The organism is Streptomyces sp. NPDC088915 (genome assembly GCF_044749825.1).
Classification (GTDB): Bacteria; Actinomycetota; Actinomycetes; order Streptomycetales; family Streptomycetaceae; genus Streptomyces.
The window spans coordinates 227365-284906 of the sequence record NZ_JBIVIR010000012.1 but is presented as its reverse complement, the minus strand read 5'-3'; the positions used below and the strand labels follow the sequence as shown (position 1 = coordinate 284906).

Sequence of the window (57542 nt, the reverse complement as noted above, 5' to 3'; positions counted from 1 at the left end):
ACTGCTCGGGCGCGGGCAGGACCCGCAGGGAACCGGTCCGCGGCGCGCGCTCCGCGGACCGGGACCCGTGAGCGGCGAGCTCGCCGGCGAGCTCGACCCACTGCCGCATCAGCGTGAGGACGGTGGTGCCGTCGGCGATGCAGTGCGGCACGGTCAGGACCAGGTCGTGCACGTCCGGGGCGCCGTCGCCGCCGGGCCGGGTCACGACCAGGGCACGGGCCAGCGGCCCCGTGCGCCAGTTGACGGCGGTGACGAGTTCGTACGTGTTGACCTCCCGCTCCCACGCCTCCGTGCCGTCTCCTCCTCCGTCCGGACCGGCCGGGGCCGTGACGGTGCGCAGGGGCACCTCGCGGCCCGGAGCGGGCCGGAAGCGCGGCTTGCGGCCCTGCGCGTCGGCCGTGATCGCGGACCGCAGCAGGGGGTGGCGGCTCTGGAGGGCGGCGAGCGCGCGGGCGGCCAGCCCCGCGTCGAAGGGGCCGTGCAGCCGGGCGTGCGAGATGACGTTGAGGGGGGAGATCTGGTCGCAGATCCAGTACCACCGCTCCAGGGGACTGAGGGGACGGTCCGCCTCGGTCGCGGCGTCGGTCGCGTTCCACGGGGTCACTGCCCGGCCTCCAGGGTGAAGTCGAGGTATTCGGCGTTGGTCTTGTCCAGCACGGACGCGGGGGCGAACCGGAAGAACAGGTCGCGGCCGACGACGCGCAGGCGCGACTCGGTCTGCTCCAGGCCGCTGAGCGCGTGGGCGCCCTCGACGATCTTCCGGGTGCGGGGCCGGCGGGCGGCCTCGTAGGAGCGCAGCGCCCGGCGGGGGCCGTCCCCGGCGGCGGTCACGCCGCGCAGGGAGTGGGCGAGGACCGCCGCGTCCTCGACGGCCATGCAGGCGCCCTGGCCGAGACTGGTCATCATCGGGTGGGCGGCGTCCCCGAGCAGGGTCACGGGCCCGTCGCCCCACTGCTCCAGGAACGGCCTGTCGCGAGCGGGGAAGGCGGTGATCGCCTCGATCGGGGTGGCCTCGACGGCCGCCACGACCTCCGGGGCCCAGCCCTCGTAGGCGCTCAGGATCTCGTCCTTGCCGCCGCGCCAGTCGCGGGCCCGCTCGACGGGCATGTTCTTGGTGCCCCACCAGTAGACCTGGCCGCCGCCGATGTTGGCGATGCCGAAGCGCTTGCCGCGTCCCCAGTAGTGGGCGCCGTACTGCTTGGGCACCCGCGGATGGGTGAAGTCGGGGGTGGCGACCCAGCACAGGTAGCCGGTCTCGCGCGGCTCCTCGGGGCCGGCGACCTGGCGTCGGATCGCCGAGCCGAAGCCGTCGGCGCCGATCAGCACGTCGCCGCGGGCCTCGCGGCCGTCCGCGAACCGCACGGTGACCCCGTCCGCGTCGTGCTCGTACCCGGTGGCGGCGGCGCCCAGGGTGAGCGGGCAGTCGTCGATCTCCTTGAGCAGCAGCTGCTGGAGCAGGGTGCGGGAGATGCCGAAGCTGGGGGCGCCGAGCCGGTCGCAGATCTCCTTGAACCGCAGGGTGCGGATGACCTCGCCGGACGTGGTCAGGAAGTGCAGCTCCTCCAGGATCTCCGCGTGGTCCTCCAGGCGCAGGTCGATGCCGAGCGTGCGCAGCGCGAGTACGGAGTTGGTCATGAACGACAGCGCACCGCCCGCGGGCCTCAGCTCCCGGGCCCGCTCGTAGACCTCGACGTCCAGACCGACCTTGCGCAGGGTGGCGGCGGCGGTGAGCCCGCCGATGCCCGCCCCTACGACGATCGCCTTGATGCTCCTGCCGGCCGTCACTGTGCGGTCCCTTCGTCGGAGGTGTGCTCGGTCCGTGCGCGCGGCGCGTCGGACACGGGGTGCGGGGTGATGGCCTGGCCGACGGACCGCACGTACGGCTCGTCCAGCAGCAGCAGGTGGTCGCCGGGCACCTCCACCACGTCGACGCGCCCGCTGGTGAGGGTCGCCCAGCCGTTGGCCGGGGCCTCGTGGAGGGTGCGGGCGGCGCCGTGCATGGGGCGCAGGACGTCCGGCAGCGGGGCGGTCGCCTTGACCAGGGTCAGGTCGATCGGCTCGGGCGCCGGCGTGTAGTCGCGCAGCGCGTTCCAGTTCGCCTTGTAGACCTCGAAGAGCCGGCGGATCGCGGTCCGGGCCGTGGCCACCGGGACGATGCCCACGGCCGCCGCGCGGTCGGCGATGTAGTCCAGCCGCGCGTCGTCGGTGGTCAGGTCGTCGGGTATCCGGTCGACGGGCGCGCTGCCGCCCCGGTCGACCCAGATCAGCTCCCAGAAGAACCACTCCATCATGGCCTGTTCGGCGACCTCGGGCCGCTGACCCGGATCCGGCGCGATGGAGTCCAGCAGGATCAGCTGGTCCAACCTGGCCTCCCCGGTCCGGCGCAGCTCGCGCGCCATCTCGAAGGCCACGAACCCGCCGAACGACCAGCCGCCGATCCGGTACGGACCCTCCGGCTGGACGCGCTTGATCGCGTCCAGGTAGCTGCGGGCCAGCCCGGCCATCGTGGTGATCGGCTCGGTGCCCGGCTCACCGCCGGCCGCCTGGAGCGCGTACAGCGGTTGGTCGTCGGGCAGGTGCCGGGCGAGGCGCACGTAGCAGAGCACGTTGCCGCCGAGCGGGTGGACCAGGAAGACCGGGGTGCGGCCGGGCTTGCCGGGCGCGACGGTCCTGACGGGCACGACCGGGTCGAAGGCGGCGACCGCCGCACCGGAGCGCAGCTTGTCGGCGAGCATGGCGATGGTCGGCGCGGCGACGAAGGCGGTCAGGGGCATGCGGACGCCGAACCGCTTCTCGATGGTCACGATGAGCCGCATCGCCGTCAGCGAGGTGCCACCGGAGGCGAAGAAGTCGTCGTGCACGCCGATGCCGGGCAGGTTCAGCATCTCCCCGAAGATCGCGGCGAGGGACTGCTCCATGGCGTCGCGCGGCAGGGTGGGCGCGACCGCCTCGGCCGTCTTGAGCTCGACGCGGCGCAGGGCCGCGTCGTTCCGCTTGCCGCTCGGGGTCATCGGCAGGCGGTCCAGCCACACCAGGTGGGCGGGCACCATGTAGTCGGGGAGCACGCGGCGCAGCCGGGTGCGGATCTCGCCCAGGTCGGCCGAGCCCTCTTCGCCGAGCAGGAACCCGACCAGGAACGACTCCCCGCCCGGGCCGCGCTTCCGGGCGACCACGGCGGCGCCCCGGATGCCCGGGAACTCGTCGGACAGGGCGGTGATGGCGATCTCCACCTCGGCCGGCTCGACGCGGAACCCGCGCACCTTGACCTGGTCGTCGGCGCGGCCCAGCCACACGGCGTTCCCGTCGGGCAGGACGCGGCCGACGTCGCCGGTGCGGTAGAGGCGCGCCCCGGCCCGGTCGGGGTGCGGCACGAACCGCTCCTCGGTCAGGTCCGGGCGGCCCTTGTAGCCGAGGGCCAGACAGGCGCCGCCGAGGTAGATCTCGCCGTGCACGCCGGTGGGCACGGGCCGCAGCCGGTCGTCCAGGACGTGGATCTCGGCGCCGTCGACGGCGGTGCCGATGGGCGGCAGGGCGGGCCAGTGCGCCGGGTCGCCCGACAGCAGGTGGGCGCTCGCGATGTTGGTCTCGGTCGGCCCGTACTGGTTCTCCAGCAGGGTGGGCCGTACGGCGCAGAACCGGCGCAGCTCCTCGGTGACGCGCAGCTGCTCGCCGGAGGAGATCAGGATGCGCAGGGCGCGCGGCCGGATGCCGAGCAGGTCGGAGGTCTCCGCCACGGTCTGCAGCGCGACGAACGGCATGAACCAGCGCTCGATCTCCTGCTCGTCGAGGAGGCGCAGCAGGGTCGCCGGGTCGCGGCGGTCGGTCTCGGAGACCAGGTGCAGGGTGCCGCCGCAGGCCATGGTGGAGAAGATCTCCTGGAAGGAGACGTCGAAGCTGAGCGGGGCGAACTGCAGGGTGCGGGCGCCGGGCGCGTTGGTCTCGGCGCGCAGCTGCCACTGCGTGTAGTTGGCCCAGAGACGGTGCGGGAGTTCGACGCCCTTGGGTTCGCCGGAGGAGCCCGAGGTGAAGAGGATCAGGCACAGGCTGTCGAGCGGCAGCGCGGTCGGCGCCTCCGCCGCGGGGGCGCCCTCGTCGAAGCCGGGCGTCCCCGGCATCGGGATCGTCTCCACCGGGAGCAGGAGCTCCGGGTCGGGGACGAGAGCGGCGTGCGCGGCGTGGGCGATGACCCGGAAGGGCGCCGCCCGCCCGATCATCAGGGCGATCCGCTCGGCCGGGTAGCTGACGTCGAGGGGGACGCAGGCCGCGCCGGCCCGCAGGACGCCGAGGACGGTGGCGATCATCTCGGGCGAGCGGTCCAGCGCGATGCCCACGCCGGCGCCGGCCGGTACGCCGAGCTCCCGCAGCCGTGCCGCGACCCGGGCGGAGGCCCGGTCGAGGTCGCGGTAGGTCCAGCGGACGTCGCCGAACACGACGGCTTCCGCGTCGGGCTGCCGCGCCGCCACGGCGGTGAACCTGCTGATCACGTCGGCCGGTTCGGGCGCCGGGTTGGCGGGGAGGTCGCCCCGGGCCGCCAGGAAGGCGAACTGCACCGCCTCCGTGGGGTGTTCGGTGATCCGGCGCAGTATCGCGGTGTACGCGTCGGCGAAGAGGGCGGCCTGCACGGCGGTGAAGGAGCGGCCGGCGCAGTTGAGGCGCAGCCGCACCCGGCCGTCGCGCGGGTCGACGATCGCGTTGGTGAGGAGGCCGAAGTTGGTCTCCTCGTACGTGGTCAGGTCGAGCAGTTCGAGCCGGTCGGTGCCCAGCTGCGCTTCCAGGTTGTGCAGCCGTACGAAGGTGAACGCGGTGTCCAGCAGCGGGGCGCCGCCCCGGTCGTCCTGGATCGCGCTGAGGGGGTAGGCGCGGTAGGGGTGCGAGTCGCGCTCCTGGCCGACGACGTCGCGCAGCAGGTCGAGCCAGGAGCCCCGGCCGCCGCGCAGCCGGAACGGCATGGTGTTCAGGAACAGGCCGGCCATCCGTTCGGCCTCGGCGACCTCCGGGCGGCCGTGGGTGACCAGGCCCGTCGTGATGTCCTCGGCCCCCGTCAGCAGCCGCAGGGTCAGGCAGTGCGCGGCGAACAGCACGAGCCGCAGCGGTATCGCGTGCTCCCGGGCGAGGTCCTTGACCCCGCGCTCCACGTCCTCGGGGAGTTCGAGGTGGTGGACGACGTCCTCGCCCGTTCCCGGTGCCTCGTAGGGCACGAACGGGTCGAGCTGCGCCGGTTCGGCCCCGTCGAGCAGGGTGCGCCAGTGGTCCGCGGCCTCCGCCGAGTCCAGCAGCGCCCGCTCCCGGCGGACGTGCTCGGCGGCGGACGGCAGCGCCCGGTCCGGGACGGGGCCGACCGGTGCGCCCAGCCCGTGCTGGTAGTCCTGGAGCAGCTCGCTCATCACGTTGGCGACGCTCCAGCCGTCCAGGATGGCGTGGTGGAAGCTGAGGACCAGGTCCAGGACGCCTTCGCGGACGTGCACCCGGGTGTGGTGCAGCCCCGGCCGCTCGTAGTCGTACGGGAAGTGACGGCGCTCTTCGACGTGGGCGAGGACCCGCGCCTCGGCCTCGGCCTCGGTCCCGGCTCCCCGCAGGTCCGCGACGTCCAGGGTGCCGGTGACCTCGGGGTGCACGATCTGGAGCGGTTCGGTGTATTCGCCCAGGGAGAAGGACGACCGCAGCACGGGGTGGCGTTCGAGCACCCGCGCGTACGCGGCGCGGAAGGCCCGCTCGTCCCAGTCGACGCGCAGCCGGTAGCGGAACACGTCGCGGTAGACGGTGGTGCTGCCTTCCTCGCTGCCGTGGTAGATCATGCCCAGGTGCAGCCGGGTGGCCGGGTACGCGTCGGTGGCGCCCAGCCCCAGCAGCCTGGCCTTGTCCATGCCGGTGACCAGCGCGAACGGTTCCAGGGGTGCCGTCCGGGAGCCGGTCAGCGGGTCGAGGGGGCGCACCCGGGGGGCCAGGGTGGCGACGGTGGTGTGGCGGGTCATGTCGGAGAGGGTGACGTCCAGGCCGCGCTTCTCGGCGGCGGCCCGGACGCGCAGCATGGTGATGGAGTCGCCGCCGAGCACGAAGTAGTCGTCGTGGACGCCGACCCGTTCGACGCCGAGCACGTCGGACCAGATCTCCGCCAGCGCCCGTTCGGTGGCGTCGCGCGGGGCGGTGTGCGCGGCGTCGTCGGCGGCGGTCCGGTCCGGCAGGGCCCGCAGCAGGGCACGCCGGTCCGCCTTGCCGTTGGAGGTCAGCGGGATCACGTCGATCCGCGCGAACCGGGCGGGGATCATGTACTCGGGCAGGTCGCGCGCGAGCGCGGACCGCAGCAGGGTCTGGTCGAGCTCGGAGTCGGCCAGGTACGTGCCGACGAGCGAGCCGCCGCGCTCCTGCGACACGCGGTGCAGGACCACCGCGCCGCGGACGCCCGGGACCAGCGACAGCCGGTGCTCGACCTCGCCGAGCTCGACGCGGTTGCCGCGGATCTTGACCTGCCCGTCGATCCGGCCCAGGTACTCCAGGCTGCCGTCGGCGAGCCGGCGGGCCAGGTCCCCGGTGCGGTAGAGGCGTTCGCCGGGTGTGAACGGGTGGTCGACGAAGGCCTGCGCCGTCAGGTCGGGCCGCCCCAGGTAGCCGCGCGCCAGGCCGACGCCGGCGACGCACAGCTCGCCGGGAGCGCCGACGGGCTGCGGATTGTCGTACGGGTCGAGGACGTGCAGTTCGGTGTTGTCGATGGGCCGGCCGATCGGAACCCGGTCCACGCGCGTGTCGGGGCCGCCGGGACAGTCCCAGTACGTCACGTCGACGGTGGCCTCGGTGGGGCCGTACAGGTTGACCAGCGCGGGCGCCGCCGACGCGAAGAGCCGGTTGAAGCGGTTGACGTGTTCGGGCTGGAGCGCCTCGCCGGAGCAGAAGATCCGGCGCAGTGACGCGGCCCGCCCGACGAGTTCGGGGTGCTCCTCCAGCAGCTCCAGGAACTGGCCGAACATGGAGGGCACGAAATGCGCGACGGTGACCTTCCGGTCCGCGATCGTGTCCAGCATCTCCCGCGGGTCCTTCTCGGCGCCCGGTGCGAGGAGGGCCAGTCCGGCGCCGGTCGACTGCCACCAGAACAGTTCCCACACGGACACGTCGAAGGTGACCGGGGTCTTCTGGAGCAGGACGTCGTCCCGGCCGATCGGGTAGGCGCGCTGCATCCAGTTCAGCCGGTTGACCACCGAGCGGTGCTCGACCATGACGCCCTTGGGACGGCCGGTGGAGCCGGAGGTGTACAGGACGTAGGCGAGGTTGCGCGGGCCGGCCGTCCCGGGGAGGGCCCCGGCCGGCGCCTCTGGGAGTTCCCCGTCGACCCGCCGGACGACCACGCCGGGGAGTTCGGCCGGAGCGGGTGCGCCGGGGCCGGTCAGCACGGCGCGGGCACCGCTGTCCTCCAGCAGCAGCCGGATCCGTTCGGCCGGGTGGCCCGGGTCCACCGGCACGTAGGCGGCGCCCGCCTTGAGCACGCCGAGGATCGCGGGCAGCAGTGCGGGCGACCGCTCCATCAGCACCGCGACCCGGTCGCCGGGCTCCACGCCGTCGCCGAGCAGGGCGTGTGCCACCCGGGTCGCGCGGTCGTCGAGTTCGGCGTACGTGAGGGAGTCGTCCGGGCCGGGGCCGGTGACGGCGGTGCGGTCGGGAGTGCGGGCGGCCTGCTCCGCGAAGAGGCCGTGCAGGGTGGCGTCCTCGGGGAAGGCGGCGGCGGTGCGGTTGTGGCCCTCGACCAGTTCGGCCCGTTCCTTCGGGTCGAGCGCGGTCAGCGCGGAGAGGGGACCGTCGGGGGCCTCCAGAGCGGCGAGCACCAGGTTCCGCACGTGGCGGCCGAACGACTCCACGGGGAAGTCCGCGTCGAAGACGTCGGTGGCGTAGTCGAGTTCGACCAGGACGTCCTCGCCGTCCGCGATCTCGTTCACCACGACCGCGAGCACGTCGTGGTCGTGGGCGCGGGTGGCGCCGGTGGTCTCCTGCGTGGTGCCGGGCAGGTCGTGGGCGGCGGGCCACTGGACGTACGAGAGCGTCACGTCGAACAGCGACCGGGCCGCACCTGCGCCGGCGGCGACCGGCGCCTCGCGCAGGACGTCGCCCAGCGGCATCCGCTCGTGGCGCTGGAGCTCGCGCGAATCCCGCAGGACGGAACCGACCAGTTCGGTGAAGGTGGCGGCTCCGTCCGCCCTCACGGGCAGCGGCAGGGTGTTGGCGAACTGCCCGACCGTCCGGCGCTGGTCCCGCCCGCGCCGGTTGAACAGGGGGACGCCCAGCACCACGTCCTCGGTCAGGTGCAGGCGCGAGAGGTGCACCGCGAAGGCCGCGGCGACGAACGCGAACGGCGACTCGCCGCGCTCCCGTATCCGGGCGACGGCGCTGTACGGCAGCGCGAAGGAGTGCCGGGCCGAGGTGCGCTGCCCGCTGGGCGCCCCGCGGGCGAACAGCGGGGGCTCAAGCCCGGTCAGCACGGTGCGGAAGTACTCCCGGTCCTTCGCGTACTGCGCCGAGGCGCGGTAGCGCTCCTCGTCCTCCAGGACGGCCAGGGCCGACGGCTCCGGAGCCGCGTCGGGGGCCGGCTCCTCACCGGCCGCCGCCGCGACGGTCTGCGCGAGCAGCAGGTTCAGCGCCCAGGCGTCCGCCACGATGTGGTGCGCCTTGATGAGGACGTGGGCGGCGTCCGCGCTCTCCTTGAGCACGGCGAGTTCGCAGGCCGGCCCCTCGCCCAGGGCGAACGGCCGGTCGTACGCGGCCTCGATCCACTCGGCGATGCGGGTGCCGGCGTCCGCTCCGCTCCCGCTGAAGTCCAGCACCTCGACCCGCGGCCGGGCCTCCGCCACGCGCTGCTGCGGGACCCCGTCCACCTCGCGGAACTCCAGCCGCAGCGCGTCGTGACGGGCCGCCACGGCGCCGAGCGCCGCCGCCAGCTCCTCGGCTCGCACCGGGCCCGAGAAGCGCCGCGCCAGGTAGAGGTTGAACTGAGGCAGCCGCGGAAACAGTGCATTCGCCACCCAGATGTCGCGCTGGTAGGCCGTCAACGGTGACCACACGGATGAACTCACGATTCCCCTGCTCAGTCGATCGCATGCTGACTTCAGGGCCACAGCCTGCACGGACGCGCCCGCTCCGATCCAGAAATTCCGATGCCTGGTATTCCGGGTACCAGGCAGGCCGGCAACAGGTTCCCGATACCAGAGAACCCTCCGCTCGGATCATTCGGAAAAATATGGACACTCCACTTACCCCCCTGGCGGAGAGAGGTTTCGTCTGGCCAGAATCCTGAAGTCCGAGGAAATTCGACCGGAAAGGAAGTCCGTGAGACAGGTACCGCTGGTCGCCGGCCACCCCCTGCTCGGATCGCTCAAGGAACTGCAGGAGGACGTACTGGCGGCCTACCTCCGGGCCCGGGGCTCCGTCGGCGACGTAGTGCGCTTCCAGGCCGGCCCGCCGGGCATGCGGACCGAGGTGTACGGTGTCTTCTCCGCCGAGGGCGTCCAGCAGGTGCTCGCCTCGCGATCGGCGAATTTCCGCAAGGACAATCCGACGTACACCGAGATCCGGGAATCCCTCGGAAATGGCCTGCTCACCAGCCAGGACGACGAGTACGTCTTCCAGCGGCGCATGGTTCAACCACTGTTCACCCGGCGCCGGGTGAACGAATACGCGGCCGCGGTGCATGCTGAAACGATTCGATCGGTCTCCGACTGGCACACGCGTCCCGACGGTGTCGTGGATGTGTCCGCGACAATGACGGAATTCGCACTCCGTACGGTGAGCCGCATTCTCTTCGGGGCCGACATCGAGGCCGCCGTGGACGTGGTGCGGCGCCGGTTCCCGGTCATCGGCGAGAGCGTGCTGCGCCGCGGGGTCTCGCCCGTGCGACTGCCCCGGACGTGGCCCACTCCCGCCAACCGCCGGACGCTCACCGCCCAGCGCGAGCTGTACGAGATCTGCGACCGGATCATCGCCCGGCGCACCGCCGCCGGCGAGGCCGGCACCGACGAGGCCGACGACATGATCTCGCTGCTGGTCCGAGCCCGCGACGAGGACGGTTCGCGACTGAGCGCCGACGCCGTCCGCGACCAGATCCTGATCTTCCTGCTGGCGGGCTACGAGACCACGGCGACGACGATCGCCTGCGCCCTGCACCTGCTCGCCGGTGACGCCGGGGTGCGCGCCCGCGTGCGTGCCGAGGTCGACGGCGTTCTGGCCGGCCGGACCCCGGGCGCCGCCGACGTGGAGGCCCTGCCGTACCTCAACCGGGTGCTGAAGGAGACCATGCGCGTCTATCCCTCCGTCGCCATCATGGGGCGCCGCGCGGTCGCCGACACCGAGGTCGACGGGTTCCGCATCCCGGCGGGGGCCGACGTCTACCTGGCTCCCTGGGTCACCCACCGGCACCCCGCCTACTGGACGCGGCCGGACGACTTCGATCCCGAGCACTTCACGCCCGAGGCGGAGGCGGCCCGCCCGCGCTACGCCTGGTTCCCCTTCGGCGGCGGACCGCGCGCCTGCATCGGGCAGCACTTCTCGATGCTGGAGGCGGGCATCGCGCTGGCGGCCGTCCTCCAGCGCTTCGACCTCGAAGCGCACGATCCGCCCGGCCGGCGGGCCCCCGTGGACCTCGGCATGGCCCTGCGCCCCGCCGGACCCCTGCTGGTGCGCGTGCGACCCCGTACGACGGAGGCCGTGGCATGAGGCAGCTCCTCGACGTCCTTCTCGCCCCCGCCGCCGACCGGACTCCCGGCGACATCGCGGCCCTCGCCCTGCCCGAGTCCTACCGGGCCGTCGTGCTGCGCGCCGAGGACACCGCCATGTTCGACGGCGTCCCCAGCCGCGACAAGGACCCGCGCAAGTCCCTGCACGTGGACGAGGTCCCGGTGCCCGAACTGGGCCCGGGCGAGGCGCTCGTCGCCGTCATGGCCTCCTCGGTCAACTACAACACGGTCTGGAGCTCCATCTTCGAGCCCCTCCCGACCTTCGGTTTCCTGCAGCGCTACGGGCGGACTTCACCGCTCGCCGAGCGCCACGACCTGCCGTACCACGTCATCGGCTCCGACCTCGCGGGCGTCGTGCTGCGCACCGGCCCGGGCGTCAACTCCTGGAAGCCGGGCGACGAGGTCGTCGCGCACTGCCTGTCGGTCGAGCTGGAGTCCTCCGACGGCCACAACGACACGATGCTCGACCCCGAGCAGCGCATCTGGGGCTTCGAGACCAACTTCGGCGGCCTGGCGGAGATCGCCCTGGTCAAGTCCAACCAGCTCATGCCCAAGCCCGGCCACCTGAGCTGGGAGGAGGCGGCGGCCCCGGGGCTGGTCGCCTCCACCGCCTACCGCCAGCTGGTCTCCCGCAACGGCGCCGGCATGAAGCAGGGCGACAACGTCCTGATCTGGGGCGCCAGCGGCGGCCTCGGCTCCTACGCCACCCAGTTCGCCCTCGCCGGCGGCGCCAACCCGATCTGCGTCGTCTCCTCCCCCGAGAAGGCCGACATCTGCCGGTCCATGGGCGCCGAGGCCGTCATCGACCGCAACGCCGAGGACTACAGGTTCTGGAAGGACGAGCACACCCAGGACCCCAGGGAGTGGAAGCGCTTCGGCAAGCGCATCCGCGAGCTGACCGGCGGCGAGGACATCGACATCGTCTTCGAGCACCCGGGCCGCGAGACCTTCGGCGCGAGCGTGTACGTCACCCGCAAGGGCGGCACCATCACCACCTGCGCCTCCACCTCCGGCTACATGCACCAGTACGACAACCGCTACCTGTGGATGTCCCTCAAGCGCATCATCGGCTCGCACTTCGCCAACTACCGCGAGGCCTGGGAGGCCAACCGCCTGATCGCCAAGGGCAAGATCCACCCGACCCTGTCGAAGGTCTACTCCCTGGAGGAGACCGGCCAGGCCGCCTACGACGTCCACCGCAACCTCCACCAGGGCAAGGTCGGCGTCCTCGCCCTCGCGCCCCAGGAGGGCCTGGGCGTCCGCGACCACGAGTTGCGCGCCAAGCACATCGACGCCATCAACCGCTTCCGCCCCGAGCAGTGAGAACCACGAGCCAACCGGCGCCGGGCGTCCCTCGAGAGGTGAAACAGCTGTGAGATCCACCGCGTCCATACGCACGGAAGGCGGCGCGAGCGAGACCCTCCCCGCAGGTTCCTTCTACCGGGACGGTGGCGCACCCGCCATCATGCGCGCCGCCCACTTCCCCGACGAGATCCTCTCCTATCTCCAGATGGAGGGACTCGCGGCCCTGAAGTCCGCCCTCCGCCACCGCTGTGACAGCCTGGTCGAACTGGGCTGTTACGACGGACGGGCCCTGGAGGTCGCGCGCGCCGCCGGCCTGCCCTACCTGGGCGTCGACATCTCGCCCGGCGCCATCGCCCGCCTCACCCGCCGCATCCAGGAGGAGGGCCTCGACGGGCAGGCCCGCGGCCTCATCGGCGACGTGCTGCACAGCAGCTCCTGGGCCTTCGAGATCGGCGGCCGGCGCCCGCTCCAGCTGTTCCCGTTCAACCTGCTGGGCAACTTCGCCGAGCCCGAGAAGGTGCTCAACAGCGCCGCCACGGCCGGCGGGATCGGCGTGATCTCCGTCTTCGACGAACAGCCCTCGACCACCGCCGTCCGCCGGGCCTACTACACGGCCTGCGGCATCGAGGACCTCGACGAGGTCCCCGGCGACTACGGTGGCGTCGCCTTCCAGGGCGAGGGCGGCTTCGCCTCCCAGTCCTTCAGCGAGGCGGGCCTGCTGAGACTCCTCGGCTCGGTCGACGCGACCGTCCTGCACACCACCACCAACCGCCTCGGCCAGTGCGTCACCGTACGTCTGAGCGGCGGGAACGACTTCGGACCGGAGGACTGACCCGTGGCCTCGAACCCGAGTTCCGACCGGACGCCCCGCCCGTCGCTGGAGTGGTCCGACGGGGTGGTGCTGGCCGTCGACCAGCGGGCCCTGCCCCACGAGTACCGGCTCCTGCGGCTGGAGACCGTCGACCAGCTGATCGACGCCGTCCAGTCGCTGGCCGTGCGGGGCGCGCCCGCCATCGGCCTGGCCGGCGCCCTGGGCGTGGCCATGTCCGCGTTCCGCCACACCGACGCGACCACGGGCACCCTCGACCGGTCCGCCGTGCGCGCGGACGCGGCCCGGATCGCCGCCGCCCGGCCCACCGCCGTCAACCTGGCGTGGGCCGTCGAACGGGTGCTGGGCGTCCTCGGCGACGGCGGACAGGCCGTCCTCGACGAGGCCCTCGCCATGCTGGACGAGGACATCGCCGTCAACCGGGCCGCCGTGAACCGCGCCTGCGAGCTGGTGCTCTCGCTCACCCCCGACCGGCCGCTGCGGATCCTGACGCACTGCAACACGGGCCGGCTGGCCACCGCCGCGGTCGGCACCGCCCTCGGGGTGATCATCGAGCTGTCCGGGCGCGGTCTGGTCGAGGAGGTCCTCGTCGACGAGACCCGGCCGTTGCTCCAGGGCGCCCGGCTGACCGCCTGGGAGCTGAGCGAGGCGGGCGTGCCGTACCGGCTCTGCGTGGACTCCGCCGCCGCGTCCGCCCTCGCACGCGGCCTGGTCGACGTCGTCCTGGTCGGAGCCGACCGGATCGCCGTCAACGGGGACGTCGCCAACAAGATAGGCACCTACGGCCTCGCACTGGCCGCGGCCCGTCACCACGTCCCCTTCATCGTGGTCGCCCCCGAGTCCACTCGGGACCCGGCGCTGCCCGACGGCTCCGGGATCGTCGTCGAGGAGCGCTCCGCGCACGAGGTGACCTCCTTCGCGGGCACCGCGGTCGCCCCGGCGGGCGCGGGCGTCTACAACCCGGCCTTCGACGTCACCCCGGCCGAACTCGTCACCGCCGTGGTCACCGAGAAGGAGACCGTGCGCCCGGCCGCGACCCGGCAGCGGCTCGGCGCCGACCTCGCCCGCTTCTCCCGGCAGTTCTACGAACGCGGATGGATGCCCGCCACCTCCGGCAACCTCTCGGTGCGGCTGCCCGGCGAGTCCGCGCACGCCCTGATCACCGCCAGCGGCCGGGACAAGGGCGACCTCACCGCCGCCGACACCGTCCTCGTGGACGCCCGCACCGGTGAACCCGCCGAGGAGAACGGACTGCGGGCCTCCGCCGAGACGTCGATCCACGCCGCCGTCTACCGGGCCACCGACGCCGGTGCCGTCGTCCACGTCCACTCGCCGTACGCCACCGCCGTGGCGAGCCGCGTCGGCGCGGCGGGCGGAACCGGGACCCTGGAGCTGGCCGGTCACGAACTCCTCAAGGCGCTCGGTCTGTCCGACCCCTCGCGCACCACCCTGCCGGTCTTCGCCAACCACGCCGAGGTGCCGCGGATCGCCGCCGAACTGGAGGCGCACCTGCTGTCCGACACGCCCCCGGGCGGCCCCGAACGGGCACCCGGCCTGCTGATCACCGACCACGGGGTGACGGTCTGGGGCCGGGACCTCGCCCAGGCCCGCAACCGGCTCGAATGCCTCGAGTCCGTCTGCCGACACCTCGTACTCACCACCGGCCAGGGAGGCCACGGATGACCCTGCTCCACGTCATGCCGGACGACGCTCCGGAGACCGTACTGCTGCGGACCCGCGACGCCGACGAGATCGCCGCCGTCCTGCGCGAGCACTCGGTCGAGCTGCGCCACTGGGAGGTCCGCGGCCCGGTCGCCGGCGGGACCGACCCCGCCGAGGTGCTGGAGCGCTACCGTGCCGAGGTCGACGAACTGTGCGCCGCCGAGGGCCTGGGCCTCGTCGACGTGGTGATGCTGCACCCCGAGGACAGCGACGCCTGGCGGGAGAAGGCCGCGGGCGCGCGCTCCACCTTCCTGGAGGAGCACCGGCACGGCGAGGACGAGGTCCGCTTCTTCGCCCACGGCACCGGCTGCTTCTACCTGCACCTGGCCGGCACGGTCCTCGCGGTGGTGTGCGAGGCGGGGGACCTGCTGTCCGTACCGGCGGGCACCACCCACTGGTTCGACATGGGACCGGAGCCCGAGTTCTGCGCGATCCGCTTCTTCGAGCGCGAGGACGGCTGGGTCGGAGACTTCACCGGGGACCCGATCGCCCGGCGCTTCCCCCGCCTGGACGCGTTGCTGGCGGCCGCCGGATGATCGCCTTCACCGCCGACGCGGTGGTGCTCGACATCGAAGGCACCACCGGTTCGGCCGCCCACGTCCGCCAGGTCCTCTTCCCGTACGCACGGCAGAGGATCGCCGGCTGGTTCGCCGCGCACCGTGACACCCCGCTCCACGGCGAGCTGGTCCTCGCGACCGGCGCGTCCGACGAGGCGGGCGCTGTGCGCGCCCTGACCCGGTGGGCCGACGCCGACGCCAAGGCCGCCCCGCTCAAGGCGGTCCAGGCGCGGATCTGGGCCGAGGGGTACGCCGACGGCAGCCTCGCCGGACACGTCTACGGCGACGTGCCCGGGGCGCTCGCCGCCTGGGCCGAGGCGGGCATCGGCCGCTACGTCTACTCCTCCGGGGCCCGCGCGGCCCAGCGCGACTGGTTCGCCACCACCGAGTACGGCGATCTGACCCGCCACCTCGACGGTTACTTCGACCTGGAGAACACCGGACCCAAGAACGACCCGGACTCCTACCGCCGCATCGGCCGGACCCTGGGGGTTCCGGCCGGGCGGACCCTCTTCCTCAGCGACGCGCCGGCCGAGCTGGCCGCCGCGGCGGCGGCCGGCTGGCAGACCGTACGGGTCCAGCGCCCGGAGGACCCGGCGCCCGAGGACCTGGCCGAGCACGACCCCCACCCCACTGTCCAGACCCTGACCGAGATCCAGGTGGTACGCGCGTGAGCACGGCATCGATGTCCGCACCGGCGGAGATAGGCGTCATCGGCGGCAGCGGCTTCTACGAGCTGCTCGAAGGCGCCGAACAGGTCGAGGTGACCACCCCGTTCGGCGACCCCTCGGCCCCGCTGTCCGTCGGCACGGTCGCGGGCCGCAGGGTGGCCTTCCTGCCGAGGCACGGCCGCGACCACGAGTACCCGCCCCACCGGATCAACTACCGGGCGAACATCTGGGCCCTGCGCGCCGCCGGGGTCCGCCAGATCCTGGCCCCGTGCGCGGTCGGCTCGCTGCGCCGCGAGCTGAGCCCCGGCACCATCGTCGTCCCCGACCAGCTGGTCGACCGGACGAGCGGCCGCGTCCAGACCTTCCACGAACGGGGCGCGGTCCACGTCCCCTTCGCCGACCCGTACTGCGCGCACGGCACGGCCGCGGTGGCGGAGGCGGGCGGCGAGGGCGTGCGGACCGGTGGCGTCATGGTGGTCATCGAGGGCCCGCGCTTCTCGACCCGCGCGGAGTCGCGGTGGTACGCGGCCCAGGGCTGGTCCCTGGTGAACATGACGGGCACGCCGGAGGCGGTGCTCGCCCGCGAACTGGCGGTCTGCTACACCTCCCTGGCGCTCGTCACCGACCTCGACGCCGGTCTGGAAGCGGGGGAGAGCGTGTCCCAGGACGAGGTCTTCAAGGTCTTCGCCGCGAACACCGAGCGGATGCGGTCCATCGTCCTGCGCGCCGTGGAGCTGCTCCCCGCCGAGCGCACCTGCCACTGTGCCCGCGCCCTCGACGGCATCACGATGCCCTTCGAACTACCGTGAGCGGCACGAGCCTTCCCGTGACCGTGCCGCGGCACCCGACCGCGGCGCCCCGACGAACCGAGCGAGAACCATGAGCGACAGCACCACGCCCAAGCCCCTGACAGACCCGGCCCACTTCTTCTCCTCCGACATCCGCGTCGGACGCGTTCTGACGGTGGAGGAGTTCCCGGAGGCCCGCAAGCCCGCGTACAGGATCACGGCGGACTTCGGCCCGGTCGGGATCCTGGCCACGAGCGCCCAGGTCACCAACTACCGGCCCGAGGAGCTGAAGGACCGCCTCGTCGTCGGCGTGGTCAACCTCGGGAAGAAGCGGATCGCCGGATTCACCAGCGAGTTCCTCATCCTGGGCTCCTACGACTCGGACGGCGCGGTCCAGCTCCTGTCGCCGGAGCCCGCGGCCGCTCCGGGCGACGTCGTCGGCTGACCCGCCGACCCGCCGCTCCCTCCCGGCGTGCCCGGCGTCCGGCCGCACCTGCGGCGCCGCGCGTCCTGCCGGGGGAGCGGCTCGGGGCAGCGGCCCGAGGACGTCCGGACCGGCCACGCGGCGTGCGCCGGGGCGCCGGACAGGCCGGGGGCGCGGCCGGCCGGGGCGCGGGAGCCCCACGCACCGGTGAACGATCCGGCGCCCCGTCCGGCCGCCGCCCCGGAGCGACGGAACCCCCGGGGCCCGGCCGGCCGGGCCCCGGCGGCCCCTCCCGAAACCGGGTGACGGCGCAGGGCCGTCCGGGAGCCCCGGAGCCCATTCGTGGCATGCTCGTTCCATGACGGGTAGCCGCGACGAGCCGGACGTGCCTGAGCCGGGAAACAGCGGCTGCGGGGGAGGCACCGCGCTCTCCCGCACGGCCGGCGGGGGCTCCGTCTTCTCCTCGGGCCGCTACGTGGCCCGCCGGCAGCCGACGGTGACGGCCGCGGACCCGCGCCCGCCCGCCCTCACGGCCGCCGCGATCCAGGAGCTGTTCGACGGACTGCCCGGCTCCGCGATCTTCCTCGTGCCGCTGTACGGAACGGACGGCGCGGTCGAGGACTTCCGGATCGCGGCGGCCTCGCCCGACGCGCTGGACGTCGGGGGCCGCAGGGGCAGGGAGCTGGTGGGCCTCCGCGTCCTGGAGACGTACCCGAGCGTGCTCGGCACCCCCCTGTGGCGCGGGTACCTCGACGCGCTGGAGCACGGCGTCCGCTACGAGGGCGAGCCCTTCGCGTACGAGGAGGTGCTCGCCGGCATCCCCCGCCTCTCCCGCTTCGCCGTCCGCGCGACGGCCGGCCAGGGCGGACTGGTCGTCTCCTGGGTGCGCCTCGACAGCGGCGAGCGCGAGCAGCGCCGCCTGGAGGTGATGCAGCGCCTGGGGAACATGGGCTGGGCCAACTGGGACCTCGTCCGCGACGCCATCACCTGGTCGGAACAGGTCTACGACATCTTCGCCCGCGACCCCTCCCTCGGCCCGATGACCCTGGAGGAGCTGCCCGGCCACGTCCTGGCCGAGGACCTGCCCGCCCTGGGCGGCGAGGTGCGGCGCCTCCTCGGGGACGGGCTGCCCATCGACCACACCTTCCGCATCACCACCCCCCGGGGAGAGGTCCGCCACCTCCGGATCGTCGCGGAGGCCGAGGCGGACGCCCACGGCTCCCCGGTCGAGGTCCACGGCTTCTTCCAGGACCTCACCGCGGTGAAGCGGACCAAGGAGCAGCTCCTCGAACGCGAACGGGCCGCCCTGGCGCAGCAGGAGACGCTGACGACCGAACGCGCCCTCGCCGCCCGGCTCCAGCACGCCCTGCTGCCCCTTCCCCAGCAGTCCCTGCGCCTGGCCGGCCTCACCGTCGACGTCGCCTACCGCCCCCTCCAGCAGGGGCTCAACGTCGGGGGCGACTGGTACAGCGCCATCGAACTGCCCGACGGCAGCGCCCTGCTCGTCGTCGGCGACGTCGCGGGTCACGGGCTCGACGCCGTGGCCACGATGGCCCAGCTGCGCTTCACCGCCAAGGGCATGGCCATCACCGGGACCCCGCTCGCCACGATCCTCGCCCGCCTCAACACCCTCCTGTGGCACAGCGCGGACCGCGCCTACAGCACGGCCACGATGATCATGGGACGGTACGAGCCCTCCTCGGGGATCCTCACCTGGGTGCAGGCCGGCCACCTGCCGCCCCTCCTCCTGCGCGACGGGGAGGCCCGCTACCTGCCGTCGCCCCGCGGCGTCCTCCTGGGCGCCACGACCGCGCCGCGCTACGACTCGTCGGCCATCCGCCTGCTGCCGGGCGACCACCTGCTGTTCTTCACCGACGGCCTGGTCGAGGCCCCGGGCGTGCTCCTCGACGACGGCCTCGACCACCTGGCCCGCACGGTCGCCGAACTCGGCGACGGCCCGCGCCCCCTGGACGCCGTCCTGGAGGCACTCGTCGACCCGGCGACCCGCCGCGACGACATCTGCGTCCTGCACGTCAGCGTCTGACCGGAAGGACCCCGTGGACCCCGTGAACTCCGTGGACCCCGTGCATCCCGTGGACTTCACGGGTCCGGGCGGCCCCCTGGTCCTCCACGCCAACCTCGTCTCCGACCTGGCGGTGGACCCGGAGGAGCGCGAGGCGCTCCGCGCCTGGGCGGAGCAGGCGCCGCGGGAGGCGTGGCTGCTGCGGCCGGGCGACGTCCTGGTGTCCCCGGTGCCGGTCGGGGAGGAGTTCCTGGAGTACGTCCACGACCTGACCGGCGTCCCCCGGGGCTCGGTCACGGTGGTCGTCCCGCCCGGGGCGGACCCGTGCCACCGGACCGTCGAGGCGGTACGGAGGGCGACGGCCGGCCGGTCCCTCGGGGCGGTCCTCCCCACGGCCCTGGACGGCGCCGCGATCGGTCTCGCGCGCGGCCTGGGCGTCCCCGTGGCGCCGTACGCCTCCGTGGCGGCGGCCGAGGCCGCGCTCGACGTGACCGGGCTGCTCAACACGAAGGCCGGGTTCCGGGACGTGGCGCTCGCGCTGGGCATGAGGCTGCCGGACGGCCGGGTCCGCCGCCGCGACGGGGTGCCGGACGCCGTGCGGGAACTCCTCGCCGCGTACGGGCGGGTCGTGGTCAAGCCCGACCGGTCGGCGGGCGGCCACGGCATGCTCTTCCTCCCGGCGGACCCGGCGGGCCCGGCGGCTTCGTCGGCGGACCCGTGGACCGGGGACGGACTCGCGCCGGTGGGCGGCCCGGAGGGGCTGTGGGTCGTCGAGCGGCGGATCGACGTGGCCCGGTCGGTGAGCGTCCAGATGGAGACCGGCCCCGGCGGGACGCGGGCGCTGTTCAGCGGCGAGATGCGGACCGAGGGAGGCGCCTTCACCGGCTACCTCTCGCCCCTGCCCGCCCCGGCGGCGGACCTCGGGGCCACGCTGGAGGCCTGGGGGCACGCCCTGGGCGGCTTCCTCGCGGCGCGCGGATACGCGGGGCCCTTCGGCCTCGACGCGATGGTGACGCCCGACGGCGAGGTCTACGCGGGGGAGAGCAACGTGCGGCGCACCGCCACCACCACCCCGCGGGCCATGGTGGCCCGTCTCGCGGCGCGGGCCGGAGCCGGTGACCCGGTCTGGGCGACGGGCAGGGTGCGGGCCCCGGCCGCGTATCCCTTCGGCGAGGCCGTGGAGCGGCTGCGCGGCGCGCGGCTCGCCTACGACCCCGCGCGCGGCGAGGGGATCGTCCTCTACGCCGGACCGCCGCCGGACGGCCGGACCTGGCGTTACGCGGCGATCGCCGGCGACCGGGCGGGCGTGACGCGGTACGAGGAGCTGCTGCGGGCCTCCTGGGCCGCCGCGCGCTGAAACGGGCCGTTCGCCGAAACGGGCCGTGCGCCCTACGGCTCGATCAGACCCACCCGGATCGCGTAGCGGGTGAGTTCGAGGCGGTCGCGCATGCCCAGCTTCTGGAGCAGGTTGGCGCGGTGGCGCTCGACGGTCTTGGGGCTGATGACGAGGAGGTCGGCGATCTCCTTCGAGCTGTGGCCCTCCGCGACGAGCTTGAGGATCTCCTCCTCGCGTTCGGTGACGGCCTTGTCGGGCAGGGGCCTGCCCTGCTCCGCCCGGTCGAGGTAGGTGCGGATCAGGGCGGTCTCGGCGCCGGGGTAGATGAACGGCTCGTCGCGCACCGCCGCCCGGCACGCCTCCACCAGGTCGCGGTCGGCCACGGACTTCAGGACGTAACCGCTCGCCCCGGCCTTGAGGGCCTCGAAGAAGTACTGCTCGTTGTCGTACATCGTGAGGATCAGGATCCTCGGCTCCGGCTGGAGGCGGCTGAGTTCGCGGGCCGCCTGGAGCCCCGTCCGGCGGGGCATGGAGATGTCGAGGACGGCCAGGTCGATCCGCTCGGAGCGGGCCAGGGCGACGGCCTCCGCCCCGTCCGCGGCCTCGGCGACGACCGTGAGGTCCGGCTCGGCGTCGAGGATCAGCCGCACCCCGTTGCGCACCAGGGCGTGGTCGTCCGCGAGCAGGATGCGCGTCGGCCGCGCTCCGGTCGTGGCGTCCCCGCTCCCCGTGTCCGTACGGGACCCGATGCCGCCGGTCATGGCGCCCCCTCCTCCGTGCCGCCTCCCGCGCCGCCGCCGGTGGTGTCCAGGCGGACCTCCGTCCCCCCGTCCCGGCCGTCACGGACCGTCAGCTCCGCGCCGATCAGCAGGGCCCGCTCGCGCATGCCCCGCAGCCCGGCGCCCTCGGGCGCGTTCCCGACGCCCCGCCCGTCGTCCCGTACGCGCAGCCCCACCCCGCCCCCGGGCAGGAGCCGCAGCCGCAGGTCGACGCGGCTCGCCCCGGAGTGGCGGGCCGTGTTGGTGAGGCCCTCCTGCGCCACCCGGTAGAGCACCAGCTCCGTCTCGTGGTCGAGCTTCGGCAGACCGGCGTCGATGCGGGGCCGCACCGTCAGGCCGCGCGTGGAGAACTCCGACGCCAGCGACCTGAGTGCGCTGTGCAGCCCCAGCTCCTCCAGGACGCCCGGCCGCAGCCGGTGCGCCATCCGCCGGATCTCGTCCAGGCTGCCCCGGGTGGTCTCCTGCGCCTGGAGCAGCTCGGCCCGCAGACCGGCGGGGGCGTGGTCGGCGGAGTGCTTGAGCTGGAGCAGCACGGCGGTGAGGGTCTGCCCCACCTCGTCGTGCAGCTCCTGCGCGATCCGCCGCCGCTCGGCCTCCTGCGCGGAGAGCACCCGGGCGCTGCTCGCGGCCCGCTCGGCCTCCAGCCGGTCGAGCATCGTGTTGAACGTACGGGTCAGGTCGGCGATCTCGCCGCGCCCCGTCACCTCCGCGCGCCGGCCGGGCCTCAGCGGGTCCGCCGCCCGCATCACCCGGGTGAGGCGCTGGAGCGGCGCCAGGCCCACCCGCAGCAGGAAGGCGTTGGCGGCGAGCATCGCCGCCAGACCGGCCACGAGGACGACCGCCTCGCCGACGAGGACCGGGGTGGAGACCGTGACGGGACCGAAGAGCAGCAGCACGGCGACGACCAGGATCGCGGCGTTCAGCAGGAAGAGGCGCCAGTACAGCGACACCGCCCCGCCTCTCCCCGGACCCGGCACTGTGGCCCGGCCGTCCGATGCTCACCGCGGGCGCCCTGCGGCCCGCGGCGGGACCCGTGTCCCCGCCTCATCCTGACCGTTTTGCCGGGGTTCTGTCCATCCGTGCTGACACCCATGTTCCGCGTCTCCCCGCGGATGGCACCATGACGGGGCCGCGGGGTGCGGGACGGCGCCGTTCCCCCCGTGGCACACCCCTTTTCCCACGAGAGGCCGGCGACCGGCCCCGACCGGCCGCTGCCGGTCACGACGACAGGAGGCGACGGGCCAGTGCCTGCCCCGCGGACCAGAACGACACCCCTGCCCGGCATCGGAGTCCAGTACGACTTCACCACCCGCGAGCACCGCGCGCTCTCGGTCATCGCGCACCGCGACGGAACGCGGACGGTGAACGTCTACCGGGCCGACGACCCCGACGCCTGCGCCCAGTCCCTCCACCTCACCGAGGGGGAGACGGCCTCCCTGATCGACGCGCTGATGCCCGCGCACCACAGCCCCAACGTCCTGCACACCACGGACCTGGGACTCGTCGCCGAGCGGATCGAGCTCTCCGCGCACGCGTACTGGAACGGGCGCGTGCTCGGCGACACCCGGATGCGCACCGAGGCGGGCGCCTCCGTCGTGGCCGTACTGCGCCGCTCCGGGGCGATCCCGTCCCCGACGCCGGACTTCCGGCTCGCGGGCGGCGACACGCTCATCGTGATCGGCACCCGCGAGGGCGTCGACGCCGCCGCCGCGATCCTCGGACGGGAGTGAGGCGAGGGTGCATTCCGCTGTCTTCCTGATCGAGTTCGGCGCCATCATCCTCGGCCTGGGCCTGCTCGGCCGCTTCGCGGCCCGGTTCAGCTTCTCCCCGATCCCGCTCTACCTCCTCGCGGGCCTCGCCTTCGGCAACGGCGGCCTGCTGCCGCTCGGCGCCAGCGAGGAGTTCGTCGCCATCGGCGCCGAGATCGGGGTCATCCTCCTGCTCCTGATGCTCGGCCTCGAGTACACGGCGAGCGACCTCGTCTCCAACCTCAAGACCCAGTACCCGGCCGGGCTCGTCGACTTCGCCCTCAACGCCCTGCCCGGCGCCGTCGCCGCGCTGCTGCTCGGCTGGGGGCCGGTCGCCGCCGTCGTCCTGGCGGGCGTCACCTGGATCTCCTCGTCCGGGGTCATCGCCAAGGTCCTCGGCGACCTCGGACGCCTGGGCAACCGCGAGACCCCGGTGATCCTCAGCATCCTGGTCCTCGAAGACCTGGCCATGGCCGTCTACCTGCCCATCATCACGGCCCTGCTCGCCGGCGTCGGCCTCGCCGCCGGCAGCGTGACGCTCGCGATCGCCCTGGGCGTGGCCGGGCTCGTGCTCTTCCTCGCCCTCCGGTACGGGCGCCTGATCTCCCGGTTCGTCTCCAGCGACGACCCGGAGAAGCTGCTCCTGGTGGTCCTCGGCCTGACCCTGCTCGTCGCCGGCGTCGCCCAGCAGCTCCAGGTCTCCGCCGCCGTCGGCGCGTTCCTCGTCGGCATAGCCCTCTCCGGCGAGGTCGCGGAGGGAGCCCACACCCTGCTGAGCCCGCTGCGGGACCTGTTCGCCGCGGTGTTCTTCGTCTTCTTCGGCCTGCACACCGACCCCGCCAGCATCCCGCCGGTGATCCTGCCGGCGCTCGCCCTGGCGATCGTCACCGCGCTGACCAAGACAGCCACCGGTTACTGGGCCGCGCGCCGGGCCGGGATCGGGGTCAAGGGCCGCTGGCGGGCGGGCGGCACGCTGGTCGCGCGCGGCGAGTTCTCCATCGTCATCGCCGGACTCGCCGTCAGCGCCGGAATCCAGCCACAGATGGGACCCTTCGCCACCGCCTACGTCCTGGTCCTCGTCGTGATCGGGCCGCTCACCGCCCGCTTCACCGAGCCGGTCGCCGCCCACCTCGCCCGTCGCCGGAGCACGCCGACGCCTCCGGCCGCGGGAGACGGGGCGGTACTCGCGGAGTCCGCCGCGGACCTCCCGAAGACCGGCAGCGACGACGTGGAGGCGGGAAGCGGGGCGTCCGGCCGCGCCTGACGCCGCGTCGCGCGTACGCGAAAGGCCCGGGGGCGCGTTCCCCCGGGCCTTTCGTCGCTCCGTCCCTCAGCCGGTGATCTCGACGGCCTCGCCCTGGTCCCCCCGGGGCTTCCGCGACTCCGCCTCGTTCGGCTTCTGCTTCTGGGTGATGCCCCGGAGGAGCTGCGCCAGATCGACTCCGGTGGTGGCGGAGAGCAGCTCCACGCCCTGGGCGACGTTGTCCGCGACCGTGCGGGACAGCTGACTCGCCCCGTCGGTGGAGATGACGGTCATCTTGTCGACGGCCGACAGCGGTTCGGAGGCCTTGGCGACGACCTGCGGCAGGACCTCGACGAGCATCTGCAGGACGGCCGCGTCCCCGTACTGGGAGAAGGCGTCGGCCTTCTTGTGCATCGCCTCGGCCTCGGCGGCGCCCCGCGCGGCGATGGCGGCGGCCTCGGCCTCGCCCTCGATCCGCACGGCGTCGGCGAGGGCCGCGCGGTGCGCCTTCTCGCCCTCACCGGTCAGGCGGGAGCGCTGCGCGTCGGCCTCGGCCTGCTTGACCAGGGCGATCCGGCGGGCCTCGGCCTCCTGCTCGGCCTGGTAGCGGGCGGCGTCGGCGGGCTTGCGGACCTTCGTGTCGAGCTGGCGGTCGGTCAGCGCGGCCTGCCGCTCGGCGACCTTCTCCTGCTCGGTGAGGATGTCCTGCTGGCGGGCGGCCTCGGCGAGGGGTCCCGCGGCGTTGGCCTGGGCGGCGGCCTCGTCGGTCTGCGCCTTGATCTCGGCCTGCTTCAGGTAGAGGGTCCGCTGCGCGACGGCGATCTCCTCCTCCGCCTTCAGCCGGGCCTGCTCGGCGGCGCGGCGGGCGACGGCCTCGGCGATGTCCGCCTCCTGCTTGGCGCGGGCGGCCTCGGGACGCCCGAGGTCCTCCAGGTAGGAGCCCTCGGTGGTGATGTCCTGGATCTGGAAGGCGTCCAGGACCAGGCCCTGGCCGGACAGGCTGGCCTCGGCCTCCTCGGCGACCTGGCCGGCGAACGCGGCGCGGTCGCGGATGATGTCCTCGACCGACATGCGGCCCACAATGGAGCGCAGCGCGCCGGACAGCACCTCCTGGGTGAAGCCGACGATGCCGTCCTGCTGCATCAGGAACCGCTGCGCGGCCGCCCGGATGGAGTCCTCGGTGCCGCCGACCTTGACGATCGCGACGCCCTCCAGGTTCGCCTTCACGCCGCGCAGGGTCACCGCGCCGCGCACCGCGACCGGGATGTGCCGGCTGGAGAGGTCGAGGGTGAACTTCTGCTGCACGAACGGGACGACGAACACGCCGCCGCCGACCACGACCTTCTGGCCGCTGTTGTCGGTGAAGACGCGCCCGGTGGCGGGATCGGTGGCCTTCTTGCCGCGCCGGCCCGTGATGATGAACGCCTCGCTCGGTCCGGCGACCTTGTAGCGGGTGACGACGACGAGACCGAGCAGAACGACCAGGACGACGATCCCGAGGACCGCTGTCAGTACAGGACTCATGGCGAAATCCCCTTGAGTGGAACGTGGGTGGAAAACGTGGGTGGGAAAAGAAGGGAACGAAGAGATGAAAGGCGGTGGGGTCAGCGCTCGACGGGGCGGACGGCGACCGACGTCGACGACAGGACGGACTCCACCCACACCTCGGCGCCCCGCGCCACCGGTGCGGCGGCCTTCGCCGCGTACTTCACCGGCTGCCCGCCCAGATACAGCAGCACCTCGCCGTAACCGACGGCGGGGATCGACGTGACGACCGTGCCCGACGTCCCGGTCAGGTCCTCGCCCCGGGGCGCGGGCGCGTCGTCCCGCAGCAGGGCCCGGCTGAACCGCCAGGTCAGCCAGCCCACCAGGGCGCCCGCGACGGCCCCGACGACGGTCGCGGTGACGGCGCCCGCACCGGCGGCGCCGGTGGCGATGGCCCCCGTGAAGCCGAGGGCCGACACGAAGCCGGCGATCACCGGGAGGGACAGGAATCCGTCCACGCCGATGCCGACGCTTTCCAGGACGCCGTCGAAAACCAGGGAGAGGGCCAGGACCACCAGTCCCGCGATTCCGAATCCGAGAAACCACACCATGTGCCGCGCCCCCTGGCCCCCGTTGATCGGCTCGCGCTTTCGCGCCCGCGTGTTCCCGCGTGCGCGCTCTCGCGCCGAGCCGTGAAATCGTGCTCTCGCGTCGTGAAAGTACCCCATTGTCCCATGTCGCAGGCCTGCGGAACATGGGTGCCGGTACCCATTGACGCCCCACGCCGGTATTCCGGCGGTGAATTTCCCGAGCCCTGCGAGGCTACCCGAATTCCTTTCCGCCGGGGAGGGCGGGACGTCCCGGGGCGGCACGGGACGTACGGCCTCCTCCGCCCGCTCCGTACGATCCGCTCAGTACGATGGTCTGCCGACCGGACGGCTGCGGACGGGGCCGTCGGGCACGACGGGAACGTGGGGAACGTCGGGAACGGAAAGGGCGGCGGCATGGCGGACCGGAACGAGGACGGGGCGGAGCCCTCGGCCCGCAGGCGCGGGCAGGGCGAGCTGGAGGCCCAGGTGCTCGCCGTCCTGCGCGAGGCGTCCGAGCCGGTGCCCGTGGCGTGGGTGCGCGAGCGCCTCGGCGGCGGCCTCGCCTACACCACCGTGATCACCATCCTGACCCGGCTGCGGGCGAAGGGCGCCGTCGAACGCGAGCGCGCGGGCCGGTCCTTCCGGTGGACGGCGGTCGCGGACGAGGCGGGACTCGCCGCCCTGCGGATGCGGAAGGTCCTGGACGCCGAGGCGGACCGGCAGGCGGTCCTGGCCAGCTTCGTGACCGCGCTCTCGCCGAACGACGAGCGACTCCTCCGTGAACTCCTCTCCCCGGAAGCCGAACTCCTCTCTCCGGAAGCGGGACTTCCCTCCCCGGAGGCCGGGGAGGAGGAAGGCTGACCGCCATGGGAGTCTTCGTCTTCCTTCCCCTGGTCCTTCCGCTCACCGCGTGGCCGATCGCCCGCCTCGCCGAACAGCGGCTCCATCCCCGTACCGCGACCCGGCTGCTCGCCGCCGTCGCCGGCGTCTCCGCCGTGTGCAGCACGCTCTGCCTCGGACTGCTCGTGATCGTGGGCACCGCGCAACTGCCCGGCAACCCGCTCCCCGACGGCTGGTCGGACCCCGACGTGCGGGCGGCCGTCCCGTACGACGAGATCGCGGGCCGGGCGGCCATCCCCGCGCTCCTCGCCGTCCTCGTCTCCTGCGGCATTGCCGCGTGGCGGCAACTGCGGGTGCGGCGCAGGGCGTCGGGCGCGCTCGCCGGGCTGCCGCCGACGTCCGTCGCGGTGCTGCCGGACCGCACCCCGTACGCGTACGCGCTCCCCGGCGGCCGGGGGCACGGCCGGGGCCGGGTCGTGGTCAGCACCGGCATGCTCGCCGGCCTGGCCGCCGCCGAGCGCCGGGCCCTCTTCGCCCACGAGCGGGCCCATCTGGACGGGCGTCACCACCGGCACCTCCTGACGGTCCACCTGGCGGCCCGCGCCAACCCGTTCCTGCGCCCGCTGCGCACCGCCGTCGCGTACACCGCCGAGCGGTGGGCCGACGAGGAGGCGGCGGCCGAGATCGGCAGCCGCCGCACCGTGGCCCGGGCGATCGGCAGGGCCGCCCTCCTCGCCCCGCGCGCGCCCGCCGCCACCCTCCCCGCCCTGGCGGCGGTGGGCCCGGTGCCCCGCCGGGTCGCCGCCCTGATGCGCCCGGCCCCGATGGGCCGCGCCTGGCCACCGGTCTGCACGGCCGCCGGCCTGGCCGCCTGGGGCGCCGCCTTCGGCACGACGGTCTCGGCCCTGTCCTCGGCCAACTCGGCGGTCACGCTGTACTTCGTGCTGCACGCGGCGACCACGTCGGTGTAGCGAGGCCCGGCCTCCGGGGCCCCGAGTCCCGGGGCCCCGTTCGCGCGGACTAGAGGTCGAACTCGTGCGGCGGCAGGCCCAGGGCGAAGCACGCCTCGCGGACCACGGCCTGTTCCGTCTTGTCGAAGTCGCCGTCGGCGCCGCCGATGACGATGCCGATCTGGACGACGGCGCGGGCCTCGGCCGGCTTCTTCTTGGCCTTGGCGATCTCTTGGAGGACGCCGACCTTGCCGAAGTCGAAGTCGGCGGTGAGCTTGTCCAGGTTGGCGTCGAAGCGGCGCTGGAGGTCGAGCGCGTCGAAGTTCTGCAGCACCTCGTTGGTGGCGATGAGCTGGGCGACCCGGCGGCGCTCGGCGGGGTCGATCGTGCCGTCGGCGGCGGCGACGAGGGCGCACATGGCCATGCTCGCGTCCCGGAACGCACCGCTCTTCAGGTCGTTCTTCCTCGCCACCAGCTGGGTCTGCATCGTCGATGCGGATTCCTTGATGCGGTCCCACAGGGCCATGAGCACTCCCGACGTCGATCGCTTACTTCTACGTATGTGTAGAACGTAGCAGTGCCGCCGGGAGTTCCCGGGCCCGCGGGTGCCGGTCATCCGCCCAGGAGCAGGAGCGAGACCCACAGGGCCGCCGTCGAGGCGACGAGGGCGGCGGGCACGGTGAGCAGCCCGAGGCGGGTGAACCGCCCCAGGTCGACCGGGTGTTCGTGGTGGTGGGCGATGCGGCGCCACAGGAGGGTGGCGAGGGAGCCCGCGTACGTGAGGTTGGGGCCGATGTTCACGCCGATCAGGACGGCGAGCACCGCGCCGGGCCCCGAGGGGGCCGCCAGCGGTGCCAGGGCCAGGGTCGCGGGCAGGTTGTTGATGAGGTTGGCGAGGACGGCGGCGAGCGCGGCGGTGCCGAGCAGCGCCGGCAGGGAGGTGCCGTCGGGCAGGAGGTGGGCGAGGGCGGCGCCCAGACCGTTGTCGACGACGGCGCGGACGACGACGCCCAGGGCCAGGACGAAGGCGAGGAACGGCAGCGAGGCCGCGCGGACCAGCGCGCGCGGGGTGGTGCGGCGCCGGGCCAGGGCGCGTACGGCCAGGACGGCGGCGCCCGCCGCGGCCGCCCAGGCCGGGTCCACCCCGGTGGCCGAGGCGACGGCGAAGCCCGCGAGGGTCGCGGCCACGGTGACCAGGGCGAAGAGCGGGAGCGCGACGGGCTCCGGCGGCCCGGCGGCGTCGGCCGGGGCGGCGAGGTCGCGGGCGAAGAAGCGCCGGAAGACCGCGTACTCGACCGCGACGGCGGTGAGCCAGGGGAGCAGCATCAGGAGCGCGAACCGGGTGAAGCCGAGGCCGGTGGCCGTGAAGGCGAGCAGGTTGGTCAGGTTCGAGACGGGCAGGAGCAGCGAGGCCGTGTTCGACAGGTGGGCGCTCGCGTAGACGTGGGGCGCGGGCCGCGCCCCCATCCGGGCGGCCGTCGCGAAGACCACCGGGGTCAGCAGGACGACCGTCGCGTCCAGGCTCAGCACGGCGGTGATCAGCGAGGCGAGGCCGAAGACGGCGCCGAGCAGCCGTCGGGGCCGGCGCCGGGACCAGCGGGCCATCCAGGCGCCGCACGCCTGGAAGAGGCCCTCGTCGTCGCAGAGCCGGGCGAGGACGAGCACGGCCGCGAGGAAACCGATCACCGGCCCGAGCCGCTCGGCCTCCTCGCGCACGGCGTCGGGCGTGACCGCCCCCACCGCGAGGACGGCGCCGGCGGCGGGCAGCGCGAAGACCGCCTCGGGCAGACGGAAGGGACGGACGACGGCGCAGACGAGCACCACGGCCAGGGCGAGCACGGACACGGACGAGACGAGCATGCGTCCGATCATCCGGGGTCGCGGGGGCGGGGTGGCGTCGGGGTCCGCCCGGTTTCGGGACCCGTCCGATCCCGGAGCCGCCGTGTTTTTCCCGCCCGGTTCCCGCCCACCCCTTGTCAGTGCAATTTCACATTACTATGGTACTGCTCGCACCGCAGCTGCAATCGACGTCAACTCGACCTACAGCCAGGCAAGTTGACTGGGAACCACCCCCACATCCCCCTCCCGACACAGGAGTTCTGGTGTCCCAGCACAGATCCGTGCGCACCACCCTGCTCGCCGCCGTACTGGCGGCCGGGCTGCTCGTACCGCTCGGGCAGACCGTCAGTCAGGCCGCCGACCGGACCGCGACCGCGGGGAGCGCGCCGCCCGCCGCCGAGGCCCGGCCGCACCCGTACGACGAGGTCGACCGCCTCGCCACCGCGCCCCCGGCCACCGCCGCCCCCGCACCCGCCCCGGGCGGCACCGCCGCCGGCCGGATCCCCGGACCCGCCGAGGCCGCCGCCGTCACCGCGCCGCGCGGGGCCCGGAAGAGCGCCGCCGCGCCCTGCACCCTCGACGGGGTCACCGGCCTGGCCCCCGAGCGGCTCGCCGACTTCCTCACCGACCCCGCCGTGACCGCCGACGGCTGTCTGCGCGACCTCATATGGACCTGGGACGCCCGGCTCGCCCCGGTCATGTCCGACGCCCACGTCCAGGCCGTCGCCCGCCGCGCCTCCTCGCTCGCCGCGAGCCACGACGGACGCAACTCCACCCACCTGGAAGAGCTGTTCACCTACCTCCACGCGGTGGCCTACCACGACTTCTCGCGCGACGAGATCGACACCACCGACGCCCCGACCGTCGACGCCGTGCGCCGCGCCGTCGCCGACCACGGCACGGCCGCCCGCACCTTCGACGCCACCCCGGCCAACGCCGCCACCCTCCGCGAGGCCCTCTACGCGGCCAGCGCGCCCGGCCTGCGCCACCACCAACTGCCCCTGATCCGCAAGGTCCTGGCGACTATGGACGCCGACCACACCGCGACGCGCCTCGACCCGGCCTGGGCGAACGCCGCGCTCGCCGCGCTCTCCGTCAACTACCTCGGCGTCTACCCGGGCAACCAGGACGCCGCCTTCCACGCGGCGGCCGCCGCCGACCCCGCGTACCGCGCCGCCTTCAAGGCCTTCTCCGGCTACGGACACCTCAAGGGGACCGCCAACGCCTGGGTCGCCCGCGACGCGCTGAGCGAGTACGGCCGCTTCGGCCAGATCGACGGCCTGCGCACCGGCGTCGTCGCCGACCTCGGCGCCCTGCTCGGCCCGGTCGAGACCGCCTTCGGCACCGCGAGCGCGCCGTGGGCCTCGCTCGTCTCCTGGCTCAACTTCTACGACGCCTGCGCCCCCTACAAGGTGTGCAAGGAGGACATCGAGCGCCGGATCTTCCCGTACGCCTACACGTACGACAACGGGGCCATCAAGGTCCGCACCGGCCTCCCGCGCGCGACCGTCGACACGCTCTACTACGCGAGCAAGCGGGTCAAGGCGCAGTTCCACCGCGTCCTCGGCACCCAGGAGCCCCTGGCCGGCGACCCCAACTCCACCCTGAACATCGTCCTGTACGCCTCGCGCGCCGACTACGAGCAGTACCACCCCATCCTGACCGGGATGGACACGAACAACGGCGGCATCTACATCGAGCGCGGCGCCACCTTCTACACCTACGAGCGGCGCGTCCCGCAGGACTCCACGCTCACCCTCGAAGAGCTCTTCCGGCACGAGTACACGCACTACCTGAACGGCCGGTACGCCGTGCCCGGCTTCTTCGGCGAGGGCCCCTGGTACCAGAACGACCGCACCACCGCCATGGACGAGGGCACGGCCGAGTTCTTCGCCGGCGCCACCCGTGACAACGGCGTCGCCGTCCGCAAGTCGCTCGTCCGCGGCGTCATCTCCGACACGGCGGGCGGCGGACCTCGTATGACGGTACGTCAGCTCCTGAACGCCACCTACGACGGCGACGGGTTCCGCTTCTACCACTACGCCGGCACCTTCTTCGAGTACCTCTGGACCGAGAAGCCGTCCCTGCTGCGCGAGATGTACGGACACCTGCGGGGGAACAACGTCACCGCGTACGACGCCTGGCGCGCGCGGCTCGGCTCCGACACGGCGCTCCAGCGCGGCTACGACTCCTTCCTCGACGCCCGGATCGCCGAGGTGGACCGCCTGTACGTGCCGGTCACCACGTTCACGCCGAACGACCGGCTGCGGGACTCCAAGGCCTCCGAGGTCGCCGCCTCCTTCGCCGCCGCGACCTCCAACACCCCCGCCTGCGCGGAGACCGGCGCGCCGGGCGGACGCCGCTTCGTCTGCACCGGCCGCGTCACGGCCAACCTCGCGAACGCGGCGAGCGCTGACCAGGTCTTCAAGGACATGTCCGAGACCGTCGACTACTTCCTCCTCGACCGGGCGGGCGCGGCCTCGAACAACCTGGCCGACATGGACTGCTCCTTCGGTCCCGTCGACCTCTGGACCGGCGGACGCGCGGGAACCTCCGGCTACACCTGCGAGGGACCGCTGCGCGGCTGAGCCGCGCGCACCGGGTCCGGAGGGCGCCCGGTCGGGCGACCCCCGACGCGCCCTCCGGCCCCGGCCCCGTTCCGCCCTGTTCCTCCTCAAGGGAAGGTGGCACCTTACTGTCGTGTCCCAGAGCCAGAGCCAGAGCCAGAGCCGGAGCCTGAGCCCGGACGTCGTGATCGTCGGCGCGGGTGTCGTCGGAGCCGCCTGCGCGTACTTCGCGGGCCGCGCGGGACTCTCCGTCGCGGTCGTCGACCGGGGCCCGGTCGCGGGCGGCACCACCGGCGCCGGCGAGGGCAACCTCCTCGTCTCCGACAAGGAACCCGGACCCGAACTCGACCTCGCCCTGCTCTCCGCGCGCCTCTGGCGCGACCTCGCCGCCCTGCTCCCGCCCGACATCGAGTACGAGGCCAAGGGCGGCCTCGTCGTGGCGCCCGACCCGACCGCCCTCAGGGCCCTGCACGCCTTCGCGGAGGGACAGCGGACGGCCGGCGTCGAGGCCGCCGAGGTCCCCGGCGACGGACTGCGCGCCCTGGAACCGCACCTCGCCCCCGGTCTCGCGGGCGGCTTCCACTACCCGCAGGACTCCCAGGTCCAGCCCGCCCGCGCGGCGGCCCGCCTCCTCGCCGCCTCCGGCGCCGCCGTCCACCTCGGCGAGGAGGTCACCGACGTCCTCCGCACCCCCTCCGGAGCGGTGCGCGGGGTCCGCACGACCCGCCGCGACCTCACCGCCCCCGCCGTCGTCAACGCGGCCGGGACCTGGGGCGGCGCGCTCGCCGCGCTCGCCGGCACGGACCTTCCGGTACGGCCCCGGCGCGGCTTCGTCCTGGTGACCGAGCCCCTCCCCAGGGTCGTACGGCACAAGGTGTACGCCGCCGACTACGTCGCGGACGTCGCCAGCGGCTCGGCCGCGCTCCAGTCCTCGGCCGTCGTCGAGGGCACCCCCGCCGGGCCCGTGCTCATCGGCGCCACCCGCGAACGCGTCGGCTTCGACCGCTCCCTGTCCACCGAGGCCCTGCGCCGGCTCGCCGCCCGGGCCGCCGCGCTCTTCCCGGTCCTCGCGGAGGTGCGGGTGCTGCGCGCCTACCACGGCTTCCGCCCCTACCTGCCGGACCACCTGCCGGCGATCGGTCCCGATCCGCGCGTCCCCGGGCTGCTGCACGCCTGCGGCCACGAGGGCGCGGGCATCGGCCTCGCCCCGGCCACGGGGCTCCTGATCGCCACCGCGCTCACGGGCGGCGCGGGGGAGGGGATGGAGGGGGTGGCGGGGGTGGCGGGCGTGGACCCGGCGCCCTTCCGGCCCGAACGCTTCGACGACACCTCCGACCCCGGACGACGGGAGAGCACCCCATGAGACGACGCCGTACCCCGCGCGCCCTGGTCGGCGGCCGGGCCGAGACCGCCTTCACCGTCACGTTCGACGGACGCCCGCTCCCCGCCCTGGACGGCCAGTCCGTCGCGGCCGTCCTGTGGAGCGCGGGCATCCTGACCTGGCGCACCACCAGGAACGCCGGGGCGCCGCGCGGGGTCTTCTGCGGCATGGGAAGCTGCTTCGACTGCCTCGTCACGGTCGACGGACGCCCCAACCTGCGGGCCTGCCTCACCCCGGCCCGCCCCGGCGACGCCGTCACGACACAGGAGGGAACGGGCCGTGCCGACCTCGCGGTGTGAGCCGTCCGGGCCGCCCGAATCGTCCGGGCAGCCAGCGCCCTCCGAGCGCTCCGGGCCGTCCGAGTCCTCCCGACCGTCCGAGCCGCCAGAACCGTCCGAGCCGTTCGACCTCGCCGTCGTCGGTGCCGGTCCCGCCGGTCTCGCCGCCGCCGTGGAGGCGGCCCGGCGCGGCCTCCGGGTGGTCCTCGTCGACGCCGGTGACCGGCCCGGCGGCCAGTACCACCGGCATCCCGCGCCCGAGCTGGGCGCGCGGCGACCCGGGGCGCTCCACCACGACTGGCGGGAGTTCACCCGCCGCGCGGCGGCCCTGGACGGCCTCGTCCGGGCGGGCAGGGTCGTCCACCTGCCCGGACACCACGTCTGGACGGTGCTGCCCGAGGGCACAGGCTGGAGGCTGCACGCCGTGGCCGGGCCCGACGAGGCCGCCGCGACCGTCCGGGCCCGGGCGGCGCTCCTGGCCACCGGCTCCCACGAGCGCCAACTGCCGTTCCCGGGCTGGACGCTGCCGGGCGTGGTGGGCGCCGGGGGTGCGCAGGCGATGCTCAAGAGCGGGCTCGTCCTGCCCGGCCGCCGGGTCGTCGTGGCCGGCAGCGGCCCCCTGCTCCTGGCGGTCGCCGGCTCCCTCGCGGCGGCCGGCGCCCGCGTCCCCGCCGTCGTCGAGGCCGGTGCGTACCTCGGCTACTCCGGCTTCGTCCCCACGCTCCTCCGCAACCCCGCCAAGCTCGCCGAAGGCGCCCTGCACGGAAGCGCGTTGCTGCGGCACGGCACCAGGCTCCTCGCCCGGCACGCGGTCGTCGAGGCCCACGGCTCCGGGCGCGTCGAGGCGGTGACCGTGGCACGGCTCGACCCCGACTGGCGCCCCCTGCCGGGCACCGGCCGCCGGATCCCCTGCGACGCGCTCGCCGTCGGCCACGGCCTCGTCCCGCAGCTGGAACTCGCCACGGCCCTCGGCTGCGCGACCCGCACGAGCGCCGACGGGACGGCCGCCCTCGTCCTCGACGCCGAACAGTCGACCTCGGTCCCCGGCGTCTGGGCCGCAGGAGAGACGGGCGGCATCGGAGGCGCCCGACTCGCGGTCGTGGAAGGGAAGTTGGCGGCGCTGTCGATCACCCGCACCCTCCTCGGCGCCCGGACCCTGGAGCCCCGCGAGGCCGCGCTCCGGCGCCACCGCGACCGGCTGCGCGCCTTCGCGGAGGCGATGGGCGCCGTGCACCGGCCCGGACCCGGCTGGACCGGATGGCTGAGACCCGACACCGAGGTCTGCCGCTGCGAGGAGGTGCCGGCCGCCCGCGTGACGGAGGCCGTCGACGCCCTGGGCGCCCGGGACGCCCGTACGGTCAAGCTGCTCACCCGCGCCGGCATGGGCTGGTGCCAGGGCCGCACGTGCGGCCCCGCCGTGGCCGCCCTCGCCGGAGGCGCCGCCGGGGGAGGAGCGGTCCCGGACCGGCGCCCGCTCTCCTGCCCCGTACCGCTCCGTCATCTGGCGGAACTCCCGGAGCAGGGCCGTACCGAAAGCTGACCGGGCGTCAGAAGGAGGCGAGCGCGGGCCTCTTGTGGCCCGCCCGTCCATCAATAAAATGTCACACACCACACAAGGGAGTCCTTTCATGGTCCGCGAGCAAGCCCCTGTGCACGCCCCGCTGCAAACCCCCGCGCAAACCCCCGCACACCGCGACCGCCCCTGGCGCGGGATCATGGTCGCCACCGCCCTCCCCCTGCGCGACGACGGCTCCGTCGACCACGACGCCTACGCGCGCCACGTGGCCCGGCTGATCGCCGAGGGCTGCGACGGAGTCGTCCCGAACGGCTCCCTCGGCGAGTACCAGACGCTCACCGACGACGAGCGCGCCCGGGTGGTGCGGACCGCCGTCGAGGCGGCCGGGGACGGGGCCCGCGTCATGCCGGGCGTCTCCGCGTACGGCGCCGCCGAGGCCCGCCGCTGGGCCGAACAGGCCGCCGAGGCCGGCGCCGGCTCCGTCCTGCTCCTGCCGCCCAACGCCTACCGGGCCGACGAGGCGGCCGTACGCGACCACTTCGCCGCCGTCGCCGCCGTCGGCCTGCCCGTCGTCGCCTACAACAACCCCCTCGACACCAAGGTCGACCTCACCCCCGCCCTCCTCGCCCGGCTCCACGCCGACGGCAGCGTCGTCGCCGTCAAGGAGTTCAGCGGGGACGTCCGCCGCGCCTACGAGATCGCCGAACTCGCCCCCGGGCTCGACCTGTTGGCCGGCGCCGACGACGTCCTCCTCGAACTCGCCCTCGCCGGCGCGGTCGGCTGGGTCGCCGGCTACCCCAACGCCCTCCCGCGCACCTGCGCCGCCCTCTACCGGGCCGCCGTCGCCGGGGACCTCGACACCGCCCTCCCGCTCTACCGGTCCCTCCACCCGCTCTTCCGCTGGGACTCGAAGACCGAGTTCGTCCAGGCGATCAAGCTCTCCATGGACCTCGCCGGACACCACGGCGGCGTCTCCCGGCCGCCCCGGCTCCCGCTCGCACCCGAGCAGGAGGCCGCCGTCCGGGCCGCCACGGAGAAGGTCCTCGCGGAGGGGCACGCGTAACCCGGCCCGCGAGCAAGGCCGTAACCCCGCCCGCGACCCCGCCCGTGAAAAGCCCACCGGCCCGCCGGCTCGTCCGCCCGCCAGCCCGTCCGCCCGTCCGCCCGCCCGTCCTCACGACACCGACAGAAGGGGACCCATGCGCACCCGCCACGTCTACCACGCGGTGGACTCCCACACCGAAGGCATGCCCACCCGGGTGATCACCGGCGGCCTCGGGGCGATCCCCGGCGCCACGATGGCCGAGCGGCGGCTCCACTTCGCCGAGCACCTCGACCACCTCCGCACCCTCCTCATGTACGAGCCGCGCGGCCACGCGGCGATGAGCGGCGCGATCCTCCAGCCGCCCACCCGCCCCGACGCCGACTACGGCGTCCTCTACGTCGAGGTGTCCGGGCTCCTCCCGATGTGCGGCCACGGCACCATCGGGGTCGCCACCGTCCTCGTCGAGACGGGCATGGTGCCGGTCGCCGAACCCGTCACCACCGTCCGCCTCGACACCCCGGCGGGGCTCGTGAGCGTCGACGTACGCGTGGAGGACGGCGCCGCGAAGGCGGTCACGCTCACCAACGTCCCCTCCTACTGCGTCGGCCTCGACCTCAAGGCGGACGTGCCCGGGTATGGCACCGTCACCTACGACCTCGCCTACGGCGGCAACTTCTACGCCTTCGTCGACCTCGACGCCCTGGGGCTGCCCTTCGACCGCGACCGCAAGGACGACCTCCTCGCCGCCGGGCTCGCCGTCATGGCCGCGATCGACGCCGGACCCGACCGGCCGGTCCACCCGGAGGACCCCGCCATCGCCGGGATCAAGCACGTCTACCTGGCCGCGCAGGGCTCCGACGCCACCCGCTCGCGCCACGCCATGGCCATCCACCCCGGCTGGTTCGACCGCTCCCCGTGCGGCACCGGCACCAGCGCCCGCATGGCCCAACTGCACGCCCGGGGACTGCTCGCCCCGGGCACCGACTTCGTCAACGAGTCCTTCATCGGCACCGAGTTCACCGGCCGGATCGTCGGCGAGACCACCGTGGGCGGGCTGCCCGCCGTCGTCCCCACCGTCACCGGCCGGGCCTGGATCACCGGCACGGCCCAGTACTTCCTCGACCCCGACGACCCGTTCCCGGCCGGATTCCTCCTCTGAACCGTGCGGAGACGGGCGGCCCGTGCGGCGAAACGTGACATTGTACGATGCTCCTCCGTGACTTCTCGGAGGACGCACGCATGGGTGACCTGAAGCAGTACGGCCTCGTCAGGGCGCAGGAACGGCTCCGCGACCAGGTCGGGCACGCCCTCCGAGCCGCCCTGATAGCCGGGGAGCTGCGCCCCGGCCAGGTGTACTCGGCCCCCGGCCTCGCGAGCGACCTCGGCGTCTCCGCCACCCCGGTCCGGGAGGCCATGCTCGACCTGGCCCGGGAGGGCCTGGTCGAGCCCGTCCGCAACAAGGGCTTCCGCATCACCGAGGTCAGCGAGCGCGACCTCGACCAGTACACCGAACTGCGCACCCTCATCGAGGTCCCCACCGTCGGCCGGATCACGAAGACGGCCGCGCGGGAACGCCTGGAGGAACTCCGCCCGGTCGCCCAGGAGATCGTCGCCCGCGCCCGCGAGCACGACCTCATCGGCTACCTGGAGGCCGACCGCCGCTTCCACCTCGCCCTGCTCGGCCTCTCCGGCAACGAGCGCCTCGTCGAGACCGTCGGGGACCTGCGCAAGCGCTCCCGCCTCTACGGCCTGACGGGCCTGGACGAGGCCGGACTGCTCGTCTCCTCCGCCGAGGAGCACGTCGAACTCCTCGACCTCATGATCGCCGGGGACGCGCGCGGGGCCGAGGCCTGCATGCGCCGCCACCTCGGCCACGTCCGCTCCCTGTGGGCCGAGGGCCGCGACGGGCCGGCGGACGCCTGACGCACCCCGTTCCGGCGGCCACCGGCCGGCCGGTGCGGGTCCGGCGGGAAACGCCGACGGCTCCCGCCCTGCGTACAGGGGTGGGAGCCGTTCGGAACCGATGTGCGGTGCGCGCGGGTTACGCGTGACGGTGCGAGTGTCGGTTGCCGGTGACCATGCGGTAGAGGGCCAGCAGGATCACGGAGCCGACGATCGCGGCGACCCAGGTGGAGATCTCGAAGAAGCCGTCGACGGAGTCCACACCGAAGATGACCTTGCCGAGGAAGCCGCCGAGCAGGCCGCCGGCGATGCCGATGAGCATGGTGATGATGATGCCGCCGGGGTCCTTGCCCGGCATCAGGGCCTTGGCGATGGCGCCGGCGATCAGGCCGATGAGGATCCACGCGATGATGCCCACGATGCTTCTCCAGTCCGTCACATAAGGAACTTGTCAGTTCTTCGTCTGGACCAATCGGGCTCGCGTAAACGCCCCGCGTCGGAAAAACTTCGCGCCGGTGCTCCCGTGCCCCGCGGACAGGGCGGAGGACGCTCCCGGGACGCAAGGGAGTTCCCCGCTGTTCACGACGGCCGACGACCCCCGAGGCTGTGCCCAGTCCCCAGCGGCGGGGCGCCGGACGGAATCCCACCGGTGGCCCGTCCGCGCCGGCCCCTTCCCCCTCCGCGAAAGGGAACGCCCCCATGCGTCCAGTACGGAACCGCCACTTCCTCACCGGACTCGCGACGGTCACCGCCGTCGTCGGGCTCGGAGTCCTTCCCGCCCACGCCGGTCCTCCGGCTCCGTCCCCCACCGCCCCGGTGCCCGCCGACGTGCGCGCGGCGATGGGCCGCGACCTCGGTCTCTCCGCCGACGGCGTGCGCGACCGGATGGCCGCCGAACAGGCCGCGGAACGGGTCGCGACCGCCGTGCGCGCCACGGTGGGGGACCGCGTCGCGGGACTGTGGTTCGACGCCTCCGACGGGCGCCTGCACGCCGCCGTCACCACCGGCGCCGACGCCGACGCGGTCCGCCGGGCGGGAGCCGTCGCCCAGCGGGTCCGGCACTCCGCCGCCGCGCTCGACGCCACCGCCCGACAGGTCGGCCGGTGGGCCGAGAACGTCCCCGGCCTGCTCTCCTGGGGACCCGACGTGCGCGGCAACCGGGTCGAGGTCGTCCTCGACCCCGCCCGGGCCACCGCCGCCACCGACGCGTTCAGGACCCGCCTCGCCGGCCTCGGCGACCTGGTGGGGGTCACCGAGTCCGGGGACGCGCCCCGGCAGCAGGGCGGGAACGTGGTCGGCGGGGAGAAGTGGGTGCCGGGCACGGAGAGCCCGTGCTCCATCGGCTTCTCCGTCACCCGCTCCGGCGGTGCGAAGGCATTCCTGACGGCCGGTCACTGCACCAACGACGCCGACCAGGCCGCCTACGGCAAGGACGGCACCCGCGTCGGCACCTCCAACAAGAACGGCACCGGCAGCGTCAACGCCGCGGAGGGCGACTTCGGGATCGTCGACGTCGACCAGGCGGGCTGGCAGACGGCCCCGGCGGTCTCCGGATGGGGCAAGGGCGACGTCACTCTCACCGGCAGTGCCGAAGCCGTCGTCGGCACCGCGGTCTGCCGCTCCGGCCAGACCACCGGATTCCAGTGCGGCGAGGTCACCAAGGTGAACCAGAGCGTCGACTACGGCAACGTCGTCATCAACGGCCTTTCCTACTCCAGCGCCTGCTCCGCCGGCGGCGACTCGGGCGGCTCCTACGTCACCGCGACCGGAGGAAAGGCCGTGGGCCTGCACTCCGGAGGCGGCAGCGCCACCTGCTCCTCGGGCAGCGGCGAGAAGTTCACCATCTTCCAGCCCGTGAACGAGGCCCTCGCCAAGTTCGGCGCCTCCCTGGTCACCTCGACCCCGCAGCCCGGCGAGGTCACCGTCGCCGCCGTCTCCGCCCGAACCAGCCCCACCGGCACGCCCGTCGAGCTGAGGAACAGCGCCGAGGGCGGCACCGCCCCCTACACCTGGTCCGCCACCGGCCTCCCGGCCGGCCTGTCCGTCGCCCCGGCCACCGGGACGATATCCGGCACCCCGACCACGGCCGGCACCTCCTCCGTCACCGTCACGGCCACCGACACCGCCGGCCGCAAGGGCTCCACCTCCTTCACCTGGACCGTCACCGCCCCCGGCACGGGCAGCCCGGTCCTGGCCGCTCCCGGCAACCAGAACCTCACCGTCGGACGCCCCTTCGGCCTCGCCCTCCGGGCGAGCGGCGGCACCGCGCCGTACGCGTTCTCCGCGACCGGCCTGCCCGCCGGCCTCGGGATCGACGCGGCGAGCGGGCTCGTCTCCGGCACCCCCACCGCCTGGGGCTTCCGCAACGTCACCCTGACCGTCACCGACGCGACCGGGAAGAAGGCGTCCGCCACGGTCACCTTCACCGTCTGGTCCTGACCCCCTCCGGGTCCCGCCCCCCAGGACCCCGGGCCCCGGTCCCCCGACCGGGGCCCGGGGCCCGGGGCGCGCCCGTTCACACGCCCTCGCCGGGCCCCACGAGCGCGGCGAGCTCGGTGCGGTTGCGCACGCCGACCTTGCGGTAGACGCGGCTGAGCATCGCCTCCACCGTCTTGCGGGAGACGAACAGCCGGTGGGCGGCCTCGGGGTTCGTCCTCCCCTCGGCGACCAGGCGGACGAGGAGCCGCTCGCGCTCGGTCAGCCGGTACGCCTCCCCGCCGTCCGGACCGGCGGTCCCGGACGCGGCGCCCGCGAGACGGGCGAGGTGCCCGTCCACGAGTGCGGACCACGGATGCGCGCCCGCCCCGGCGCACACGGAACGGGCCCGCTCCCACACGGCCTTGGCCGTGGCGACCCGCCGGCGCCGGCGCTCGACCCGTCCCCACGCCAGCAGGGTGCGCCCCTGCTCGACGGGCCGGCCGAGGGCGGCGAACGCGGCGGCGGCCTCCTCGAAGACGCCGGCCGCCCGGTCGAGGTCCCCGGCCCGCGCGAGGCACAGGGCGCGGGCCCGGGAGACGGTGGCGCGCGCGAAGGCGTGCGGGGCGTGGGCGGCGGTCGCCCCGTCCAGGCGGTCCAGCATCCCGTGCGCCCGCTCCAGGAGCCCGGCGGCCGCGAACGCCTCCACGGCGTCGGCCTGCCACCGCAGGACGACGGGGTCGTCCGGCCGCGACGACCCCCCGCCGGCGGCCAGCTCCTCGAAGGCGGCGAGGGCCTGCCCGATCCGTCCGCAGTGGAGGTGCACCGCCCCCGCGATCCACAGACTCCGCGTGGTGTGGAGCCGGTCCCCCTCCGACCGGGAGGCCCGCAGGGCCCGCAGGGCGTAGGCCCCGGCCTCCTCGAACGAACCGCCGTGACAGTGGACGAGGGCGGAGGTGTACCAGACGGGGCCGGGGGAGAGGTTCGCCTCCCGGGTGTACGACCGGGCCCGCGCCGCCCACGCCAGGGCGTCCGCGCAGGCACCGAGCCCGGCGTCGACCTCGGCCAGGCTGCGGCACAGGTCGGTGAGGTCCTCCGCGCCCCCGGCGGCCTGCGCCACGGGAAGCAGGGCCAGCAGCGAGGTGCGCGCCCGCGCCAGGTGCCCGTCGAAGACGGCGAGCCGGGCCCCGAGGTACTCGGGACTGTTGGCGACCCCGAGGGCGTGCGGCGGCACCGCGAGGGACAGCGCCGACCGCAGGGTGGCACGTGCCTCGTCCGGCCGCCCCAGCACGCGCTCCATGCGGGCGGCCATCGTCAGGGCGGCCGCGTGCAGGGGGTCGTCGCCGGCGCCGCGGGCCAGCGCGGCGGCGGTGCGGGCATGGACGAGGGCCCCGTCGAAGTCCTCCGCGGCGACGTTGGCCCGGATGGCCGCCCGCAGTTCGACGGCGGCCAGCAGGCGCGGGTCGTCACGGGCGGCGCCACGGGCCGCGGCGAACAGCGTCTCCGTGGTGGTCAGGTCCTGCCCGCAGGCGTCGACGACCGCCAGCAGCGCCTTCACCCGCTGCTCGGGAGCGCCGTGCTCGCGCACGAGGCACGCGGCCGCGCGGCGGGCGCCCCCGACGTCCCCCGCAGCCGCCGCGTCCAGGGCGGCCTCGGCGAGCCGTTCGGACCGCGGCCCCGGCAGGTGGGGCGGGGTCAGCCGCGCGGCGAGCAGCATGAGTCCGGAGGCCAGGTCCCGGTCGCCCGCCGTCCGCGCGGCCACCGCGGCCCGCGCGGCGTCCTCGGCGGCCGGCCGGTCGGTCCCCTCCGTGGCCGTCGCCCGGTGCCACACGGCGCGCACCGGGTCGGACACCGCCGCGGCCAGGGCCTCGTGGTCACGGCGGCGGTCGGCGGCGGTGCCGGCCGCGGCGGCGGCGCGCGCCAGGGCCCGGGCGGAGAAGCGGACGGCGGTCGGGCCGGTGTCGTCCGGACCGTCCGGGGTGGTCAGCAGACCGGCGCGCACCGCGTGGGCGACGTGGTCGTGCGCCTCCCGGTGGCCCGCCCGGTACAGCAGGTCGGTGTCGGGCCGGTGCGCCAGGGCCGCCGTGCGCAGCGTCCGGCGCACCTCCTCCGGCACCGTGCGCAACCACGCGTCGGCGAGCGCGTCGGCCCGCTCCAGGCCGTCGAGGGGCAGGGGCCCGAGGGGCCCGCCCCGCGCGGGCGGCCGCCGTGCCAGCCCTTCGCAACAGGCCGCGAGGAGGGCGCGGTTGCCGCCGCAGTGGCGCAGGACGGCCGCACTCCAGCGCACCGGGAGACCGAGCGCCTCCAACCGGTCGGCGACCTCCTCGTGTCCCGCCGGGGGCACCGGGACGACCGGCGGATGGCCGCCGAGCAACTCCGCGGCGCGGTGCGGCGGCCCCACGGTCCGCTCCGCCGCGACCACCGCGAGGCGGTCCCGCCCCACCGCTCCGGCCGCGTGGCCCAGGACGTCGGCGCTGACCGGATCGAGCCACTGGACGTCGTCCACCGCCACCAGCGGACGCGGCGCCTCCCGCAGCGTCCGCGCGGCGAGGACGCGCAGCCGCAGCCTGGTCGCGGCGTCGACCTCCCCGCCCGCGTACGGCAGGAACTCCTCGGAGAGCTGCACCAGACCCGAACAGGGCAGCAGTTCGTCCCCCGGCCGGTTGCGGACGCGCCGGACCCCGCCGCTCCAGCGCCGGCACACGGCCTCCAGGAGGGTGCTCTTCCCGGCGCCCCACGGCCCGTGGACGACGACCCCGCCGTGGCGGGCGAGCAGCTCCGTCACCTCGCCGGCGACGGCGTCGGAGGCGTCGGGGACCGGGCGACGGCCGATGCCGCCGTCGGCGACGTCTGTGGTCATGGACGCACGCTAGGCGTCCCCCGGCTCCCCGACCAGAGCACCGGCCCCTCCCGGAAGGGAACGAGGGACCTCCCCTACGCCGGTGGGCGCGGATCAGCCGGGCTCCCCGCCCGGCGGGACGATCGCGCGCTTGAGGACCTTGCCCGTCGGCCCCTTCGGCAGGGAGTCGGCGAGCCAGATCCGGCGCGGATACTTGTACGGGGCGACCCGCTCGCGCACGTGGGCCCGCAGCTCGGCGGGGGAGGCGTACCGGCCGGGGCGCAGGACCACGGCGGCGGCGACCTCCTGGCCGTGCACCGGGTGCGGGACCCCGAGGACCGCCGCCTCCGCCACGTCCGGGTGGAGGTGCAGGACCTCCTCCACCTCCCTCGGGTAGACGTTGAACCCGCCCCTGATCACCACGTCCTTCAGCCGGTCCACCACCCGGAAGTCGCCCCGGGCGTCCCGGGTGCCGAGGTCGCCGGTGTGCAGCCAGCCGTCCCGCACCGCCTCCGCCGTGGCCTCCGGGCGGCGCCAGTACCCCTTCATCACGTTGTGGCCCCGGATCACGATCTCCCCGGCCTCGCCGTCCGGCACCTCCTTGCCGTCCCGGTCCACCACCCGCATCTCCACGCCGTCGACCGGGACGCCGATCGTGCCGGGGACGCGCGGCCGGCCGATCCGGTTCACGCACGCCAGCGGGGACGACTCCGACAGGCCGTACCCCTCCAGGACCGCGCAGCCGAAGGCGGACTCGAAGCCCGTGTGGACCGCCACCGGCAGTGGCGAGCCGCCGCACAGGCACACCCGGAGGGACGACGTGTCGTACCGGGCGCGCTCCGGGTGCCGCAGCAGCAGCCCGTACATCGTGGGCACCCCGAGGAAGACCGTGACCCGGTCCCGGGCCACGAGCGAGAGCGCGCCCGCCGGGTCGAAGCGGCTCATCAGGGTCAGGCAGGCGCCCACGGCCACCGCGCAGCCGAGCCCCATCACCTGCCCGAAGGAGTGGAAGAGCGGCAGCCCGCCGAAGACCACGTCCGGGGCCCCGAGCCCCAGGACCCGTACCCCCTCGTCGATGTTGCGCCGGATGTTCTCGTGGGTCAGCTCGGCGCCCTTCGGCTCCCCCGTCGTACCGGAGGTGTAGAGGACGACGGCGGTGTCCCCGGGCGTACGGGGCGTGGCCGCCGGCGCGGGGGCGTGGACGGCCAGGAGCGCGGTGAACTCCGCCGGTCCGACCGCCAGGTGCGGGGTGCCGGCCAGGCGGGCGCCCTCGGCGGCCTCCCCGCCGTCCCCGGGCCGGGAGAGCAGCAGCGCCGCCCCGGCGTCCGCCAGGCAGTGCCGGACCTCCCCGGCGCGCAGGAGCGGATTGAGCGGGACGACGATCGCGCCCGCGCGCAGGATTCCGTAGTAGAGCGCGGCGAACAGCGTGCTGTTGGGAAGCGCGACCGCGACCCGGTCCCCGGGCCGCACCCCGCGCGAGCGGAGCAGCGCGGCGGTCCGGTGGGCGAGCCCGTCGAGCTCCCCGTACGTCACCTCGTCGGCACCGAGCCGCAGCGCGGTCCGGTCGGGGTGCGCGCGGGCGCTCCGGTCGAGCAGCGCGGGGACGGTTCCGTCGTCGGCGGTCATCGGGCGGACTCCTTCGGGGGCGTACGGGACGGGTGCGGGTGCCGGTGCGGACGCGGTACGGGGCGGGGGACGGCGACCGAGGTCAGGAGCAGGCCGTCGCGGACGAGCCAGCGGCCGTGGAGGAGGGACGGGAGGGGACACGGGCCCGGGGGCGTCTCCGGTGACGCCGGTTCCGGTGGCGGGACGAGCAGACGGGCCCGGAAGCGGCCCGTGGCCGCGGGGTCGTCCGTACGCGCCTCCGGGGGCGGGGTTTCGTCCGGAGCGGCCTCCCACGCCACCTCGACGTCCTCGAAGCCGAGCCAGGCGCCGCCGTACCCGCTCCAGGCCTTGTAGACGGACTCCTTCGCGCTGAACAGCAGCCGGTCCCAGGCGATGTCCGGCCGCCGGGCGGTCAGTTCGCGCAGCCGCGCCGGCTCCGGGCCGAAGGCCACCGCCCCGCACACCCCGGGCGGCAGGGGCGCGTGCGGTTCGGCGTCGATGCCGAGCGCGAGGAAGCGGGCGGCCGGTGCCACCGCCGCGCCCCGGAACCCCGCGCAGTGCGTGAGGCCGCCGACCGTGCCCGCCGGCCACGCGGGCGCCCCGCGCCGCCCCCGCAGGAGCGGGACCCGGGGCGCCCCCAGGGCCGCCAGGGCCCGGTGGGCGCAGAGCCGGGCCGTCGTGAACTCGCGCCGCCGGCCCGGCGTCGCGCGCGCCACGAGGGCGGCCTCCTCGGGGAAGAGCCCCGCCGGTTCGGGGTCGCCGGTCTCCTCGGCGCCGTACGCCCCCTCGGGCAGCAGCGCGCCGAGCAGCGGCGCCCCGCGCCGGGCGCTCACGCGGGGGCGCCCGAGGCGGCCGACGCGCTCCGGCCGGTGTTCCCGGTCTCCCCGGTGTCCCCGGTCTCTCCGGCGGGCTCCGGGAACCCCGCCCAGGCCGCGATCCGCTCCACCAGACCCGTGTTGTGCCGGATCCAGCGGAAGTGGTCCAGGTCCCGGCCGCCCGCGTCCGCCGTCCGGTAGGTCCAGCGCTCGACGCGGGCCGGGGGGAGCTTCGCGCACAGGTGGTCCACGGCCCGGGCCGGCGCCAGGGCGTCGTGCTCGACGTCCACGGCGAGCACGGGCAGGGCGACGCCCCGCAGCGCCTCCTCGTAGTCGGCGGCCGCGCCCCGCGCCGCGTACCGTCCCGTCCTCAACTGCCGGGCCCAGTCCCGCATCAGCCCCGCCGACTCGCGCCCGCCGAACCCGAGCCGGTGGCCCGGCCAGTACCCGAGCAGCTCCGCACCCGCCACGCAGAGCAGGCTCCGCGCGAGCCACCGCGCCCCCGGTGGACCGAGGGTCCGCCACCAGGCCGAGCCGCTCGCCACCAGGACGACCCCGTCGAGGCGCGGCCGGAACAGCCCGCAGTGCACCAGGCCGAGCTGTCCGCCGAGGCTGTGCCCCAGGATCAGCCGGGGCGCGCCGGGGAAGGCGCGTGCGACGGCGTCGAGGACGGCGCCGATGTCGTGCTCGACGAGCTCGCGGTAGCCGAACCGGACCCCGCGCGCCGGGACCGGGACGCTCTCGCCGTGCCCGCGCGGGTCCACCGTCACCACGGTCGCCCCGCGCCGGTGCAGCGCCCGCGCCAGCGGGGTGTAGTGCCGGGCGGGCGTGCCCATCGCGGGCAGCACCACCACGACCGGGGCGGTGGGCTCGGGACGCGCGTGGACGCGGACGACGAGCCGGGCACCGTCCGGGGCGACGGGCTCGGCGAGCACGGGAAAGGGAGCGGCCCTTATCCCGTCCCGGGCTCCTGCCGTCTCTCCGGCCCTCGTCCCGTCCCGGGCTCCTGCCGTCTCTCCGGCCCTCGTCCCGTCCCGGGCTCCTGCCGTCTCTCCGGCCCTTATCCCGTCCCGGGCTCCTGCCGTCTCTCCGGCCCTTATCCCGTCCCGGGCTCCTGCCGTCTCTCCGGCCCCCGTCCCGTCCCGGACCTCCGCCGTCTCTCCGGCCCCCGTCCCGTCCCGGGCCTCCGCCGTCTCTCCGGCCCTCGTCCCGCTCCGGGCCTCCGCCGCCTTCCCGGTCCTCGTCCCGCCCCCGGCCCCCGCCGTCCCTCCGGTCCTCACTCCTCCTCCAGGCGCCATCCGATCACCCCCGCGCCCCAGGTGATCCCCGCCCCGAACGCCGCCACCCCCAGCAGGCCCGACCGGTCCAGGCGGCCCTCCCCGCGGGCCTGGTGGAGGGCGATCGGGATGGAGGCGGAGGAGGTGTTGGCGACCCGGTCGACGTTCAGGTAGAGCCGCTCCGGTGGGACGCCCAGCTCCTTGCCCACCGCCCGGACGATCCGCGCGTTGGCCTGGTGGGCGACGAACAGGTCCACGTCGTCGGCGGTCAGCTCCCGCCGCGCGAGGACCTCCCGGGCCGCCGCGCTCATCTTCTCCACGGCGTGCACGAAGATCTCGGGGCCGTCCATCCGCAGCTTCCGGTCGTACCGGTCGGCGTGGAGCAGCGGGACCAGGTTCCCGTCCGAACCGAGCCGGAACGCGGGCGCGGGCACGGCGTCCGGGGTGGCGCCGGCCACGTCCGCCACGACCACCGCCCCCGCCCCGTCGCCGAGCAGCACCGCCGTCGACCGGTCCCCGTGGTCGGTGATCCGGGTCAGCGCCTCCGCCCCGCAGACCAGGACGGTCCCGGCCCGGCCGGACTCGATCAGGGCGACGGCGTGGTCCAGGGCGTACACGAACCCGGCACAGGCCGCGTGCAGGTCGAACGCGGCGGCCCGGTCCGCGCCGAGCCGCGCGGCCACCTCCACGGCCAGACCGGGCGTGGTCCGGTCCGGGGTCGTGGTCGCGACGACGACGTGTCCCACGTCGGCCGCCGTGCGCCCCGACCCGGCGAGCGCCTCCCGCGCGGCGGCCAGGGCGAGATCGGCCAGGTGCCCGTCCTCGGGCAGGAAGCGGCGCTCCCGGATGCCGGTCCGCTTCACGATCCACGCGTCGGAGGACCCGATCGCCTCGAAGTGACTGTTGGGCACGGTCCGTTCGGGCAGCGCGGAACCGGTGCCGACGATCGCCGCGGTCACGGGCGCTCCTCCCGGGCGGTACGGGGCGGGGCGCCGGGCCCCGGTGGCTCGCCGACGGCCCGGGCGCCCATGCGGACGGCGTGCATCCCGCCGTCGGCGTGCACGATCTCGCCGGTGACGGCCGCCGCCAGGTCCGAGAGCAGGAACAGGACGGGGCCGACGAGCCGGGCCGGATCGGCGCGGTTCCAGCCGAGCGGGGCCTCCTGCTCCCAGCGGTCGGCGATCCGGTCGAAGGTGCCGACCGCCCGCCCGGCCACGGTCTCCACCGGCCCGGCCGCCACCAGGTTGACCCGGATCCCGGAGTGCCCGAGGTAGAGCGCGAGGTAGCGGCAGACCGAGCCGAGCGCGGCCTTGCCGACCCCCATCCAGTCGTACCCCGGCCACGCCCCCGACGCGTCGAAGTCCAGGCCGACCACGCTGCCCCGGGCCGGGCCGCCGCCCCCGCCCTGCCGCAGCAGCGGGGCGAGCGCGGTGGTCAGCGAGTGCAGCGAGAACGCCGCCGTGCGCAGCGCGAGCGTCGCGTCCTCGACGGGGGTCGTCAGGAAGTTGCCGCTGAGGGCGGACCCGGGCGCGGCGGCGATCGCGTGCAGCACGCCGTCCACCGCGCCCCAGCGGCGCTCCAGCTCCTTCGTGAGCCCGTCCAGGTCCTCGGGGCGCGTCACGTCGAGTTCGAGGACGTCGGCCGGGTACGGAAGGCCCGAGGCCGCCGCCTCCGTGATCCGCCGGGTGCGCCCGAAGCCCGTGAGGAGCACCTCCGCGCCCGCCTCCTGGAGGGCGCGGGCGGTGTGCCAGGCGATCGAGTCGTCGTTGAGGACCCCGGTCACCAGATAGCGGCGCCCCGCGAGGCCGAGCGGGTCGGGGGCGTGGTGGGAGTCGCGGGACGCGCGCATCAGGACCGTCCTTCCACGGCCAGGACCAGGGCCGCGTTGTGTCCGCCGAAACCGAACGAGGTGGAGAGCCCGACGAGGGTCTCCGCGCCGCCGCCGGACGCCCCTTCCGCGCGCGCGGTCAGCTTCCGTGCCGCCCCGCGGACGAGGTCGAGGCCGCCGAGCGCCGGGTCCGGCCGGCGCAGCCCCGCCGTCGGGGGCGCCGTGCCGTGCCGCAGCGCCTGGAGGGTGACGATCGCCTCGACCGCGCCCGCCGCGCCGAAGAGGTGGCCGAGGGCGCCCTTGGACGAGGAGAGCGGCAGCCCCGCGAGGACGCCGGCCCCGAGGGCCTGCCGCAGGGCCTCGCGCTCCAGGCGGTCGTTGAGGGGGGTGCCGGTCCCGTGGGCGTTGGCGTACGCCAGCTCCCCGGGCGCCGTCGCCGCCTCCCGCAGTGCGAGCGCGACCGCCCGCGCGGCCGGGCCGCCGGTGGGGTCGGGGGCCGTGACGTGATGGGCGTCGGAGGTCGCCCCGTACCCCCGTACGGTCCCGAGGGCCTCGGCGCCCCGCCCGGCGGCGCCCGCCGCCGTCTCCAGGACGAGGACCCCGGCCCCCTCGCCGATGACGAAGCCGTCCCGGTCCCGGTCGAAGGGCCGGGCCGTCCCGCCCGGCGAGAGCGCACCGGCGTTGGCGAACGCGGCGGCCACCACGTCGGAGACGGCCGACTCCGCGCCGCCGACCACGACGGCGTCCGCCGCCCCGGCGGCCAGCAGCCGCATCCCCGCGCCGACGGCCTGCGCGCCGCTGCTGCACGCGGACGCGACGCAGAGGCTCTCGCCCCGGAAGCCGTACCGCATGGAGAGGTGGGCGGCGGCCGCGTTCGCCATCATCTGCGGGACCATCAGCGGCGACACGAACTCCGCGCCCTCCGCCCCGTACACCTCGCGCTGCGCCTCGAAGGAGGCCGTGCCGCCGAGCCCGCAGCCGATGACGCAGGCGACCCGCTCGGGCCGCCACGGCGGGGCGCCGCCCGGCCGGTGGCCCGCCCGCGCGAGGGCCTCGTCGGCCGCCACCAGGGCCAGGTGGGTGAACCGGTCGGTGCGGCGCACGAGCGCGCGCGGCAGGTGGTCGGCGGGCGCGAAGTCCGCGTGCCGGACCGCCGGACGGCTTCCGGCGGCGGCCGACGCGCCCGCGACGGCCCGCTCGTGGAGGACGTCGGCGCCGACGCCCAGCGGGGTGACGGCGCCGAACCCGGTGACGACGACCGCCTCCCGCGCGCGGGGCCGCGCCGTGTCACTCAACTCCGGCCTTCTCGTAGCAGAGTGCGAGGATCTCCCCGACGGTGTCGATCCCGTCGAAGTCCTTCGTGCGGACCGGCACGCCCAGGTCCCGCTTCACGGACTGCGCGAGCTCGACCATGTCGAGCGAGTCGATCTCCAGGTCGTCCAGGGCGGCCCCGGGGCGCACGTCGGAGGCGTCGACGCCGAGTTCGACCAGGGCGTCGGTGATGAACTGCTCGATGGTGGCGCGGTCCAGGGTGTCGGACATGACTCTCCCGTGCGTGTAGGTCGGCCGAGGGGGAACTCAGGGGGCGGGCTTCGAGGGGTGGTACGGCGACCAGTGCCACTGGCGCCAGTAGCTCTCCGCGATCTCCACCCACTCCTCCAGGCGTGCGGCGTCGTCCAGGAAGCGGGCGGCGCTCACCACCAGCCAGCTGTAGACGGCCTGGCTGTCGCGGCAGCCGCCGCAGTCCCCCGAGGTGCAGCAGAACTGCAGCGACTCGTAGTCGGCGCCCCAGGCGGCGAAGCCCGGGATCACCGGATTGCCGTTGGCGACCCGCTCCTCGTGGTCCGGGTGGTCGACGCTGAGGCTCGGGCAGACGTCGTACCCGAAGCGCGCGCCCCAGTGCGAGGTCCCGGTGATCAGGCTGCGGATGAAGTACGGGTGGCTGACCACCGCCTCCGGATACGCCTCCTTCACCCGCAGCGCCTCCTCCAGGACCCGCCGCTCGTTCTCGATCCGGATCGGGTTGTCGGTGCCGTGCTCGCTGTAGAAGTTGAAGGTGACGAGGTTGCCGTTCTCCGCGATCCTGCGGACGGTCGGCTCCAGGTGCGGGAGCCCCGCCTCGGAGAGCGCGAAGATGAACAGGACCCGCGGGTCGTCCCGGTAGTGCGAGAGCGCCGTGTCGAACAGGCCGGTGAACTTCGACCCGTTGACGCGGACGGCCCGCAGGTCGTCGTCGAGCGGCCCGCCGCCGAAGACGCTGACGGCGACGGCGATGTGCTCGAAGCCCTGCCGGGGCATCGGCCGCAGGCCGTTGGTCGAGATGGTGACGTACGGGAGCTCTTCGACGAACGCCTCCACGCGCTTGAGCACCAGGGTCGGTTCGCCGCCGATCAGGGTCGCCTGGTTGACCCCCTCGTCCCGCAGCCGGCGGGCGAAGGACCGGATCCGGTCCACGTCCGACAGCTCGCGGACGGCGGTGTCGAAGCCGCCCTCGAAGTACCAGCAGCCCTTGCAGCGGATGTTGCACGCGTTGGTGAGGTGGACCTCGCAGGAGCGGACCTCGCGCCCGAGGCGGCGCAGCCGGTGCAGCCGCGGGGCGAGGTCGGGACGTTCGGCCAGGAGCGCGGCGGTGCGCTCCTTCGCCTCGCGGCGGCCGAGCGGACGCGGAGTGATGGTCAGGGGGGTGGCCATGGACGGGACTCCTCGGTGTTCCTGGGCCGGAACCGCTCCTGGACTGGAACGGCCCCCGGTCGGAACCGCTCCTGGACTGGAACGGCCCCCGGTCCGAACCGCTCCTGGACTGGAACGGCCCCCGGTCGGAACCGCTCCTCGGTCGGCACTGCTACTCGGGGACCTTCAGACCGAGGCTCTTGATCCGCGGGGTGACCTTCTCCCGCCAGATGTCGCGCGCCTCGCCGTTCGTGGTCTGCCGCAGCCCGAAACGGACCGCCAGCTTCGACCTTTCCGACCGCGGGCTGCCGAAGATCCGGACGAATCCCGGCCACAACCGGTCGAGACCCCGCTGGAGTTCTTCCCGGCCCTCCTCGGTACGGGCCAGATTCCGGCAGACACGGGCGCCGTGGGCGATGTGGATCTTCTCGTCGAGAATGATCGTGCGCACGGCCTCGGCCCACGGCTTGTAACTGCTCTGCGCGAATTCGGAGATCATCACCATCGCGGTCTCCTCGCCGATGTACGAGAAGATTCCGCGCTCCGCCCAGGTGGTGCAGGTGTGGAACTCGTGGCCGGCGAAGAGGTCCCGGTCGGCGAGGCGCTGCTTCTCCATGTATCCGGTGTCGACGCCGATGTCGGCGAGGATCCGCTTGCCGATCTTGTAGTGGTCGTACTCCTCGACGGCGCGCTCGGCGCACACCTGCCGTTCCTCGGCGTCCGGCGCCAGCGGCAGGAACACCTGGATGTAGTCGTCGGCGCCCGAGAGTTCGCCCTCGGTGTTCACGATCATTCCCCGGACGGCGATCTCCCGGTACTCCTCGGGCATGGCGAGGAATTCCTCGGGAGTGCGGACGACGACGACCTCGTCGGCGGGAAGGAAAGATGCCATGGTGATCCACTCGCCTCGCTCGTTCGACTTCGACCAGGAGCCCGCGGACATCGCGGTGGTGGAGCGGGGGAACGGTATCCACGGCGCCGCCCCCCATCAATGAGACCCCGTACCGGAATGGCCGGTTTCCCGGAGGCGACCGCCCCGCGCACGCCTTTCGATCAAGGGCGGACCGTGGCACTTCGGACAACACCGGAGAAGATCGAAGAGGCCGCCCTTTCCGGTGACGACCAGCGGAGGAGAACGGAGGAGGGGAATCCTCCGAATTCGCCCCGAGCGGCCGGAACCCTACGGCCCGCAGTGTGGCCGGAACGGCCCCGGAATTCCTTCGGAGACGGTCTTGTAGTGCGTCAACTCGGCCATGAAGGGCGCGAATCGAACGATCTGGACACCGCCTTGAATCTCTATATGCTGACGCCATGCTTTCTGCCGCCTCCACGCCCGCGAACGCCGCCCCCGCCACCCCCTCCGCGCCCGTGCCGGCCGCCGCCTCCCGGCTGGCCGATGTCGGCTCGTCACCGGTACGGGAGATCCTGGCGCTCACGGCGCGACCCGAGGTGATCTCCTTCGCCGGGGGCCTGCCCGCCCCCGAGCTGTTCGACGTCGCCGGGATGCGGGACGCGTACGACCGGGTCTTCGCGGAGAACCCGCAGCACGCGCTCCAGTACTCGACGACCGAGGGCGACCCGGAGCTGCGCACCGCCGTCGCCGAGCGGCTCACCGCGCGCGGGCTGCGCACGGACGCCGACGACCTGCTCGTCACCACCGGCTCGCAGCAGGCCCTCACGCTGCTCACCACCGCCCTCGTCGAACCCGGCGCCGTGGTCCTCGTCGAGAACCCCTGCTACCTCGCCGCCCTCCAGACCTTCGGCTTCGCCGGCGCCCGCGTCGTCCCCGTGCCCACCGACGACCAGGGCATCCTCCCGGCCGCCCTGGAGGAGATCGCGGCCCGCGAGAAGCCGACCCTGCTCTACGTCGTCCCCACCTTCCAGAACCCCACCGGCCGCACCCTCCCCGCCGAGCGGCGCGCCGCCGTCGCCGAGGCCGCGGCCCGCCACGGCTTCTGGATCGCCGAGGACGACCCGTACAGCGAACTGCGCTACGACGGCGAGCGCGTCCCCTGGATCGCCGCCGATCCCGCGGCGGCCGACCGCACCGTCCTGCTCGGCTCCTTCTCCAAGGTGATGGCCCCCGGCCTCCGGCTCGGCTACCTCCGCGCCCCCGCCGGACTGCGCCGCTCCTGCGTCATCGCCAAGCAGGCCGCCGACCTGCACACCTCCACCGTCGACCAGGCGGCGGCCGCGCGCTACCTCCGCGACCGGGACCTCGACGCGCACGTGGCGGTGATCCGCGCCGCCTACCAGGAGCGCAGGGACGCGATGCTCGAAGGCCTGCCGGCCGCACTGCCGGAGGGCAGCCGGTGGAACAGGCCGGAGGGCGGCATGTTCATCTGGGCGTCCCTGCCCGAGGGGTACGACGCCACGGCGCTCCTGAAGACCGCCGTCGGCCACGAGGTGGCGTACGTGCCGGGGGCGCCGTTCTTCTGCGGCGACCCGGACCCGGGCGCCATGCGGCTCTCGTTCACGACGCACTCGCCCGACGAGATCAGGGAGGGCCTCCGCAGGCTCGCCAAGAGCTTCGCCCGATGACGGGGCCGGGGGCGGAGGTGACAGTCGTGGGTGTGGGTGTGGGTGTGGGTGTGGGTGTGAGTGCGGGTACGGGTGTGGGTGCGGCCGTGGACGCGGCGGTCCCCGCCCCGCTCTCGCCGGACGAGCTCAACGCCCTCGTCCGGCGCCAGTTCCCCGACTACACGGCCTGCCGGGTCACCGAGGCGAGCGGGACCCACCTGCTCATGGAGGCGGACGGGGCACGGCTGCGCACCCGGCCCGGCGGCACGGTCTCCGGACCCGAGCAGGCCGGACTCGTCGACCTCGCCGCCTTCCTCCTGGTCAACGCCCGGCTCGGCCGCCCCACCCCCATGGCGCTCACCACCTCCCTCCAGATCAGCTACCTCAACCGCCCCCGGCCGGGCCTCCTCCGCACCCACGCGCGCATGGCCAAGTTCGGCCGGCGCCTCTGCGTGGTCCTCGCCGAACTCCGCGACGAAGGTGACGAACTGGCGGCCTCGGCCACCGTGACGTACTCCGTCCCGCCGCCGGCCCGGAACGAACCGGGAGGCGGGCGGGGGAGCGGTTCGGGGAGTGGGCCGACCGGGTGAGCTTCGGGCCCGACAGGCCGCCACGCCGTCATCACGTCGTGTCGTTGTTGGGCCGAACGGGTGAGGAGCGGGAGGATGGACCCATGAGTAGGTACGAGAGGTACGACGTCACCGACGAGCAGTGGGAGGGCCTCGCGCAGGTCGTGCCCCTGCGCGGCCGTGACGAATGGCCGTCCAGGGTCGACCACCGCACGATCCCCGAGCAGTACGAATCCGCCGAGCAGCGCCGCATGGTCGTGCTCCGCGTCCAGGTCTTCGCCGACGCCCGCGAGGTCGCCGAGTACCTCATCGCCCAGATCCCGGTGCTCCTCGATCTGACCGGCGCCGACACCGAGGTCGCCAAGCGGATCCTCGACTTCAGCAGCGGCGTCGTCTTCGGGCTCGGCAGCGGGATGCACCGCGTCGACCGGAACGTCTTCCTCCTCGCTCCGGCGGGCACGGAGGTCGAGGGCGCGGAGGGTGCGGACGAGGAGGAGGTCGTGGGCGGCCGGGCCGCCGGCGTCCCCCGATCGTAGGAAGGTCTCCTCGGCGTAACGGTTCGTCGGGGAAAGGGCTGCGTACGGTCCGGACATGGACCTCACCTGCGGCTCCGCGCTCGCCAGCACGTCGAAGAACCGCCCCTCCGACCCCGCTCCCCCCGCAGCTCCCGCTTCCGTCCCCGACGCCGTCCCCGCTCCCGGCGCCGTTCCCTCCTCCGACGCGGCCCCCTCTGCCGGGCCGCGCGTCCCGGAGGCCCGCACCTCCGCCGCTTCCACGTCCGCTTCCGCGTCCGTGCCCGCCTCCAGGCGGGGCGCTTCCCTTCCGCGCGCCACCCGGCCCCGTGCCTCCGTCCCCGAGGCACGGGGCCCGGTCGCACCAGAGGCCCGGGAGACCAGGGCGGCCAGGGAAGGCCGGGAAGCCGGAGAGGTCCGGGAGACCCGAGGGGCCTGGGAGACCAGGGAGGCGCGGGAGACCAGGGAGGCGCGGGAGACCAGGGAGGCGCGGGAGACCAGGGAGGCGCGGGAAAGGCAGGAGGGGCAGGAGGGGCAGGAGGGGCGGCCCGACGCCCGGCCCGCCGTCACCGAGTTGCGCCTCTCCGCGTTCGCCGGCCGCCGTTCCGCCGTGCACGCGCTCGGGCCCGTGACCCTCTTCGCCGGGCCCAGCGGCAGCGGCAAGACCACCACCCTGCGGGCGTACGAGGCGCTGGCCCGGCTCTGCGCGGGCGACCCGCTCGACGAGGTGTTCCCGGACGCCGCCGACCTCGTCCCCGAGCGCGCCCGGCCCGACGCCCAGGGCCGGCGCGGGTTCCGCGTCGGGTGCACCGTCGACGGACCGTGCGGCCCCGTCCGCCTCGACCTCGCCGTGCAGGCCGAGCCCCGGCTCCGCATCGTCGGCGAACGGCTCACCGCCCGGGGCCGCACCCTGCTCGCCACCGCCCTGCGCGACCCCGGCCGCAGCACCGTCCAGGCCGAGTGGCACACGGCGGGCGCCACCCCCGTCACCAGGGCCCCGCTCCCCGACGACCTCCTCGGTACGGCCCTGCTGCCGCTGCGGGTCGCCGGCAAGACCCCCGGCCAGCTGGAGGTCCTGGCCGCCGCCGAGCAGGTGGTCGTCGGACTGCGGTCCGCCTTCGCCTGCGACCCCCGGCCCGAACGGATGCGGGCCCCCGTGCCGCCCGGCGAGGGACGGCTGCGGCGCGACTGCCGGAACCTCGCCGAGGTCCTGCACCGCACCCACAACGACTGCCCGCGCCGTCACCACCGCCTGGCGACCGTGGCGGGAGCGGGCTGCGCGGGGACCGTCACGGGGCTCGGGGTCCGGGAGCTCCCGGAGGGCACCGTCCGGGCGGTGCTCGAACGGGGCGGCCGGCCCGAGACCCCGCTCGGCCGTCTCGGCGACGGCGAACTGCGCTACCTGGCGCTCGCCCTCACCCTGCTCACGGGCCCCGGGGTCCTGGAGATGGACCGCGTCGCCGAGGTGCCCGACGCCATGCAGAGCCTGACGCTGCTCGCCGACGGCCTCGACCGGGGCCTCGACCGGCGCCAGTCGGGCGGGCTGCTCCGCCTCGCCGTGGAGATCGCCGGGGACGGGCACATCCGCCTCGCGGGCACGGTGGGGGACCGGACGGCGGCGGAGGCGCGCCGGACGCCCGGGGTGACGGTGGTAGACCTGGACGGGTGACGGACGAGAACACGAAGAACGACGACGTGACGGGCAGCGGAGTGACGGACGACGGTGTGGCGGGGCTCCGGCGCAGGCTGGTCGCGTTCGCGGCGGCCCGCGACTGGCAGCCCTACCACACGCCCAAGAACCTGGCGGCGGCCCTCAGCGTGGAGGCGGCCGAACTCCTGGAGATCTTCCAGTGGTTGACGCCCGAGCAGGCCGAGCGGGTGATGGAGGAACCGGAGTCGGCCCACCGGGTCGCCGACGAGGTGGCGGACGTGCTCGCCTACCTCCTCCAGTTCTGCGACGCGCTC

At 74.7% G+C, this 57542-nt stretch carries 47 protein-coding genes (2 of these 47 only partly in view); 27 read left to right on the top strand and 20 right to left on the bottom strand.

Annotated features, from left to right (window positions below; all coding sequences use genetic code 11):
• The 3 genes in view from ACIP5O_RS23205 to ACIP5O_RS23195 are tightly spaced (each overlapping or abutting the next) and all read right to left on the bottom strand, a layout consistent with a single transcriptional unit that may run on beyond the window.
• Positions 1 to 604, bottom strand: the 5' portion of a protein-coding gene (locus tag ACIP5O_RS23205) for a short-chain dehydrogenase (protein ID WP_401296254.1). Its footprint begins 806 nt before the window's first position; 604 of the gene's 1410 nt are visible here — the first part of the coding sequence; its start codon is at positions 602 to 604; its stop codon lies beyond the left edge, outside the window.
• Positions 601 to 1785, bottom strand: a complete 1185-nt coding sequence (locus ACIP5O_RS23200) for an FAD-dependent monooxygenase (protein WP_401296252.1) — start codon at positions 1783 to 1785, stop codon at positions 601 to 603. Before ACIP5O_RS23200 ends, ACIP5O_RS23205 begins: the two co-directional genes overlap by 4 nt.
• Positions 1782 to 9053 (bottom strand): amino acid adenylation domain-containing protein, encoded by a 7272-nt coding sequence (locus tag ACIP5O_RS23195; protein ID WP_401296251.1) that lies wholly within the window; start codon positions 9051 to 9053, stop codon positions 1782 to 1784. Before ACIP5O_RS23195 ends, ACIP5O_RS23200 begins: the two co-directional genes overlap by 4 nt.
• Before the next feature lie 253 nt (positions 9054 to 9306).
• On the opposite strand from ACIP5O_RS23195, the gene ACIP5O_RS23190 reads away from it, so the two are divergent.
• The 10 genes from ACIP5O_RS23190 to ACIP5O_RS23145 all read left to right on the top strand — a co-directional run bounded on the left by ACIP5O_RS23190 (position 9307) and on the right by ACIP5O_RS23145 (position 20385).
• Positions 9307 to 10689: a cytochrome P450 gene (locus ACIP5O_RS23190; RefSeq protein WP_401296250.1), complete on the top strand. Its 1383-nt coding sequence runs from the start codon at positions 9307 to 9309 to the stop codon at positions 10687 to 10689.
• Positions 10686 to 12032, top strand: coding sequence for a crotonyl-CoA carboxylase/reductase (ccrA, locus tag ACIP5O_RS23185; protein ID WP_401296248.1), 1347 nt, complete (start codon positions 10686 to 10688; stop codon positions 12030 to 12032). The genes ACIP5O_RS23190 and ccrA overlap by 4 nt, the downstream gene beginning before the upstream one ends.
• A gap of 49 nt (positions 12033 to 12081) precedes the next feature.
• On the top strand, positions 12082 to 12846 hold the full coding sequence (locus tag ACIP5O_RS23180; protein ID WP_401296246.1) for a hypothetical protein: 765 nt from the start codon (positions 12082 to 12084) through the stop codon (positions 12844 to 12846).
• A 3-nt stretch (positions 12847 to 12849) separates the two neighbouring features.
• The gene (mtnA, locus tag ACIP5O_RS23175) at positions 12850 to 14526 is read left to right on the top strand and encodes an S-methyl-5-thioribose-1-phosphate isomerase (RefSeq protein ID WP_401296244.1); all 1677 of its coding nucleotides are present in this window, start codon (positions 12850 to 12852) and stop codon (positions 14524 to 14526) included.
• Positions 14523 to 15101, top strand: a complete 579-nt coding sequence (locus ACIP5O_RS23170; protein WP_401296243.1) for a 1,2-dihydroxy-3-keto-5-methylthiopentene dioxygenase — start codon at positions 14523 to 14525, stop codon at positions 15099 to 15101. The genes mtnA and ACIP5O_RS23170 overlap by 4 nt, the downstream gene beginning before the upstream one ends.
• On the top strand, positions 15098 to 15796 hold the full coding sequence (mtnC, locus tag ACIP5O_RS23165; protein WP_401296241.1) for an acireductone synthase: 699 nt from the start codon (positions 15098 to 15100) through the stop codon (positions 15794 to 15796). Before ACIP5O_RS23170 ends, mtnC begins: the two co-directional genes overlap by 4 nt.
• Before the next feature lie 11 nt (positions 15797 to 15807).
• The gene (locus tag ACIP5O_RS23160) at positions 15808 to 16602 is read left to right on the top strand and encodes an S-methyl-5'-thioadenosine phosphorylase (RefSeq protein ID WP_401296286.1); all 795 of its coding nucleotides are present in this window, start codon (positions 15808 to 15810) and stop codon (positions 16600 to 16602) included.
• A 70-nt stretch (positions 16603 to 16672) separates the two neighbouring features.
• Positions 16673 to 17026, top strand: a complete 354-nt coding sequence (locus ACIP5O_RS23155; RefSeq protein ID WP_401296239.1) for a tRNA-binding protein — start codon at positions 16673 to 16675, stop codon at positions 17024 to 17026.
• A gap of 337 nt (positions 17027 to 17363) precedes the next feature.
• On the top strand, positions 17364 to 19049 hold the full coding sequence (locus ACIP5O_RS23150; RefSeq protein WP_401296238.1) for a PP2C family protein-serine/threonine phosphatase: 1686 nt from the start codon (positions 17364 to 17366) through the stop codon (positions 19047 to 19049).
• Positions 19050 to 19062: 13 nt separating this feature from the next.
• Entirely contained in the window at positions 19063 to 20385 is a 1323-nt protein-coding gene (locus tag ACIP5O_RS23145) for a peptide ligase PGM1-related protein (protein WP_401296236.1), read from the top strand.
• Between the two features lie 32 nt (positions 20386 to 20417).
• Here ACIP5O_RS23145 and ACIP5O_RS23140 read toward each other — a convergent pair whose 3' ends face one another.
• Entirely contained in the window at positions 20418 to 21125 is a 708-nt protein-coding gene (locus ACIP5O_RS23140) for a response regulator (protein WP_401296234.1), read from the bottom strand.
• A complete protein-coding gene (locus tag ACIP5O_RS23135) occupies positions 21122 to 22093 on the bottom strand; it encodes a HAMP domain-containing sensor histidine kinase (protein ID WP_401296232.1) in 972 nt (323 codons plus the stop codon). The genes ACIP5O_RS23140 and ACIP5O_RS23135 overlap by 4 nt, the downstream gene beginning before the upstream one ends.
• 294 nt (positions 22094 to 22387) lie before the next feature.
• Between ACIP5O_RS23135 and ACIP5O_RS23130 the strand changes: the two genes are divergently transcribed.
• Positions 22388 to 22873 carry a TrkA C-terminal domain-containing protein gene (locus ACIP5O_RS23130; protein WP_356547285.1) on the top strand — a complete coding sequence of 162 codons (486 nt, stop codon included), beginning with the start codon at positions 22388 to 22390 and terminating at the stop codon, positions 22871 to 22873.
• 7 nt (positions 22874 to 22880) lie between these two features.
• Positions 22881 to 24155: a cation:proton antiporter gene (locus ACIP5O_RS23125; protein ID WP_401296230.1), complete on the top strand. Its 1275-nt coding sequence runs from the start codon at positions 22881 to 22883 to the stop codon at positions 24153 to 24155.
• Between the two features lie 66 nt (positions 24156 to 24221).
• Here the strand turns inward: ACIP5O_RS23125 and ACIP5O_RS23120 are convergent, their stop codons facing one another.
• On the bottom strand, positions 24222 to 25658 hold the full coding sequence (locus tag ACIP5O_RS23120) for a flotillin family protein (RefSeq protein WP_401296228.1): 1437 nt from the start codon (positions 25656 to 25658) through the stop codon (positions 24222 to 24224).
• 80 nt (positions 25659 to 25738) lie between these two features.
• Positions 25739 to 26230: a hypothetical protein gene (locus ACIP5O_RS23115; RefSeq protein WP_401296226.1), complete on the bottom strand. Its 492-nt coding sequence runs from the start codon at positions 26228 to 26230 to the stop codon at positions 25739 to 25741.
• A gap of 393 nt (positions 26231 to 26623) precedes the next feature.
• Here ACIP5O_RS23115 and ACIP5O_RS23110 point away from each other — a divergent pair, with 393 nt between their 5' ends.
• Entirely contained in the window at positions 26624 to 27070 is a 447-nt protein-coding gene (locus tag ACIP5O_RS23110) for a BlaI/MecI/CopY family transcriptional regulator (RefSeq protein WP_401296224.1), read from the top strand.
• Positions 27071 to 27075: 5 nt separating this feature from the next.
• Complete coding sequence (locus tag ACIP5O_RS23105) at positions 27076 to 28020, top strand: M56 family metallopeptidase (protein WP_401296222.1); 945 nt, start codon at positions 27076 to 27078, stop codon at positions 28018 to 28020.
• Positions 28021 to 28069: 49 nt separating this feature from the next.
• Here ACIP5O_RS23105 and ACIP5O_RS23100 read toward each other — a convergent pair whose 3' ends face one another.
• Entirely contained in the window at positions 28070 to 28525 is a 456-nt protein-coding gene (locus ACIP5O_RS23100; protein ID WP_383435800.1) for a tellurite resistance TerB family protein, read from the bottom strand.
• A gap of 86 nt (positions 28526 to 28611) precedes the next feature.
• Positions 28612 to 29859 carry an SLC13 family permease gene (locus ACIP5O_RS23095; RefSeq protein WP_401296220.1) on the bottom strand — a complete coding sequence of 416 codons (1248 nt, stop codon included), beginning with the start codon at positions 29857 to 29859 and terminating at the stop codon, positions 28612 to 28614.
• Between the two features lie 242 nt (positions 29860 to 30101).
• On the opposite strand from ACIP5O_RS23095, the gene ACIP5O_RS23090 reads away from it, so the two are divergent.
• From ACIP5O_RS23090 to ACIP5O_RS23060, 7 genes are all read left to right on the top strand, one after another.
• A complete protein-coding gene (locus tag ACIP5O_RS23090; RefSeq protein ID WP_401296218.1) occupies positions 30102 to 32426 on the top strand; it encodes a collagenase in 2325 nt (774 codons plus the stop codon).
• A gap of 112 nt (positions 32427 to 32538) precedes the next feature.
• Entirely contained in the window at positions 32539 to 33768 is a 1230-nt protein-coding gene (locus tag ACIP5O_RS23085) for an NAD(P)/FAD-dependent oxidoreductase (protein WP_401296216.1), read from the top strand.
• Positions 33765 to 34085: a (2Fe-2S)-binding protein gene (locus tag ACIP5O_RS23080; protein WP_401296214.1), complete on the top strand. Its 321-nt coding sequence runs from the start codon at positions 33765 to 33767 to the stop codon at positions 34083 to 34085. The genes ACIP5O_RS23085 and ACIP5O_RS23080 overlap by 4 nt, the downstream gene beginning before the upstream one ends.
• On the top strand, positions 34066 to 35604 hold the full coding sequence (locus ACIP5O_RS23075; RefSeq protein WP_401296212.1) for an NAD(P)/FAD-dependent oxidoreductase: 1539 nt from the start codon (positions 34066 to 34068) through the stop codon (positions 35602 to 35604). The genes ACIP5O_RS23080 and ACIP5O_RS23075 overlap by 20 nt, the downstream gene beginning before the upstream one ends.
• Before the next feature lie 175 nt (positions 35605 to 35779).
• A complete protein-coding gene (locus ACIP5O_RS23070; protein WP_260606727.1) occupies positions 35780 to 36643 on the top strand; it encodes a dihydrodipicolinate synthase family protein in 864 nt (287 codons plus the stop codon).
• 136 nt (positions 36644 to 36779) lie between these two features.
• Positions 36780 to 37784 carry a proline racemase family protein gene (locus ACIP5O_RS23065; protein ID WP_401296210.1) on the top strand — a complete coding sequence of 335 codons (1005 nt, stop codon included), beginning with the start codon at positions 36780 to 36782 and terminating at the stop codon, positions 37782 to 37784.
• A gap of 80 nt (positions 37785 to 37864) precedes the next feature.
• Entirely contained in the window at positions 37865 to 38548 is a 684-nt protein-coding gene (locus tag ACIP5O_RS23060; RefSeq protein ID WP_401296208.1) for a GntR family transcriptional regulator, read from the top strand.
• 118 nt (positions 38549 to 38666) lie between these two features.
• Here the strand turns inward: ACIP5O_RS23060 and ACIP5O_RS23055 are convergent, their stop codons facing one another.
• Positions 38667 to 38945, bottom strand: coding sequence for a GlsB/YeaQ/YmgE family stress response membrane protein (locus ACIP5O_RS23055; protein WP_356547461.1), 279 nt, complete (start codon positions 38943 to 38945; stop codon positions 38667 to 38669).
• A gap of 281 nt (positions 38946 to 39226) precedes the next feature.
• Between ACIP5O_RS23055 and ACIP5O_RS23050 the strand changes: the two genes are divergently transcribed.
• Entirely contained in the window at positions 39227 to 40966 is a 1740-nt protein-coding gene (locus ACIP5O_RS23050) for a putative Ig domain-containing protein (RefSeq protein ID WP_401296206.1), read from the top strand.
• A gap of 76 nt (positions 40967 to 41042) precedes the next feature.
• On the opposite strand, the gene ACIP5O_RS23045 is transcribed toward ACIP5O_RS23050, so the two are convergent.
• From ACIP5O_RS23045 to ACIP5O_RS23000, 10 genes are all read right to left on the bottom strand, one after another.
• Positions 41043 to 43802 (bottom strand): LuxR C-terminal-related transcriptional regulator, encoded by a 2760-nt coding sequence (locus tag ACIP5O_RS23045; RefSeq protein ID WP_401296204.1) that lies wholly within the window; start codon positions 43800 to 43802, stop codon positions 41043 to 41045.
• Between the two features lie 93 nt (positions 43803 to 43895).
• Entirely contained in the window at positions 43896 to 45407 is a 1512-nt protein-coding gene (locus ACIP5O_RS23040; protein WP_401296202.1) for a long-chain fatty acid--CoA ligase, read from the bottom strand.
• Positions 45404 to 46195: a 4'-phosphopantetheinyl transferase gene (locus ACIP5O_RS23035; protein WP_401296284.1), complete on the bottom strand. Its 792-nt coding sequence runs from the start codon at positions 46193 to 46195 to the stop codon at positions 45404 to 45406. The genes ACIP5O_RS23040 and ACIP5O_RS23035 overlap by 4 nt, the downstream gene beginning before the upstream one ends.
• Before the next feature lie 20 nt (positions 46196 to 46215).
• Entirely contained in the window at positions 46216 to 47136 is a 921-nt protein-coding gene (locus tag ACIP5O_RS23030; RefSeq protein WP_401296200.1) for an alpha/beta fold hydrolase, read from the bottom strand.
• Between the two features lie 341 nt (positions 47137 to 47477).
• Complete coding sequence (locus ACIP5O_RS23025; RefSeq protein WP_401296198.1) at positions 47478 to 48437, bottom strand: beta-ketoacyl-ACP synthase 3; 960 nt, start codon at positions 48435 to 48437, stop codon at positions 47478 to 47480.
• Positions 48434 to 49327, bottom strand: a complete 894-nt coding sequence (gene fabI, locus ACIP5O_RS23020) for an enoyl-ACP reductase FabI (protein ID WP_401296196.1) — start codon at positions 49325 to 49327, stop codon at positions 48434 to 48436. Before fabI ends, ACIP5O_RS23025 begins: the two co-directional genes overlap by 4 nt.
• Positions 49327 to 50601, bottom strand: a complete 1275-nt coding sequence (locus ACIP5O_RS23015) for a beta-ketoacyl-[acyl-carrier-protein] synthase family protein (protein WP_401296194.1) — start codon at positions 50599 to 50601, stop codon at positions 49327 to 49329. Before ACIP5O_RS23015 ends, fabI begins: the two co-directional genes overlap by 1 nt.
• Positions 50594 to 50848 carry an acyl carrier protein gene (locus tag ACIP5O_RS23010; RefSeq protein ID WP_356547326.1) on the bottom strand — a complete coding sequence of 85 codons (255 nt, stop codon included), beginning with the start codon at positions 50846 to 50848 and terminating at the stop codon, positions 50594 to 50596. The genes ACIP5O_RS23015 and ACIP5O_RS23010 overlap by 8 nt, the downstream gene beginning before the upstream one ends.
• 36 nt (positions 50849 to 50884) lie before the next feature.
• Entirely contained in the window at positions 50885 to 51997 is a 1113-nt protein-coding gene (locus ACIP5O_RS23005; protein ID WP_401296191.1) for a radical SAM protein, read from the bottom strand.
• 151 nt (positions 51998 to 52148) lie between these two features.
• Positions 52149 to 52868, bottom strand: coding sequence for a Phenylacetic acid catabolic protein (locus tag ACIP5O_RS23000; RefSeq protein ID WP_401296189.1), 720 nt, complete (start codon positions 52866 to 52868; stop codon positions 52149 to 52151).
• 419 nt (positions 52869 to 53287) lie between these two features.
• Between ACIP5O_RS23000 and ACIP5O_RS22995 the strand changes: the two genes are divergently transcribed.
• The 5 genes from ACIP5O_RS22995 to ACIP5O_RS22975 form a co-directional block, all read left to right on the top strand.
• Positions 53288 to 54517, top strand: coding sequence for a PLP-dependent aminotransferase family protein (locus ACIP5O_RS22995; RefSeq protein ID WP_401296187.1), 1230 nt, complete (start codon positions 53288 to 53290; stop codon positions 54515 to 54517).
• Positions 54518 to 54603: 86 nt separating this feature from the next.
• Entirely contained in the window at positions 54604 to 55086 is a 483-nt protein-coding gene (locus ACIP5O_RS22990) for a PaaI family thioesterase (protein ID WP_401296185.1), read from the top strand.
• Between the two features lie 83 nt (positions 55087 to 55169).
• Complete coding sequence (locus ACIP5O_RS22985; protein WP_125667861.1) at positions 55170 to 55601, top strand: cell division protein SepF; 432 nt, start codon at positions 55170 to 55172, stop codon at positions 55599 to 55601.
• Between the two features lie 550 nt (positions 55602 to 56151).
• Entirely contained in the window at positions 56152 to 57246 is a 1095-nt protein-coding gene (locus ACIP5O_RS22980) for an ATP-binding protein (protein WP_401296282.1), read from the top strand.
• Between the two features lie 41 nt (positions 57247 to 57287).
• Positions 57288 to 57542: the 5' portion of a nucleotide pyrophosphohydrolase gene (locus tag ACIP5O_RS22975; protein WP_401296280.1), read on the top strand. The gene runs 99 nt beyond the window's last position; only the first 255 of its 354 coding nucleotides appear in the window; it begins with the start codon at positions 57288 to 57290; its stop codon lies off the right edge, out of view.

Excerpts from the sequence above, each read along its gene's own strand:
- ccrA (WP_401296248.1), top strand. The coding sequence starts at position 10,686 with ATGAGGCAGCTCCTCGACGTCCTTCTCGCCCCCGCCGCCGACCGGACT.
- ACIP5O_RS23170 (WP_401296243.1), top strand. The coding sequence starts at position 14,523 with ATGACCCTGCTCCACGTCATGCCGGACGACGCTCCGGAGACCGTACTG.
- mtnC (WP_401296241.1), top strand. The coding sequence starts at position 15,098 with ATGATCGCCTTCACCGCCGACGCGGTGGTGCTCGACATCGAAGGCACC.
- ACIP5O_RS23160 (WP_401296286.1), top strand. The coding sequence starts at position 15,808 with ATGTCCGCACCGGCGGAGATAGGCGTCATCGGCGGCAGCGGCTTCTAC.
- ACIP5O_RS23155 (WP_401296239.1), top strand. The coding sequence starts at position 16,673 with ATGAGCGACAGCACCACGCCCAAGCCCCTGACAGACCCGGCCCACTTC.
- ACIP5O_RS23150 (WP_401296238.1), top strand. The coding sequence starts at position 17,364 with ATGACGGGTAGCCGCGACGAGCCGGACGTGCCTGAGCCGGGAAACAGC.
- ACIP5O_RS23140 (WP_401296234.1), bottom strand. The coding sequence starts at position 21,125 with ATGACCGGCGGCATCGGGTCCCGTACGGACACGGGGAGCGGGGACGCC.
- ACIP5O_RS23120 (WP_401296228.1), bottom strand. The coding sequence starts at position 25,658 with ATGAGTCCTGTACTGACAGCGGTCCTCGGGATCGTCGTCCTGGTCGTT.
- ACIP5O_RS23115 (WP_401296226.1), bottom strand. The coding sequence starts at position 26,230 with ATGGTGTGGTTTCTCGGATTCGGAATCGCGGGACTGGTGGTCCTGGCC.
- ACIP5O_RS23110 (WP_401296224.1), top strand. The coding sequence starts at position 26,624 with ATGGCGGACCGGAACGAGGACGGGGCGGAGCCCTCGGCCCGCAGGCGC.
- ACIP5O_RS23105 (WP_401296222.1), top strand. The coding sequence starts at position 27,076 with ATGGGAGTCTTCGTCTTCCTTCCCCTGGTCCTTCCGCTCACCGCGTGG.
- ACIP5O_RS23100 (WP_383435800.1), bottom strand. The coding sequence starts at position 28,525 with ATGGCCCTGTGGGACCGCATCAAGGAATCCGCATCGACGATGCAGACC.
- ACIP5O_RS23095 (WP_401296220.1), bottom strand. The coding sequence starts at position 29,859 with ATGCTCGTCTCGTCCGTGTCCGTGCTCGCCCTGGCCGTGGTGCTCGTC.
- ACIP5O_RS23080 (WP_401296214.1), top strand. The coding sequence starts at position 33,765 with ATGAGACGACGCCGTACCCCGCGCGCCCTGGTCGGCGGCCGGGCCGAG.
- ACIP5O_RS23070 (WP_260606727.1), top strand. The coding sequence starts at position 35,780 with ATGGTCGCCACCGCCCTCCCCCTGCGCGACGACGGCTCCGTCGACCAC.
- ACIP5O_RS23065 (WP_401296210.1), top strand. The coding sequence starts at position 36,780 with ATGCGCACCCGCCACGTCTACCACGCGGTGGACTCCCACACCGAAGGC.
- ACIP5O_RS23060 (WP_401296208.1), top strand. The coding sequence starts at position 37,865 with ATGGGTGACCTGAAGCAGTACGGCCTCGTCAGGGCGCAGGAACGGCTC.
- ACIP5O_RS23050 (WP_401296206.1), top strand. The coding sequence starts at position 39,227 with ATGCGTCCAGTACGGAACCGCCACTTCCTCACCGGACTCGCGACGGTC.
- ACIP5O_RS23045 (WP_401296204.1), bottom strand. The coding sequence starts at position 43,802 with ATGACCACAGACGTCGCCGACGGCGGCATCGGCCGTCGCCCGGTCCCC.
- ACIP5O_RS23040 (WP_401296202.1), bottom strand. The coding sequence starts at position 45,407 with ATGACCGCCGACGACGGAACCGTCCCCGCGCTGCTCGACCGGAGCGCC.
- fabI (WP_401296196.1), bottom strand. The coding sequence starts at position 49,327 with ATGCGCGCGTCCCGCGACTCCCACCACGCCCCCGACCCGCTCGGCCTC.
- ACIP5O_RS23010 (WP_356547326.1), bottom strand. The coding sequence starts at position 50,848 with ATGTCCGACACCCTGGACCGCGCCACCATCGAGCAGTTCATCACCGAC.
- ACIP5O_RS23005 (WP_401296191.1), bottom strand. The coding sequence starts at position 51,997 with ATGGCCACCCCCCTGACCATCACTCCGCGTCCGCTCGGCCGCCGCGAG.
- ACIP5O_RS23000 (WP_401296189.1), bottom strand. The coding sequence starts at position 52,868 with ATGGCATCTTTCCTTCCCGCCGACGAGGTCGTCGTCGTCCGCACTCCC.
- ACIP5O_RS22995 (WP_401296187.1), top strand. The coding sequence starts at position 53,288 with ATGCTTTCTGCCGCCTCCACGCCCGCGAACGCCGCCCCCGCCACCCCC.
- ACIP5O_RS22985 (WP_125667861.1), top strand. The coding sequence starts at position 55,170 with ATGAGTAGGTACGAGAGGTACGACGTCACCGACGAGCAGTGGGAGGGC.